General features: G+C 65.2%; 53 protein-coding genes. 43 read left to right on the top strand and 10 right to left on the bottom strand.

The genetic code is table 11. From position 1 onward, the window contains the following. Positions 1-1,148: alpha/beta hydrolase family protein (locus VRZ08_RS22575; RefSeq protein WP_414533959.1), on the bottom strand; the 1,148-nt coding region annotated here is incomplete at its 3' end. Continuing rightward, positions 1,148-2,461 (bottom strand): DUF3422 family protein, encoded by a 1,314-nt coding sequence (locus VRZ08_RS22570; protein WP_107357434.1) that lies wholly within the window; start codon positions 2,459-2,461, stop codon positions 1,148-1,150. The genes VRZ08_RS22575 and VRZ08_RS22570, both read right to left, overlap by 1 nt. Positions 2,462-2,699: 238 nt before the next feature. On the opposite strand from VRZ08_RS22570, the gene hemC reads away from it, so the two are divergent. Genes hemC through VRZ08_RS22555 form a run of 3 tightly spaced genes read left to right on the top strand, consistent with a single transcriptional unit; the run spans position 2,700 to position 6,489 of the window. Next, positions 2,700-3,692 carry a hydroxymethylbilane synthase gene (gene hemC / locus VRZ08_RS22565; protein WP_408017768.1) on the top strand — a complete coding sequence of 331 codons (993 nt, stop codon included), beginning with the start codon at positions 2,700-2,702 and terminating at the stop codon, positions 3,690-3,692. A 5-nt stretch (positions 3,693-3,697) separates the two neighbouring features. Further along, a complete protein-coding gene (gene bchI, locus VRZ08_RS22560; RefSeq protein ID WP_107354732.1) occupies positions 3,698-4,720 on the top strand; it encodes a magnesium chelatase ATPase subunit I in 1,023 nt (340 codons plus the stop codon). Further along, positions 4,717-6,489 carry a magnesium chelatase subunit D gene (locus VRZ08_RS22555; protein ID WP_414533958.1) on the top strand — a complete coding sequence of 591 codons (1,773 nt, stop codon included), beginning with the start codon at positions 4,717-4,719 and terminating at the stop codon, positions 6,487-6,489. Before bchI ends, VRZ08_RS22555 begins: the two co-directional genes overlap by 4 nt. 42 nt (positions 6,490-6,531) lie before the next feature. On the opposite strand, the gene VRZ08_RS22550 is transcribed toward VRZ08_RS22555, so the two are convergent. Then, positions 6,532-7,260 (bottom strand): PilZ domain-containing protein, encoded by a 729-nt coding sequence (locus tag VRZ08_RS22550; protein ID WP_263991040.1) that lies wholly within the window; start codon positions 7,258-7,260, stop codon positions 6,532-6,534. Between the two features lie 381 nt (positions 7,261-7,641). Next, on the bottom strand, positions 7,642-8,688 hold the full coding sequence (hemE, locus tag VRZ08_RS22545) for a uroporphyrinogen decarboxylase (protein WP_414533957.1): 1,047 nt from the start codon (positions 8,686-8,688) through the stop codon (positions 7,642-7,644). 110 nt (positions 8,689-8,798) lie between these two features. On the opposite strand from hemE, the gene VRZ08_RS22540 reads away from it, so the two are divergent. The 5 genes from VRZ08_RS22540 (at position 8,799) to hemF (ending at position 14,574) form a co-directional block, all read left to right on the top strand. After that, positions 8,799-9,752: an alpha/beta fold hydrolase gene (locus tag VRZ08_RS22540; protein WP_414533956.1), complete on the top strand. Its 954-nt coding sequence runs from the start codon at positions 8,799-8,801 to the stop codon at positions 9,750-9,752. Between the two features lie 10 nt (positions 9,753-9,762). Next, positions 9,763-10,650 carry an alpha/beta fold hydrolase BchO gene (bchO, locus tag VRZ08_RS22535; RefSeq protein WP_414533955.1) on the top strand — a complete coding sequence of 296 codons (888 nt, stop codon included), beginning with the start codon at positions 9,763-9,765 and terminating at the stop codon, positions 10,648-10,650. 75 nt (positions 10,651-10,725) lie between these two features. Then, the gene (locus VRZ08_RS22530; RefSeq protein WP_107343528.1) at positions 10,726-12,261 is read left to right on the top strand and encodes a phytoene desaturase; all 1,536 of its coding nucleotides are present in this window, start codon (positions 10,726-10,728) and stop codon (positions 12,259-12,261) included. Then, a complete protein-coding gene (locus VRZ08_RS22525; protein WP_107343529.1) occupies positions 12,258-13,325 on the top strand; it encodes a phytoene/squalene synthase family protein in 1,068 nt (355 codons plus the stop codon). Before VRZ08_RS22530 ends, VRZ08_RS22525 begins: the two co-directional genes overlap by 4 nt. A gap of 337 nt (positions 13,326-13,662) precedes the next feature. Then, a complete protein-coding gene (gene hemF, locus VRZ08_RS22520; protein ID WP_414533954.1) occupies positions 13,663-14,574 on the top strand; it encodes an oxygen-dependent coproporphyrinogen oxidase in 912 nt (303 codons plus the stop codon). A 49-nt stretch (positions 14,575-14,623) separates the two neighbouring features. Here hemF and VRZ08_RS22515 read toward each other — a convergent pair whose 3' ends face one another. Continuing rightward, positions 14,624-15,460 (bottom strand): universal stress protein, encoded by an 837-nt coding sequence (locus VRZ08_RS22515; RefSeq protein WP_414533953.1) that lies wholly within the window; start codon positions 15,458-15,460, stop codon positions 14,624-14,626. Positions 15,461-15,735: 275 nt separating this feature from the next. On the opposite strand from VRZ08_RS22515, the gene VRZ08_RS22510 reads away from it, so the two are divergent. Together VRZ08_RS22510 and VRZ08_RS22505 are read left to right on the top strand one after the other, a co-directional pair. Then, positions 15,736-15,870: a hypothetical protein gene (locus VRZ08_RS22510; RefSeq protein ID WP_263991046.1), complete on the top strand. Its 135-nt coding sequence runs from the start codon at positions 15,736-15,738 to the stop codon at positions 15,868-15,870. After that, the gene (locus VRZ08_RS22505; protein WP_346296835.1) at positions 15,867-16,019 is read left to right on the top strand and encodes a hypothetical protein; all 153 of its coding nucleotides are present in this window, start codon (positions 15,867-15,869) and stop codon (positions 16,017-16,019) included. Before VRZ08_RS22510 ends, VRZ08_RS22505 begins: the two co-directional genes overlap by 4 nt. 47 nt (positions 16,020-16,066) lie before the next feature. On the opposite strand, the gene VRZ08_RS22500 is transcribed toward VRZ08_RS22505, so the two are convergent. Both VRZ08_RS22500 and crtD read right to left on the bottom strand, forming a co-directional pair. Next, positions 16,067-17,020 carry a carotenoid 1,2-hydratase gene (locus VRZ08_RS22500; protein ID WP_263991048.1) on the bottom strand — a complete coding sequence of 318 codons (954 nt, stop codon included), beginning with the start codon at positions 17,018-17,020 and terminating at the stop codon, positions 16,067-16,069. Between the two features lie 4 nt (positions 17,021-17,024). Next, on the bottom strand, positions 17,025-18,584 hold the full coding sequence (gene crtD, locus VRZ08_RS22495; protein ID WP_414533952.1) for a 1-hydroxycarotenoid 3,4-desaturase CrtD: 1,560 nt from the start codon (positions 18,582-18,584) through the stop codon (positions 17,025-17,027). 121 nt (positions 18,585-18,705) lie between these two features. Here crtD and VRZ08_RS22490 point away from each other — a divergent pair, with 121 nt between their 5' ends. The 17 genes from VRZ08_RS22490 (at position 18,706) to VRZ08_RS22410 (ending at position 34,525) form a co-directional block, all read left to right on the top strand. Then, positions 18,706-19,572: a polyprenyl synthetase family protein gene (locus VRZ08_RS22490; protein WP_107354742.1), complete on the top strand. Its 867-nt coding sequence runs from the start codon at positions 18,706-18,708 to the stop codon at positions 19,570-19,572. 49 nt (positions 19,573-19,621) lie between these two features. Continuing rightward, a complete protein-coding gene (locus VRZ08_RS22485) occupies positions 19,622-20,743 on the top strand; it encodes a methyltransferase (protein WP_414533951.1) in 1,122 nt (373 codons plus the stop codon). Between the two features lie 88 nt (positions 20,744-20,831). Next, positions 20,832-21,770, top strand: coding sequence for a chlorophyll synthesis pathway protein BchC (gene bchC, locus VRZ08_RS22480; RefSeq protein WP_011157082.1), 939 nt, complete (start codon positions 20,832-20,834; stop codon positions 21,768-21,770). Beyond that, positions 21,770-22,768: a chlorophyllide a reductase iron protein subunit X gene (locus VRZ08_RS22475; protein WP_107346495.1), complete on the top strand. Its 999-nt coding sequence runs from the start codon at positions 21,770-21,772 to the stop codon at positions 22,766-22,768. The genes bchC and VRZ08_RS22475 overlap by 1 nt, the downstream gene beginning before the upstream one ends. A 23-nt stretch (positions 22,769-22,791) precedes the next feature. Next, positions 22,792-24,381, top strand: a complete 1,590-nt coding sequence (gene bchY / locus VRZ08_RS22470; protein ID WP_414533950.1) for a chlorophyllide a reductase subunit Y — start codon at positions 22,792-22,794, stop codon at positions 24,379-24,381. Then, complete coding sequence (gene bchZ, locus VRZ08_RS22465) at positions 24,381-25,829, top strand: chlorophyllide a reductase subunit Z (protein WP_107343540.1); 1,449 nt, start codon at positions 24,381-24,383, stop codon at positions 25,827-25,829. The genes bchY and bchZ overlap by 1 nt, the downstream gene beginning before the upstream one ends. A gap of 76 nt (positions 25,830-25,905) precedes the next feature. Then, positions 25,906-26,130 (top strand): hypothetical protein, encoded by a 225-nt coding sequence (locus VRZ08_RS22460; RefSeq protein ID WP_012495147.1) that lies wholly within the window; start codon positions 25,906-25,908, stop codon positions 26,128-26,130. A gap of 153 nt (positions 26,131-26,283) precedes the next feature. Next, positions 26,284-26,481 (top strand): light-harvesting antenna LH1, beta subunit, encoded by a 198-nt coding sequence (gene pufB / locus VRZ08_RS22455; protein WP_011157086.1) that lies wholly within the window; start codon positions 26,284-26,286, stop codon positions 26,479-26,481. Between the two features lie 15 nt (positions 26,482-26,496). Beyond that, positions 26,497-26,688, top strand: a complete 192-nt coding sequence (gene pufA, locus VRZ08_RS22450; RefSeq protein WP_011157087.1) for a light-harvesting antenna LH1, alpha subunit — start codon at positions 26,497-26,499, stop codon at positions 26,686-26,688. A 131-nt stretch (positions 26,689-26,819) separates the two neighbouring features. Then, a complete protein-coding gene (pufL, locus tag VRZ08_RS22445) occupies positions 26,820-27,653 on the top strand; it encodes a photosynthetic reaction center subunit L (RefSeq protein ID WP_011157088.1) in 834 nt (277 codons plus the stop codon). Positions 27,654-27,680: 27 nt separating this feature from the next. Beyond that, complete coding sequence (gene pufM, locus VRZ08_RS22440; protein WP_107343541.1) at positions 27,681-28,604, top strand: photosynthetic reaction center subunit M; 924 nt, start codon at positions 27,681-27,683, stop codon at positions 28,602-28,604. Positions 28,605-28,889: 285 nt separating this feature from the next. Then, positions 28,890-30,323 (top strand): transcriptional regulator PpsR, encoded by a 1,434-nt coding sequence (gene ppsR, locus VRZ08_RS22435; RefSeq protein WP_107343542.1) that lies wholly within the window; start codon positions 28,890-28,892, stop codon positions 30,321-30,323. After that, positions 30,316-31,209: a chlorophyll synthase ChlG gene (gene chlG / locus VRZ08_RS22430; RefSeq protein ID WP_234820134.1), complete on the top strand. Its 894-nt coding sequence runs from the start codon at positions 30,316-30,318 to the stop codon at positions 31,207-31,209. Before ppsR (VRZ08_RS22435) ends, chlG begins: the two co-directional genes overlap by 8 nt. 2 nt (positions 31,210-31,211) lie before the next feature. Beyond that, complete coding sequence (locus VRZ08_RS22425; protein ID WP_107354747.1) at positions 31,212-32,528, top strand: BCD family MFS transporter; 1,317 nt, start codon at positions 31,212-31,214, stop codon at positions 32,526-32,528. A 1-nt stretch (position 32,529) separates the two neighbouring features. Beyond that, positions 32,530-33,735 (top strand): geranylgeranyl diphosphate reductase, encoded by a 1,206-nt coding sequence (locus VRZ08_RS22420; RefSeq protein ID WP_414533949.1) that lies wholly within the window; start codon positions 32,530-32,532, stop codon positions 33,733-33,735. A gap of 19 nt (positions 33,736-33,754) precedes the next feature. Further along, entirely contained in the window at positions 33,755-34,219 is a 465-nt protein-coding gene (locus VRZ08_RS22415; protein ID WP_011157094.1) for a TspO/MBR family protein, read from the top strand. Positions 34,220-34,252: 33 nt separating this feature from the next. Next, positions 34,253-34,525 carry a hypothetical protein gene (locus tag VRZ08_RS22410; protein ID WP_164573483.1) on the top strand — a complete coding sequence of 91 codons (273 nt, stop codon included), beginning with the start codon at positions 34,253-34,255 and terminating at the stop codon, positions 34,523-34,525. A 121-nt stretch (positions 34,526-34,646) separates the two neighbouring features. Here VRZ08_RS22410 and VRZ08_RS22405 read toward each other — a convergent pair whose 3' ends face one another. Then, positions 34,647-35,066 carry a c-type cytochrome gene (locus tag VRZ08_RS22405; protein WP_011157096.1) on the bottom strand — a complete coding sequence of 140 codons (420 nt, stop codon included), beginning with the start codon at positions 35,064-35,066 and terminating at the stop codon, positions 34,647-34,649. 321 nt (positions 35,067-35,387) lie between these two features. Here VRZ08_RS22405 and ppsR (VRZ08_RS22400) point away from each other — a divergent pair, with 321 nt between their 5' ends. Next, entirely contained in the window at positions 35,388-36,779 is a 1,392-nt protein-coding gene (gene ppsR / locus VRZ08_RS22400; RefSeq protein ID WP_263991053.1) for a transcriptional regulator PpsR, read from the top strand. Beyond that, the gene (locus VRZ08_RS22395) at positions 36,780-38,975 is read left to right on the top strand and encodes a GAF domain-containing protein (protein WP_414533948.1); all 2,196 of its coding nucleotides are present in this window, start codon (positions 36,780-36,782) and stop codon (positions 38,973-38,975) included. A 258-nt stretch (positions 38,976-39,233) separates the two neighbouring features. Here VRZ08_RS22395 and VRZ08_RS22390 read toward each other — a convergent pair whose 3' ends face one another. Continuing rightward, the gene (locus tag VRZ08_RS22390) at positions 39,234-39,896 is read right to left on the bottom strand and encodes a heme oxygenase (biliverdin-producing) (RefSeq protein WP_107354751.1); all 663 of its coding nucleotides are present in this window, start codon (positions 39,894-39,896) and stop codon (positions 39,234-39,236) included. Between the two features lie 60 nt (positions 39,897-39,956). Beyond that, positions 39,957-40,640 carry a B12-binding domain-containing protein gene (locus VRZ08_RS22385; RefSeq protein WP_414533947.1) on the bottom strand — a complete coding sequence of 228 codons (684 nt, stop codon included), beginning with the start codon at positions 40,638-40,640 and terminating at the stop codon, positions 39,957-39,959. A 529-nt stretch (positions 40,641-41,169) separates the two neighbouring features. On the opposite strand from VRZ08_RS22385, the gene bchF reads away from it, so the two are divergent. Genes bchF through hemA form a run of 14 tightly spaced genes read left to right on the top strand, consistent with a single transcriptional unit; the run spans position 41,170 to position 57,003 of the window. Next, complete coding sequence (gene bchF / locus VRZ08_RS22380; RefSeq protein WP_107343551.1) at positions 41,170-41,655, top strand: 2-vinyl bacteriochlorophyllide hydratase; 486 nt, start codon at positions 41,170-41,172, stop codon at positions 41,653-41,655. Beyond that, a complete protein-coding gene (locus VRZ08_RS22375) occupies positions 41,652-42,941 on the top strand; it encodes a ferredoxin:protochlorophyllide reductase (ATP-dependent) subunit N (protein ID WP_414533946.1) in 1,290 nt (429 codons plus the stop codon). The genes bchF and VRZ08_RS22375 overlap by 4 nt, the downstream gene beginning before the upstream one ends. 2 nt (positions 42,942-42,943) lie before the next feature. Continuing rightward, complete coding sequence (bchB, locus tag VRZ08_RS22370; RefSeq protein WP_164638044.1) at positions 42,944-44,566, top strand: ferredoxin:protochlorophyllide reductase (ATP-dependent) subunit B; 1,623 nt, start codon at positions 42,944-42,946, stop codon at positions 44,564-44,566. Next, positions 44,541-48,287 (top strand): magnesium chelatase subunit H, encoded by a 3,747-nt coding sequence (locus tag VRZ08_RS22365; RefSeq protein ID WP_414533945.1) that lies wholly within the window; start codon positions 44,541-44,543, stop codon positions 48,285-48,287. The genes bchB and VRZ08_RS22365 overlap by 26 nt, the downstream gene beginning before the upstream one ends. Continuing rightward, the gene (gene bchL, locus VRZ08_RS22360) at positions 48,284-49,222 is read left to right on the top strand and encodes a ferredoxin:protochlorophyllide reductase (ATP-dependent) iron-sulfur ATP-binding protein (protein WP_107343555.1); all 939 of its coding nucleotides are present in this window, start codon (positions 48,284-48,286) and stop codon (positions 49,220-49,222) included. Before VRZ08_RS22365 ends, bchL begins: the two co-directional genes overlap by 4 nt. Then, entirely contained in the window at positions 49,222-49,923 is a 702-nt protein-coding gene (gene bchM / locus VRZ08_RS22355) for a magnesium protoporphyrin IX methyltransferase (protein ID WP_414533944.1), read from the top strand. Before bchL ends, bchM begins: the two co-directional genes overlap by 1 nt. Then, a complete protein-coding gene (locus VRZ08_RS22350) occupies positions 49,920-51,353 on the top strand; it encodes a BCD family MFS transporter (RefSeq protein WP_414533943.1) in 1,434 nt (477 codons plus the stop codon). The genes bchM and VRZ08_RS22350 overlap by 4 nt, the downstream gene beginning before the upstream one ends. A gap of 22 nt (positions 51,354-51,375) precedes the next feature. Next, positions 51,376-52,143, top strand: a complete 768-nt coding sequence (gene puhA / locus VRZ08_RS22345) for a photosynthetic reaction center subunit H (RefSeq protein WP_263991058.1) — start codon at positions 51,376-51,378, stop codon at positions 52,141-52,143. Further along, entirely contained in the window at positions 52,140-52,802 is a 663-nt protein-coding gene (puhB, locus tag VRZ08_RS22340) for a photosynthetic complex putative assembly protein PuhB (protein ID WP_346296851.1), read from the top strand. Before puhA ends, puhB begins: the two co-directional genes overlap by 4 nt. 12 nt (positions 52,803-52,814) lie before the next feature. After that, on the top strand, positions 52,815-53,321 hold the full coding sequence (puhC, locus tag VRZ08_RS22335; protein ID WP_107343560.1) for a photosynthetic complex assembly protein PuhC: 507 nt from the start codon (positions 52,815-52,817) through the stop codon (positions 53,319-53,321). Between the two features lie 2 nt (positions 53,322-53,323). Continuing rightward, positions 53,324-53,623: a hypothetical protein gene (locus tag VRZ08_RS22330; protein ID WP_107343561.1), complete on the top strand. Its 300-nt coding sequence runs from the start codon at positions 53,324-53,326 to the stop codon at positions 53,621-53,623. Further along, entirely contained in the window at positions 53,620-54,717 is a 1,098-nt protein-coding gene (gene acsF, locus VRZ08_RS22325; protein WP_164638052.1) for a magnesium-protoporphyrin IX monomethyl ester (oxidative) cyclase, read from the top strand. Before VRZ08_RS22330 ends, acsF begins: the two co-directional genes overlap by 4 nt. 13 nt (positions 54,718-54,730) lie before the next feature. After that, complete coding sequence (gene puhE / locus VRZ08_RS22320; protein WP_107343563.1) at positions 54,731-55,795, top strand: putative photosynthetic complex assembly protein PuhE; 1,065 nt, start codon at positions 54,731-54,733, stop codon at positions 55,793-55,795. Then, positions 55,792-57,003: a 5-aminolevulinate synthase gene (hemA, locus tag VRZ08_RS22315; protein ID WP_107343564.1), complete on the top strand. Its 1,212-nt coding sequence runs from the start codon at positions 55,792-55,794 to the stop codon at positions 57,001-57,003. The genes puhE and hemA overlap by 4 nt, the downstream gene beginning before the upstream one ends. The last annotated feature ends 60 nt before the right edge of the window (positions 57,004-57,063 follow it).

Here is a 57,063-nt window from a genome sequence, read left to right as displayed (position 1 = left end):
GGATCGGGCAGGGCGCCGAGCGCGACCAGCTCCTGCGCGTGCGGTCGCGTGGGATGCGTCGCGGAACGACGGTTGCGCAGCCGGATCAGCACCAGAATCGCGGCCGTCAGCAGGCCGTACAGCAGGAAGTGCAGCGTCAGGTAGTCGCCGAGCAGGATGATCAGGAAGTCGGTCGGTGCCTTCCACAACAGCAGCGGCGTCAGTACGGCCGGCACGATCGCGGTGACCAGAAGCTGCTTCCAGCTCAGGCTCGCACCCATCGGCACTGCCGCGGCGCGGGGCAGCAGCTTCGACAGCGGCCAGGCCAGCGCGATCAGGCCGCCGAACAACAGCGCCAGCCAGCGCGGCCGCTGATCGATCCAGCCCGAGCTGGTGCGGCCGAACGCATCGTTCATCCAATGCAGCGACTCGCGCATCGAGTCCTGGCTGTACAGCACGCCGATATGCTCGACCCCCGACGACAGCACGAAGCGGCGCGCCGTGCCGTCGGCGAAGCTGCCATAGGTGCGCCCTTCGACCGCGTTGCCGCCGGCGACCTGATTGACGATGCGCAGGCCTTCGTCCTTCAGCATTTGCGGCTCGAGCGCGCCGACGATCACCAGCAGATTGTGCGGCAGCGTCGCGGTGGATTTGCGCGTGAACACCGACACCGCGACGGTGGCGACGATCTCCGGATGTTCCACCGCATAGGCCACCACGATATCGGAAGCCATCGAATGGCCGAGCACGGCGGCGCGGCCGTCGCTCTCCGGCAGCTTACGGGCATAGTCCGTGACCCGGCCGAGTTCATCGACCAGGACGCCGGTGATTTTGGTCGGCTCATCGACGTCGCCCACCATCGTCACCGGATTGCGGCCGTGGCCGGTGAAGTCGAAGGTGACGGCGATATAGCCGTTGCGCGCCAGCGTCTGGGCGAACGGCTGCATCAATTGCTGCGAGCCGGCGAAGCCGTGGGCAATCACCACCACCGGCGCTTTGGTGGCGGAGGGCTGCCGGAACACGGTGACGGGCGTTTGCCCCACCGTGGCCGTCGTGATCAGCAGCCCGTCCTTGCCGCGCTGCAGCTGCCACAGCGCCACCACGATCGCCACGACGGCAGCGAGTGCGACGATGATCCGAAGCGGCGTCAGCCCGCGGCGCATGGCCATCAATCGACGTCCGGGATGTGCTTCTTGCGGATACGGCGGATCGTCCACCAGATCGACAGCGCTGCGATCGGCACGAATAGTGCGGTGAGCAGGCTTGGATCGATCTTGAGCCGGCCGGATTCGGCGGCGCCCTTCACCATGTAGCCGAACAACCCGACCACGTAATAGGTGATCGCCGCGGTCGACAGACCTTCGACCGTGGTCTGCAGCCTGAGCTGCAGCCGGGTGCGGGCGTTCATCGATTTCAACAGTTCCTGGTTCTGCTGTTCGAGCTCGACGTCGACGCGGGTGCGCAGCAGGTTGGCGGCGCGTGCGAGCTTGACCGACAGGTCCGACTGCCGCGCCTCGGTGGTGGCGCAGGTGCGCATCGCCGGCTTCATTCGGCGAGCGAGGAACGACGACCATGTCGGTAGGCCGCCGACCTTGCGTTCGCCGAGCGTGGCGAGGCGGCCGTTCATGATCTCGTCGTAGGCGCGGCTGGCGCCGAACCGATACAGGCTGGCGGCGGCGCCGGCTTCGACCTCCGCGGCGAGCTCGGTGAGCTCCTGCAGCAGCTTGTTGTTGTTGGCGAGATCGCCGACGCGGCGCATTTCGGCGGTGACTTCAGCGAGACGCCGTTCGCTGGTCGCGATCGACGGCGCGAGCCGCTGCGCTTCGGGCAGGCCGAGCAGCGCCAGCGTCCGGTAGGTCTCGACTTCGAGCACGCGCTGCACCAGGGCGCCGGCACGCTCCGGTGTCATGCCGCGATCGAGCACCAGCACGCGCACGAAGCCGGACGGGCCGGGTTGGAAGTCGGTGGCGAACAGTGCGGCTCCGTCGGAATTCTCCGCAACCGCGAGGCTGGCGCGATCGAACAGGCGCTCCGGCGAGGTGCGCGGCGGATCTTCCGGCATCGCGTGCAGGTCGACGGCGACCAGTAGTGGTCCAGGCTGCGGCAGCAGCCGCATCGGCGAAGCCAGCGAGGAGGCTTCCGGGTGGAACGGCGTCGCGGCGGGATCGGCCGGAATTTCCCAGGTGTAGGTGGTGAACTCGGAGTGCTGCTCCCAGCGCAGCATCGTGGTGCCGAAGCGGGCACGATGATGTTTCTCGCCGGGCGGCGGCGGCTGCAGTCCGCGCGACTCACAGAAGCTGATCATTGCGGCGCGGTCGGCCGCGGCGCGCGAGCCCGAGGTGTCGAATGCGAAGTGTAGGACGCGCGCCGGCAGGTTGAGCGCAGTGAACGGACGCGCGTGCACTTCGCCGAGAACGATCGCGCGCAATGGATGCGGCGAAAGTCGAACGTCGCCGTCTCCGATCAGAACGTCAGCCGTCATGTCGCTTTTGACCTTGCTCAATATTGCGCCTAGTTGACTTGAGTACCATTGCATGGCGATAGACAGAAGCTGAAAGGTTCCGCGAAAGGCTGTCGCAGGCGCCGGAATTGTCCGAGATCAACGACCCCCGGCCCCCCGCCGGGCTTCTACGCGACATCGGTGTCATCCGTTTGCAATCTGGCTCGGGCTGGTCATAAGGTTCGGCCGAACTTCGCCGCGGGCCCGTCGCGGTTGTCGAATGGAGCGTGTGGTGAAATTTCCAGTCCGTATTGGTACGCGCAAGAGCGTGATGGCGCTTGCCCAGACTGAAGACATCGCCAAGCAGCTGAGCGCGGCTGCGACTGAGCTCGATCCCCAGATCATCAAGTTCGAGACTGTCGGCGATAGCGATCAGATCAGCAAGCTGCTTCCGCACGGCGGCAAGGGCGGCGCGTTCGTCGCCGAGATCCGCGCCGCGATGCTGCGCGGCGAACTGCATTGCGCGATGCACTCGCTCAAGGACATGCCGGCCAACGAAGAAACGCCCGGCCTGATCGTCGCTGCCACGCTGGCGCGCGATCCGGCCTGCGACTCGCTGGTGCTGCGCAAGGGCCTCACCCTCGAGGAGCTGAAGAAGTCCCGCGGCAAGGGCTACACCATCGGGACTAACGCGGTGCGCCGCGCGGCCTATGCCAAGCGGTTGTTCCCCGAAGTCGAGGTGATCCATTTCCGCGGCGCGGCCGACAGCCGGATGCGGAAGCTCGACAACCGCGAAAAGCAGCGGATGCCGGACGGCAGCGAGGTCGGTCCCGCCGATGCGCTGATCATGGCGCGCGCCGGCATCGAGCGCGTCGGCTTCGTCGATCGCATCGCTCACGACTTCACGCCGGAAGAAATGCTGCCCGCAGCCGGCCAGGGCATCGTCGCGGTGGAATGCCCCGTGCACGAGTGGAAGACCCGGCAGTATCTGGCGCTGATCGACAATCATCAGTCGCGGCTGTGCTGCGACGCCGAGCGCGAAGTGCTGTGGGTGCTCAACGGCCATTGCAACTCGCCGATCGCGGCGCACTCGGTCATCACCGGCGACGAGATGACGTTGCGCGCCTCGGTTCTCGACCTGGAGGGCGGGATGTTCATCGAAGCGGCGCGCACCGGCCCGGCCAATCGGCCGCGCGAGCTCGGCCGCACGGTCGGCCTCGAACTGCTCGACAAGGGCGCCGCCGCGGTGATCGAAAAGACCCGGCCGGAGTAATCGCAATGGCCACAGTGTTTCCGTTCTCCGCGATCGTCGGCCAGGACGAGATGAAGCTGGCGCTGCTGATCGCGGCGGTGGATCAGAAGGTCGGCGGCGTGCTGGCCTTCGGCGACCGCGGCGCCGGCAAGTCCACCGCGGTTCGCGCGTTGGCAGCGTTGCTGCCGAAGATGAAGACCGTGGTCGGCTGCCGCTACAATTGCGATCCCGACCAGCCCGAGCGCTACTGCGAAGAGTGCAAGGAGAAGGTCAAGCACGGCAAGGTCAAGACCGCGCAGGTCCCGGTGCCGGTCGTCGATCTGCCGCTCGGCGCCACCGAAGACCGCGTCGTCGGTGCGCTCGATCTGGAACGTGCGCTTGCCAAGGGCGAGAAGGCGTTCGAACCGGGCCTGCTGGCGCGGGCGCATCGCGGCTTCCTCTACATCGACGAAGCCAACCTGCTGGAAGACCATCTGGTCGACCTGTTGCTCGACGTCGCCGCCTCCGGTGAGAACGTGGTCGAGCGTGAAGGCCTCAGCATCCGTCATCCGGCCCGCTTCGTGCTGGTCGGCACCGGCAACCCGGAAGAAGGCGAGCTGCGTCCGCAATTGCTCGACCGCTTCGGCATGTCGGTCGAAGTGAAGACCCCGGACACGCTGCCGGAACGTATCGAAGTGGTGCGTCGCCGCGATGCGTTCGAGACCGATCCGGCCGCCTTCGTCGCCGAGTGGTCGAAGGAAGAGACCAAGCTGCGCCGCAAGATCTCGCAGGCCAAGGAGCGGCTGCCCGAAGTCACCGTGAGCGACGCGGCGCTGGAACGTGCCGCCAAGCTGTGCATGACGCTCGGCACCGACGGCCTCCGCGGCGAACTGACGTTGATGCGTGCCGCGCGGGCGCTCGCTGCGCTCGAGCACGACAAGACCGTGACCGATGATCACCTGAAGCGGATCGCGCCCTCTGCCTTGCGGCACCGGCTGCGCCGCAATCCGCTCGACGACGCCGGCTCCAGCGTGCGGGTCGACCGCGCGCTTGCCGAAATCTTCGGATGAGCATCGCGCTCGCATGGTCCGATGCGGTGACCGCGGCGCAGTTGTTCGCGGTCGATCCGGTCGGTACCGGCGGTGTGTTGCTGCGCTCGCGCGCCGGCCCGGTGCGCGACCGCTGGCTCGCGATGCTGCGAGCCGCGCTGCCGCCTGAACAACCCTACAAACATCTGCCGCTGCATATCGCCGACGGCCGCCTGCTCGGCGGACTCGATCTGTCGGCGACGCTGCTCGCCGGCCGCCCGGTCGCCGAGCGCGGCCTGCTGTCGGAAGCTGACGGCGGCGTGCTGGTGGTGGCGATGGCCGAGCGGCTGCAGTCCTCGACCAACGTGTATCTGACCGCCGCGATGGACGCGCACGAGACCGCGGTGGAGCGCGATGGCCTGTCGCTGCGGATGCCGGCGCGGTTCGGCGTGGTGGCGCTCGATGAAGGGCTCGAGGACGAGTTCTCTCCGGCGGGCCTGCGCGACCGGCTCGGCTTCCATCTCGATCTCGATCAGTTCGCCTGGCGCGAGACCGATGATTTCCCGATTTCGCTCGACGACATTCGCGCGGCGCGTGCGCGCCTCGCCGATATCAAGGTCGAGAGCGAGCAGATCGAAGCGGTGTGCACCGCCGCTGCTGCGCTCGGCATCATCTCGCTGCGCGCGCCGCTGCTGGCGATCCGCGCCGCCAAGGCGAGCGCCGCGCTGTTCGATCGCACCAAAATCGAGCAGGACGACATCACGCTCGCTGCGCGCCTGGTGCTGGCGCCGCGCGCCACCGTGTTTCCGCAGCAGGAGCAGCCGGACCAGGCCGACGAGCCGCCGCCGCCCGAGCCCCCGCCGCCGGAAGACGACAATCAGGACAACAACGATCAAGAGCAGCAGACGCCCGACATCGACAAGGCGCTGGACGAGGTGATCCTCGCCGCCGTCAAGGCCGCGATGCCGCCCGGCGTGCTGGAGGCGATGCGCGCCTCGGCCGGACGGGCGCGGGCCCGCTCGGCCGGCAAAGCCGGCGAACTGCAGAAGTCGAAGAAGCGCGGCCGTCCCGCCGGCAGCATCCGCGGCGAACTGCGCGACGGCTCCAAGCTCAACGTGATCGAGACGCTGCGCGCCGCGGCGCCGTGGCAGCCGCTGCGGCGGCGCCAGGCCGAAGGTCGCAACGGCAGCGCGCCGCGCATCCTGGTCGAGAAGGACGATTTCCGGATCGCGCGCTTTAAGCAGCGCACCGAGACCATCACCATCTTCGTGGTCGACGCCTCCGGCTCGGCGGCGCTGCACCGGCTCGCCGAAGCCAAGGGCGCGGTCGAACTGTTACTTGCCGATTGCTACGTGCGCCGCGACCAGGTGGCGATGATCTCGTTCCGCGGTACCATCGCCGAAATCCTGCTGCCGCCGACGCGGTCGCTGGCCCGGGCCAAGCGCAGCCTCGCCGGGCTGCCGGGCGGCGGCGGCACGCCGCTGTCGGCCGGGCTCGACTGTGCGTTCATGCTGGCGGATTCGATCAAGCGCAAAGGCCAGACGCCGACGGTGATCGTGCTCACTGACGGTCGTGCCAATATCGCGCGCGACGGTGCACCGGGACGGCCGCAGGCAGAGGAAGATGCTAAGGCGTCGGCCCGGCAGTTCCGCGTCGCCGGAATTAGCTCGGTGGTGATCGATATGTCGCCGCGTCCGGGCCCCCAGGCGGAATCCTTCGCCAAGGAAATGGACGCACGCTACCTCCCGCTGCCGCATGCCGACGCCACCGTGCTGGCGCAAGCCATCACGGCCGCGACGCGGCAGGACTGATTACGGTCCTGCCGTCACTTAGCTTGCTGAGAATTTTGGATCTCAAGCGTCGAGCACGAATGCGTCGTCGTCTCCGGCGACGCGCGGCGTGATCGGCGGAGGGGGCGGTGCCTCGATGGTGGCGAGCCGTTCGACCCGCGCGCCGACCGTCGAGTTCCGCTGCGGCGGCCGGGCGATCCGCCACTCCAGCTCACTGCGGTTCTGCAGCTCGGTGAACTTCACCGCAAAACCGTCGGGCCGATGCCGGACCACGCGGCCGACGCAGCTGCCGACCGCCAGCGGAGTTCCGATCTCGGGCTGCACATCGGCCGACACCGCGACGCCGGAGATCGACATGTCGATCACGAAGCAGGTGTGCGACGAGCCATCGGCGAGCGTCAGGCTGGAATGCGGGCACACCGGAACCACCCGCGCCTGCTCGCGCGCGTCCTTGATCGCCGGGTCGAGCATCTTCTTCTCGAGCCAGCTCAGCTGATTCGACAGCCGCTCGCGCATTGCGCGGGTCACCGCCAGTTCGAGCAGGAAGCCGCCGGGCAGGGTGTCGCTGATATGCCCGTCCAGCTTGCCGAACTCGCTGAAGTACGACGAGATGTGGTCGCCGACCCGGCCGATCACCGGAACGTCGACGATCATCCGGAACGGCGACACGCGGCTGGTGCGGCAGGCGAATTGTCGCAGCTTGCCGTTTTGATCGTACCAGTTCGCCAGCGAGTAGTTGCCGCCAACGGTGACGTTGACGGCGCGCTGCTTGAGAAATCGCTGGACTGACACGGCGGTTCGGCCCCCGGGAAAATACCTGTCGATTAGTAACGCACTCACCCTCCCGGAGATCTTCAGTATTGCTCAGTACACGCCAATGATTCCAACCTTGGTTATCGAAGTCTTGTGGCTGCGAATAAGCTTGTTCGGGAACCTGGAACCCAGGCGTTTCAAGGGTTTCTCACCGCCCCACCAGCTAACAGCGAGGTTCCGGGCAATGCCGACTACCCGGCACAACGAGTTCAAAAACGGGAACTAAGCGTCCGCACAACCTGATGGCCAAACTGCCTTGAAAGGTTGTGATGATTGTCTGCTGCAATCGACAAAAGAAAAGAGCCGGTGCAGACGGCACCGGCTCTTTGATCAGATCAGATGGCGAGAGGCGAGGGCGCCTCAGGCCTTGTAGTCGCGGACGCGCTTGATCATCTGCTCGACGTGAGCGATCGAGGCGTCCGGCGTGATGCCGTGGCCGAGATTGAAGATGTGACGGCCCGACGCGAAGTTCTTCAGCACGTCGTCGACCGCTTCATCCAGCGCCGAGCCGCCGGCGATCAGCAACAGCGGATCGAGATTGCCCTGCACTGCGACCTTGGTCTGCACCTTCTCGCGCACGAAAGCGGGTTCGGCGGTCCAGTCGATGCTGACGGCGTCGACGCCGGTGCGCTCGACGAACGCCGGCAGCAGCGCGCCGGCGCCGCGCGGGAAGCCGATGATCTTGGTGCCCGGCTTGACCGTGCGGATGCCCTCGACGATCCGGCGGGTCGGCTCGATGCACCACTTCTCGAATTCGCGCGGCGGCAGGATGCCGGCCCAGGTGTCGAAGATCTGCAGCACGTCGGCGCCGGCATCGAGCTGCTTGAGCAGATACTGGATCGAGCTCTCCACCAGCACGTCGATGATCTTGGCGAACGCGCCGGGGTGCTGATACGCCATCAGCCGCGCCGGATGCTGATCCGAGGTGCCCTGGCCGGCCACCATGTAGGTCGCGACCGTGAACGGCGAGCCGCAGAAGCCGATCAGCGTGGTCTCCGGCTTCAGTTCGCGGCGAACGATGCGCAGCGCTTCGAACACCGGCTCGAGCTTGGACAGATCGATCGCGTTGTTCAGCGTACCGACCAGATCGGGCGAATTCAGCGGATCGAGCCGCGGGCCTTCGCCGACTTCGAACCGCACCGAGCGGCCGAGCGCGTAAGGCACCACCAGAATGTCGGAGAAGATGATCGCTGCGTCGAAGCCGAATCGCCGGATCGGCTGTAGCGTCACTTCGGCGGCGAGCTCCGCGTTAAAGCACAGATCGAGGAAACTACCGGCTTGCGCCCGCGTTGCGCGGTATTCCGGCAGGTAACGTCCGGCCTGCCGCATCATCCACATCGGAGGAGAGGCCTGCCGGTTGCCGGAAAGCACTTCCATGAACGGTTTGGTCACCAGATTCTGTGTCAAGAGAGCTACCCACTGTTGTACGACAAGTCTTCTTGACGGTCTGATACACTGCGCGCACCGTCTTGACCACGCCGACCTGCGGCGGAGATGCCGCGAATAGGAATTTCGAGATGAATGCAACCGCACCCACCCCCGCATCGTCCGAGACGCTCAGCGGAAATCCGGCGCTGCCGCCGCCGGTCCCGGGCGAACGTCACGACATCGACAGTTTCGGCGGTCGGCTGACCTATTGGTCCGCAGCGCCGGCAGAGCCGACGTCGCAGCCGCCTCTGCTGCTGATCCACAGTGTCAATGCCGCAGGCTCGGCCTACGAGGTTCGGCCGATCTTCGAGCACTACGCACGGAGCCGACCGGTTTATGCGATCGAATTGCCGGGCTTTGGTCATTCGTCGCGCGCAAAGCGTCAATACACCATTCGGATGATGACGGATGCGGTGCATTCCGTAGTCGGCGAGATTCAAAAGGTGCACGGCGACAAGCCGATCGACGCGCTGGCGCTGTCGCTCGGCAGCGAATTCCTCGCCCGTGCTGCGAGCGAAGCGCCGCAGGCGTTTCGCAGCCTGGCGCTGGTGGCGCCGACCGGATTCGACAAGAAGAACCAGCGTTGGACCCAGGGATCGCGGGCGATTCCGTGGCTGCATGCGTTCTTCGAAAATCCGGTTTGGAGCGAAAGCATCTTCAAGCTGCTGACGATGAAGCCGGTGATCGGCTGGTTCTTGAAGAAGGCGTTCGGTTCGCCCAGCATCGATCAGGGCATGCTCGACTACGACTATCTGACGACGCATCAGCCGGGCGCCCAGCACGCGCCGTATTACTTCGTGGCCGGTTATCTGTTCAGCCAGGACATCCTGCGGATCTATCAGGATCTGCCGATGCCGGTGTGGTTCAGCCACGGCGTGCGCGGCGACTTCGTCGACTACACCCTGAAGACCACGGTAGAGGGGCGGCCGAATTGGACCGTCACAGTGTTTCAGACCGGGGCGATGCCGCATTTCGAGGTGCCGGGCGAATTCATGCGGGCCTATGACGAGTTTCTTGGCCGGGTGAGCAAGACCGAGACCTGAGGCTGCTGCGATGTCCGACCTGGTCTGGAGTCGCGACGGCCTGGATTGGCCTCATCGCGAGGCCAGCCGCTTCATCGAAGCCGGCGGCTTCCGCTGGCATGTGCAACGCATGGGATCGCCGGCCGCTCCGGCGATCCTGCTGATTCACGGCACCGGCGCCGCCTCGCATTCCTGGCGCGGCTTGGCGCCGCTGCTGGCGCGCCATTATCATGTGGTCGCGCCCGATTTGCCGGGGCATGGCTTCACCCAGTCGCCGCGCGGTCATCGGATGTCGCTGCCCGGCATGGCGGCCGATCTCGCCGCTCTGCTCCGCACACTTCAAGTCTCGCCCGAATTTGTCGTCGGCCATTCGGCGGGCGCGGCGATCGGCGCGCGGATGTGCCTCGACGGCGCGGTCAATCCAAAAATCCTGTTCAGCCTCAACGGCGCGTTCCTTCCTTATGGCGGCCCGGCAGCGAGCTTCTTCTCGCCGCTCGCCAAGATGCTGGTGATGAATCCGTTCGTCCCGAGCCTGTTCGCCTGGCAGGCCGGGCACCGCGGCGCAGTCGAACGGCTGATCGGCAACACCGGCTCCACCATCGATCCGGCCGGCATCAAGCTCTACGGCAAGCTGGTCTCCAGCCCGCATCACGTCGCCGCGGCGCTGCGGATGATGGCGAACTGGGATCTCGAACCGCTGTTGAAAGCTCTGCCCAATCTGAAGCCGCTGCTGGTGCTGGTGGCGGCCGAAGGGGACCGTGCGATTCCGCCGTCGGTGGCGGTTAAGGTCCGGGAAATATTGCCGAAAGCGGTGATCGAGCGGATTCCGGCGCTGGGCCATCTGGCCCATGAAGAGCGTCCGGCGCTGATCGCCGCCCTGATCGAACGCTACGCCGAAAAACTGGAGAATATCGAATAGATCAAAGACGGCTTGTCAGGATCTGCTTACAGATTGCCGCTAGCCCTCTGTCAATTTTTTGTTACAGTGGTACCCATGCTCGATCCTGGCCCCAATCCTGCTCCCCGTCTTCCTCGCGATCGTGCCCCGCATGCGGTGGTGATCGGCTCCGGCTTCGGCGGCTTGGCCGCAGCGGTGCGCCTTGGCGCCAAGGGGTATCGAGTAACCGTTCTCGAAAAGCTCGATAAGGCCGGCGGCCGCGCTTACGTCCATAAGCAGGACGGCTTCTCGTTCGACGCCGGGCCGACCATCGTCACCGCGCCGTATCTGTTCGAAGAGCTGTGGAAGCTGTGCGGCAAGCGGATGTCGGACGACATCACGTTGAAGCCGATGTCGCCGTTCTATCGCATCCGCTTCGACGACGGCACGCACTTCGATTACTCCGACGACCGCGACGCGGTGCTCGATCAGATTGCGAAGTTCTGCCCGGACGACGTTCCGGCCTACGACCGCTTCATGGCGGCCTCGCACGAGATCTTCAAAGTCGGTTTCGAGCAGCTCGGCGATCAGCCGTTCAGCCACTTCACCGACATGCTGAAGATCGCGCCGGCGATGATCAAGCTGGAGAGCTATCGCAGCGTTTACGGCCTGGTTGCCAAGCACTTCAAAGATCCGAAGCTGCGGCAGGTGTTCAGCTTCCATCCGCTGCTGATCGGCGGCAACCCGTTCATGTCGAGCTCGGTGTATTGCCTGATCACCTATCTCGAAAAGCAGTGGGGCGTGCATTCGGCGATGGGCGGCACCGGCGCGCTCGTGACCGGTCTGGTCAAGCTGATCGAAGGCCAGGGCAACGAGATCCGCTACAATCAGGATGTCCGCCAGATCGTGGTGCAGAACGGCACCGCCTGCGGCGTCAAGCTTGCCGATGGCGAAGTGATCAAGGCCGATATCGTGGTGTCGAACGCCGATTCGGCCTCGACCTATCGCTATCTGCTGCCGCCGGAGACACGCCGGCGGTGGACCGACGCCAAGATCGAGAAGTCGCGCTACTCGATGAGCCTGTTCGTCTGGTACTTCGGCACGAAGCGCCGCTACGAAGACGTCAAGCATCACACCATTCTGCTCGGGCCGCGGTACAAGGAGCTGATCAGCGACATCTTCAGCCGCAAGGTGGTCGCCGACGATTTCAGCCTGTATCTGCATCGCCCGACTGCGACCGATCCGTCGCTGGCGCCTCCCGGCTGCGATACGTTCTACGTGCTGTCGCCGGTGCCGAACCTTCTCGGCGATACCGATTGGCACACCAAGGCGGAGACCTATCGCGCCTCGATCGCCAAGATGCTCGGCGCGACCGTTCTGCCCGATCTGGAAAACCAGATCGCAACTTCCAAGATCACGACGCCGCTCGATTTCCAGGACCGCCTGTCGTCGTTCCGCGGCGCCGCGTTCGGTCTGGAGCCTGTGCTGTGGCAGAGCGCCTGGTTCAGGCCGCACAATCAGAGCGAAGACGTCAAACGGCTTTATCTCGTCGGCGCCGGAACGCATCCCGGCGCTGGCCTGCCCGGGGTTCTGTCCTCGGCGCGGGTAGTCGATGCGCTGGTCCCCGAGGCCGACAGTCTGGTGACATCATGAGTCTGCAATCCGATATGTTGGCCCAATCCGACATGCTGGCCTGCCGCGAGATGATCAAGGAAGGCTCGCACACCTTCCACGCGGCCTCCAAGGTGCTACCGCGGCGGATCAGCGATCCGGCGATCGCGTTGTACGCGTTCTGCCGCGTCGCCGACGATGCCGTCGACCTTGGCCTCGATCGCGCTGCTGCTGTCGAAGTGCTCAAAGACCGGCTCGACCGTGCCTGCCGCGGCGTGCCGCGCGCCTATCCGTCCGACCGCGCCTTCGCTGATGTGGTGGCGCGGTTTTCGATTCCGCCGGCGATTCCCGAGGCGCTGATCGAGGGCCTGGAGTGGGACGCGCAGGGCCGCCGCTTCGATACGCTGTCGGACCTGTATTCGTATTGCGCTCGCGTCGCCGGCACCGTCGGCGTGATGATGACGCTGGTGATGGGCCAGCGCAAACCCGACATCGTGGCGCGTGCCTGCGATCTCGGCTGCGCGATGCAGCTCACCAACATCGCCCGTGATATCGGCGAGGATGCGCGCAACGGCCGCATCTATATGCCGCTATCATGGATGCGCGAGGCCGGCCTCGATCCGGAGACTTGGCTCGCCAATCCGAAGTTCACGCCGGAGATCGCCAGCATCGTCAAGCGGCTGATCGACACCGCGGATGCGCTGTACGATCGCGCCACGCTCGGCATTGCCAACCTGCCGCGCTCCTGCCGTCCCGGCATCTTCGCGGCGCGCGCGCTCTATGCCGAGATCGGCCGTGAGGTTGAACGTTCCGGCCTCGACTCGGTGTCGAGCCGCGCGGTGGTTTCGACCGGCCGCAAGCTCGCGGTCCTGGCCCGCCTGCTGGCGTTCCAGGAAACCGAATGGGCCCCGGCGAAGTATCTGCCGGCCAAGTTCGGCGACATGGAAGAGACCAAGTTTCTGGTCGACGCGGTGATCGCGCATCCGGTGCGCGAACTGCCGGCGCGCCAGAAGGTCAAGCCGCTCGAGCAGAAGGTTGCCTGGCTGGTCGACCTGTTCACCCGCCTCGAACGCCGCGATCAGATGCTGCAGCGCAGCCGGGTGTAGTTAGCTCAATCGCCGGCACCACCCCATCATGCCCGGGCTTGTCCCGGGCATTTCCATGAATGGCGCTTGCGCCGATGTTTGTGGCGCATGGATTGAGACGGCGCTGCGCGCCTCTTCACCAAGAGGACCATCGCGCGTAGCGACACTCTACGAATCTCGATTAGGCCATCCGCTCGCTTCGACCTCATCCTGAGGAGGCCGCGTCGCGGCCGTCTCGAAGGATGGGCCGCGAGGGATACGACCCCGGGTCCGTTCAAACGCCACTGATTTGCAAAAACTCTCGAAGCCGCCACACTGGCGTGATACCGATGCTGACCTTGTGCAACGGATCACGGCCATGACCATCGACACCGACCTCGACCGCACTCCCGCTGCTTCCACCGACAATCCCGTCGAGGCTCGCCGCGCCCAGGCGCGCGTCTGGTTCGAAGGGCTGCGCGACCGGATCTGCGCCGAGATCGAGACGCTGGAGCGCGAAGCGCCGGCCGAGCTGTTTCCCGGCGAGCCGGCGACCTTCACTTACAGACCCTGGCAGCGGAAGACCGGCTCCGGCGGCGGCGTCGGCGGCTTTCTGTCGAACGGACGGCTGTTCGAGAAGATCGGCATCCACACCTCGTCGGCGAACGGCAAGCTCTCGCCGGAAATGGCCAAGAACGTGCCTGGCGACGGCAGCCTCGACTACGTCTCCACCAGCATCAGCCTGATCATGCATCCGCGCAGCCCGCGGGTCCCGACCGTGCACATGAACACGCGATTCCTGTCGACCTCGCAGGGCTGGTTCGGCGGCGGTGCCGATCTCACGCCGATGCTGCCGGAGCAGCGCAGCCAGGAGGCCGAAGACGCGGTGACGTTCCACACCGCGATGAAGCGCGCTTGCGACGCCCACGATCCGGCCTACTACGAAAAGTTCAAGCCCTGGGCCGATACCTACTTCTTCCTGCCGCATCGGGGCGTGGCGCGCGGCGTCGGCGGAATCTTTTTCGACTATCTCAACAGCGGCGATTTCGAGCGCGACTTCGCCTTCACCCGCGACGTCGGCTCGGCGCTGCTCGACGTTTATCCTCGCATCGTGCGTAAGCGCATGGTCGAGCCGTGGACCGACGAGGAGCGGGCGCAGCAGCTCGCCTGCCGCGGGCTCTATGTCGAATTCAACCTGCTGTACGATCGCGGCACGATGTTCGGTCTGCAGACCGGCGGCAATACCGAGACCATCATGAGCTCGATGCCGCCGCTGGTGAGCTGGAGTTGACGCCGGCGGCCGGAGTCGTCGTGGTCTCGCGTCGGCGCGATCTTTCGCATCAGTGATACAGAAACAGCGCGCAGGGCGGGGTGTCGACCAGCGCGTCCGTAGTCGATCCGAACAGTGCTTCGCGGAAGCCGCGATTGCCGTACGCGCCCATCACCACCGTGCCGATGTTGCGCTCAGCGACAGCGGCGCGGATCAGGTCGGCAGGATCGTCGCTCGACGAGGTCGGGATAGCTTCGGCCGCGTGTCCGTGAATCTTCAGAAACTCCGCTGCCGCATTGGCCTTGCGTGCGGCCGCAGCCTCGTCGCGGTCGATCGCCAGCGCGCAGATCTGTTTGCCGTCGCCGAGGCCCAACAGCGCGAACACTTGCAGCGCGCGCATCGCCGGCAGACTGCCATCATAGGCGATCAGCACCGCATCCCCCGCCGGCAGTTCATCGGGACAGACGATCAACGGCCGCGGCGTGCGGACCACCAGCTTGGCGATCATCGCCGATAGCGGCTCCTGGCTGCCGCCGAATCCGGTGTCGTGGCCCGAGACCGCAAGATCGCGCGTTTCCGTCGCCAGCCGAAAGCCGTCGGCCGGATCGCCTTCGAACGACACCGCTTCGCAGGTGAGCGACCGGCCGCGGCAGTCATCCGCAAATTCCGCCTGCAGGCGATCACGCGTGGTGTCGGCCTGCCGCTTCAGCTCGGTCTGGAGCTGGGTCTGGTAGGCCGACATCCCAATGCCGCCGAGCATCGGCGCTTCGATCTCGCCTAGATCGACGCCGGCAAGTCCTGCCAGGTCCGTGCCGGTCTGCTGCACCAGCCGGAACGCATAGGCGCGGGCTGCCAGCGACGACGGCGTATCGCCGAGCAGGACCAGGGTTCGCTTGAGCATCGACATGTTGGGTCTCCCATTCCGGCATGCTGAAGAGGGCAGGGGCTTCGATGCGACGATCGTGGATCGTCGAGCGCCTGCGGGCCGAGCGAGGTCGGGACGACACCATTGGCGAGATCGCCGCCCCCTTCGATGTGTCGCGATGACGCACGAGCCGCCGCCGCTGCGATCATCTGCCAATGCCGGCGGGACCTGAGTTTCACCGATGAGGCCGATGCGGGAATCCCGAGAGTGAGCTATTCTGCTACCTCTTGGCCATCAGCCATCGACGGAGGCCTGCCGTGGACGAGTATTACGGACTGATCGAACTGATCCTGGTCGTACTCTGCCTGGCCGTCGGCTGGCTGGTGCTCGAACGTCAAGGCAAACGCCTCGACCGCGCCCGCGCCGACCGCGACAAGGGCAGCCCGCCATGAACAGCGAAAGCGCCTTCAACTATTTCGAAATCCTGATGCTCGGAATGTTCGCCGCCGGCTGGGCCGTGCTCGAATGGCAAGGGCGCCGGCTGGATCGCAAGCGTGAGGCGGAAAAGGGGAAGAACAACACGTCTTCTGACGAGCGTTAGTCGTCATGCCGGGACAAGCTCGGTCATGACGTTGGTAACGGCGCTTACTACCGCCGCCGCGGCATCCTGAACGGCAGCATGGCTTGCACAACCGGCATGCGGAAGCGGTCGAGGGAGAGGCTTTCGTGTACCAGCGTCACCTTTTCGCCGAGCAGCGTCGTCTCCACCATCGAGCGGGCGTAAAACGGGGTGTCTTCGAGGGTGCGCACCAGCTTGGCGCCGGCTTCGCTGCGCGCGCTGCGGTCGACCTTCCAGCCTGAGCGCGGCAGCGGCAGCAGTTGTGGCGGGGTGAATTCCTGCTTGTTGCCCTCGGCGTCGAACGTGACGGCGAGATCGACCCGGCTGCCGTCCCGGCGCTCGGCTTCGTACAGGATCACGGTCTTGTCGCGCATCGCGCCGCGCGCCCATTCCCAATGCCGGAAGCCGGTCTCGATCGGCTCGTCGCCGGCATTGCTGTCGAGATAGCCTTCGCCCCGCCAGGACAGATTGGGCCGCCGCAAGTCGACTTCGACCCGCGCGCGCGGCGCGATCGGCCACCAGCGGTGATTGCCTTGCGGATTGAGGACGAAGAAATCCTTGGTGAGCGCGACCGGCGTCACCCGGACGCGGCCTTCGATCCGGCCCGGCACGGGGGCGCCCGTCTCGCGAATGTTGATGGTCAGCGTCTTGCCATCCCAGCCGAGATCGCTCGGCCCGATCAAGAAGGAATTGACGTTGCGCGCCACACGGCCGCGGCCGCGCTCGGTCATGGTCCAGCGCTTGCCGGCCTCGTGATACAGCGCGACATTGATGGCGCAGTGATCGAGCGGATCGGCCGGCGCACGGCGCCGCGCAAACGCGTAATACGGCGAGAACACGCTGCCGATGAACGCAATGATGGTCAGGCCTTCGCGGCCGTCGTCGCTGATCGCGTCGATGTACCACCAGGCGTAGCCGTTGCGCGGAACGTCGACATTGAATCCGGCGCGGCGTTCGTCGGTCTCGTTAGGCCAGGCAATCATAATCTCACGTCGTCTTGGAAGAAGCCGGGCGAAGCGCAGGCCTCGGGCCGGCGGGGTTGGAATCGAGGTCGGCGAACAATGTCGCCGCCGCAGCGCGGCCGGAGAGGGCGGCCATCGGCACGCCGGGACCCGGGTGAGTGCTGCCGCCCGCCAGATACAGGCCGGAGATCCTTGTACGCGCTCCGGGACGTTCGAACGAGGCACTCCAGCCGTGCGAGGCGCGACCATACAGCGCGCCGCCGGTCGCGGGGAATAGCCGATTGAAGTCGGCCGGCGTGGTTACCCGTGTCTTGCCTGGATCGATGTCGACTCGCAGGCCGCAGCGCTGCAGCACGCCGAATGCGCGCTCGGCGGCGCGCGCGACGTCGCCTTGATCGAAGCTCTTGCGATCGCCGACCGGCGGCGCGTTGATCAGCACCAGCAGTTCCTCTTCGCCGCTCGCGCCGAGCCGTGCTTCGTCGTCCACGCGATCCTGCGCGCAGACATACACGGTCGGTTCTGTCGGCACCTCGCCGCGGCCAAAGATCTCGGCGAACTCCCGTGGATAATCGCGCGAGAAGAACACCGAGTGCCGGCACAGCGGAAAGCCGCGGGTCTTCGCCACCATGCTCCAGGTGATCGCCGACAGGGAGCGCAGCCCCGGCGCCAGCGGATTTGCTGCAGTTCGTACCGCTTCGCCGAACAGTCCCGCCGGCAGCGCGCCGACATCGGCATTGACGATCACCGAATGCGCTTCGATGCGCTCGCCGCTGTCGAGGATCACGCCCGAGGCGCGGTCGCCCGAGACCATCACCTCGCGCACGCTTTGCTGATAGCGAATCGTGGCGCCGAACCGGGTGGCGCAATCGGCGAGTGCCTGCGCCAGCGCGTGCATGCCGCCTTCAATGATCCACACGCCTTCATGTTCGACATGAGCCACCAGCATCAGCGTGGCGGGCGCATCGAATGGCGACGATCCGCAATAGGTCGCATAGCGGCCGAACAGTTGCCGCATCCGCGGATCGTGGAAGTAATCGCCGAGCGCCTTCCACATCGTGGTGAAAGGGCGGATTTTGCGCAGTTCGATCAGGCCGCCGATGCCGCCCGCGGTCGCGAGCTTCGGCAGGCTCGGCGCGGTGGCACGCAGGAACGGCTTTTCCAGGATCTCGTAGATGCGCCGGCTGTCGGCGCAGAACTGCCGATAACGCTTCGCTTCCGCAGCACCGGCGAACGCGCCGATCGCGTCGGCCGAACGGGCCTCGTCGGCGAACAGATCAAGACGCTGGGTATCATCCCAGGCGTGGCGGGCCAGGACCGACAAAGGTCGTAGTCGGACGTGGTCGGAGAAGTTCAGGCCGATGCCGGCGAACAGCTCCTCGAACACCCAGCGCATCGTGAACACGGTCGGGCCGCTGTCGATCCGCGCCGGACCGATCGCCACTTCGCGCATTTTACCGCCAGGGGCGGCAGCACGTTCGAGCACCGTCACGTCGAAGCCGCGTGCAGCCAGCGTCAGCGCGGACGTCAGTCCCGCGATGCCGGCGCCGATCACTACGACGCGATTCCTCGCGGTCTGGTCCCGCATGCGCTTTCTCACTCCGGCTCAGCTGTCTTTGAGCCATATCATTGACAGGTGTCCATAATAACTTACAGTTTCGCATGACAAGTTAAATTGACACTTGTGCCTTCAGCGCGGGAGTGTGGCCATGGACGTGACCAATCGGATCGAGCGTGCTCTGACTGATGCGCTCAATCAGGCCGACATGGCCGGATGTCCGCCGCGGCTGGCGGCAGCAATGCGCAGCGCGGTGTTCCCGCGCGGGGCGCGCGTTCGTCCGCGGCTTTGCCACAGCGTGGCCCTTGCCTGCGGCGAAGACAATCCGGGAATTACCGAAGCTGCCGGTGCCGCGCTTGAGCTGATGCACTGCGCTTCGCTAATCCACGACGATCTTCCGTGCTTCGATGGCGCCGACCTGCGCCGCGGTCGCCCGTCGGTGCACAAGGCGTTCGGCGAACCGCTCGCGGTGCTCGCCGGTGACGCGATGATCGTGCTGGCGTTCCAGACCATCGCCCGGGTCGAAGGTCCGGCGGACCGTCTGTTGAAGCTGACCCAGATCATCGGCGGTGCGGTCGGCGTGCCGTTCGGCATCGTCGCCGGCCAGGCCTGGGAATGTGAGACCGAGATCAATCTCGCCCACTATCACCGCTCCAAGACCGGTGCGCTGTTCGTCGCCGCTACCGCGATGGGCGCAGCGTCGGCGGGTGCCGATCCGGAGCCGTGGCGGATGGTCGGCGAGAAGATCGGCGAGGCCTATCAGGTCGCCGACGACCTCCGCGACGCGGCTGCCGATGTCGAAGAGATCGGCAAGCCGGTCGGACAGGATATCGCCCACGATCGCCCGAGCGCGGTGCGCGAGATGGGCATCGACGGCGCGATCTACCACTTGAAGTCGCTGGTGCGCGGCGCCGTCGAGGCGATGCCGGACTGCACCAATGGCAACGAGCTGCGGTCGCTGATCATGTCGGAAGCGACCCGTCTGGTGCCGGCGAAGCTGGCCGCCACTGCGGCCTGACGCGGCCGCCGGCTTGGCCTTCGCGGCCGGCCGGTGGTAGCAGAACCAAATGGTCTCCTTGAGCCTGCGTGACCGGCTGCTCGGCTGGCGCGATTCGATCCTGTCGAATCCGCGCTTTCAGCGCTTTGCCGCGGTGTTTCCGTTGATGCGTCCGGTCGCGCGCCGGCGCGCCGTGGCGATGTTCGATCTGCTCGCCGGCTTCGTCTATTCGCAGATCCTGCTCGCCTGCGTGCAGCTCCGGCTGTTCGACATCATCGCCGAGCGCCCCGCCACCGCTGAAGACCTCGCCGCGCGACTGTCGCTGCCGGTCGACTCGATGCGGATGCTGCTCGACGGCGCAGTCGCCCTCCAGTTGCTACAGATGCGCAGCGCCGAACGCTACGGCCTCGGCCAGCTCGGCGCCGAGCTGCGCGGCAATCCGGGGGTGCTGGCGCTCGTGGCGCATCATGCCATGCTTTATCGGGATCTTGCTGATCCTGTGGGGCTGTTGCGCGCGCCGCGCGGGGCGGGCGAGTTGGCGGCTTATTGGGCGTATGTGCGGGGCGAGCGGCCGGGCGAGCTGCCGGGCGATGCGATCGCCTCCTATACGGCGCTGATGGCGGCGTCGCAGCCGATGATCGCCCGCGAGGTGCTGCACGTCTATTCGTTCCGCGACCACCGCTGCCTGCTCGACGTCGGCGGCGGCGACGGCTCGTTCCTGTCGGCGGTCGCCGCCCAGGCGCCGCAGCTGCGCTGCCTGCTGTTCGATCTGCCGGCGGTCGCCGAAAAGGCCGCCGCACGGTTCGAGGCGAATGGCCTGAAGGACAGGGCGACCGCGGTCGGCGGCAGCTTCACCACCGACCCGCTCCCCGAAGGCGCCGACATCATTTCCCTCGTCCGGGTGATCCACGACCACGACGACGAGGTCGTCGAGGCGCTGCTGCGCGCCGTCCACAAGGCCTTGCCGGACAACGGAAAACTGCTGATCGCCGAGCCGATCGCCGGGATTCCCGGCACCGCCGCGATCTCCGACGCCTATTTCGCCTTCTACCTTTACGCCATGGGCTCCGGGAAAGCCCGGAGCTTCCCTCGACTGCAGGCCATGCTGGAGAATGCGGGCTTCTCCCAGGTCACTTTGCACCCGGTTCCGATGCCGCTGGTTGCCTCCGTAATTACCGCATCCAAACGGTAGTTGTGTTAATCTGGCTTGACACTGTGATCCGTCAGTTTAGCATGACACTCGGCGGCAGAGCTCTGCCGTTCGGAATTTGGAGTAAGCGATGGACACCATCGCGGTCGTACTCAAGCAGCCACAACAGGTCGAACTCAGTCGCTTGAGCCTTACGGCGCCGACTGACGACGACATCGTTGTCGATGTGGCTTGGAGTGGCGTCAGCACCGGTACGGAGCGACTGTTGTGGTCGGGCCGGATGCCGCAATTCCCCGGAATGGGTTACCCGCTGGTCCCCGGCTACGAGTCGGTTGGCGAGGTCGTTGAGGCTGGTTCGGCCACCGACCTGAAGCCGGGCCAGATGGTGTTCGTGCCCGGCGCGAAGTGCTTCGGCGAAGTGCGCGGCTTGTTCGGCGCCTCGGCGTCGCGGCTCGTTGTGCCGGCCAAGCGCGTGGTGCCTTTGGATTCGAAGCTCGGCGAGCGCGGCATTCTGATCGCGCTGGCTGCGACTGCGTATCATGCGATCGCCGCGCGCGGCGCGACGCCGCCCGACTGCATCGTCGGCCATGGCGTGCTCGGTCGTCTGTTGGCGCGGATTTCGATCGCGCTCGGCAATCCGCCGCCGGTGGTGTGGGAGAAGAACCCGATCCGCAGCGGCGGCGCCGAAGGTTATGCGGTGGTCGATCCCGCATCCGACGAACGTCGCGACTATCGCAGCATCTACGACGTCAGCGGCGATCCAAAATTACTCGACACTTTGATCTCGCGCATCGCGGCCACCGGCGAGATCGTGCTCGCTGGATTTTACAGCGAGCCGCTGTCGTTCTCGTTCCCGCCCGCTTTCATGCGTGAAGCACGCATTCGGGTTGCGGCGGAATGGCAGCCGCCGGACATCGGCGCCACCAAGGCGCTGATCGAAAGCGGCAAGCTCTCGCTCGATGGACTGATCACGCACCACCAGGAGGCGGCGTCGGCACCCGACGCCTATCGGATCGCTTTCGAAGACCCTGCTTGCCTCAAAATGGTTCTGAATTGGAGACCGAGCTGATGAACGTCGTTCCGCAGATCAGCCTGCAAGACGCACAACTCCGGGCCGAGGCGTCGGTTGAACCCGATGCCCCGGTGACGACTCCCGTCACCAAGGAAACCCAGATCATTGCGATCTACGGCAAAGGCGGCATCGGCAAGAGCTTCACGCTCGCCAACCTGTCTTACATGATGGCGCAGCAGGGCAAGAAAGTGCTGCTGATCGGCTGCGATCCGAAGAGCGACACCACTTCGTTGCTGTTCGGCGGCAAGGCCACTCCGACCATCATCGAGACCTCGTCGAAGAAGAAGCTCGCCGGCGAGGAAGTCACCATCAGCGACGTCTGCTTCAAGCGCGACGGCGTGTTCGCGATGGAGCTTGGCGGTCCGGAAGTCGGCCGCGGCTGCGGCGGTCGCGGCATCATCCACGGCTTCGAAACCCTTGAGAAGCTCGGCTTCCACGAGTGGGGTTTCGACTACGTGCTGCTCGACTTCCTCGGCGACGTGGTGTGCGGCGGCTTCGGTCTGCCGATCGCCCGCGACATGTGCCAGAAGGTGATCATCGTCGGCTCCAACGACCTGCAGTCGCTGTACGTCGCCAACAACGTGTGCTCGGCGGTCGAGTACTTCCGCAAGCTCGGCGGCAATGTCGGCGTCGCCGGCATGGTGATCAACAAGGATGACGGCACCGGCGAAGCCCAGGCGTTTGCCAAGGCGGCCGGCATTCCGGTGCTGTCGGCGATTCCCGCCGACGAAGGCATCCGCCGCAAGAGCGCCAACTACGAGATCGTCGCGCTGCCGGACGGGCAGTGGGGTCCGCTGTTTGCGACGCTCGCCGAGAACGTCGCCACCGCACCGCCGGTGCGGCCGAAGCCGCTCACCCAGGATGGTCTGCTCGGGTTGTTCTCCAGCGACGTGACCGGTCGCGATGTCGTGCTCGAGCCCGCCACGATGGAAGACATGTGCGGCGCCTCGGTGCTGAACAAGCCGTCGCTCGAAGTGATCTACGACGAGGTCTGAGATCGGGTGATCGGGAGTTCGTCATGAGTGTGATGTCTCGTTATTCCGGCCGTATCGCCGGATCGATCGGCGACGATGCGGCGGACTTTTCCGTCGACACCGACGCGCTCGCGATCAATGAAGCCGCGACCAAGACCGACGGTCTCGGCTGCCATGCCGGCGCTGCCGAGATGAAGGCGGCGGCGCAAGCCGCCGGCAAGAGCGACGTGCTCGAACGCTACGCCGCGGACTATCCGAAGGGACCGCACGATCAGCCGCAGAGCATGTGCCCGGCGTTCGGCTCGCTCCGCGTCGGCCTGCGGATGCGCCGCACCGCGACCGTGCTGTCCGGCTCGGCCTGCTGCGTGTACGGCCTGACCTTCGTGTCGCACTTCTACGGCGCCCGTCGCACTGTCGGCTATGTGCCGTTCAGTTCGGAAACGCTGGTCACCGGCAAGCTGTTCGAAGACATCCGCGAGGCGGTGTACAAGCTGGCCGATCCGGCGCAGTACGACACCATCATCATCACCAATCTCTGCGTGCCGACCGCGTCGGGCGTGCCGCTCGATCTGCTGCCGAAGGAGATCAACGGCGTCCGCATCATCGGCATCGACGTGCCGGGATTCGGCGTGCCGACTCACGCCGAGGCCAAGGACGTGCTTTCCGGCGCGATGCTCGAATACGCCCGCAAGGAAGCGGAGCAGGGCCCGGTGCAGGCGCCGCGCGGCGGCCGCAGCGAGCGGCCGACGGTGACGCTGCTCGGCGAGATGTTTCCGGCCGATCCGGTCGGCATCAATCTGATGCTGGAGCCGCTCGGCCTCGCCGCCGGTCCGGTGGTGCCGACCCGCGAATGGCGCGAGCTGTACGCGGCGCTCGACTGTCAGGTCGTTGCGGCGATTCACCCGTTCTACAAATCGTGCATCCGCCAGTTCGATCTCGCCGGCCGCAAGGTCGTCGGCTCGGCGCCGGTCGGTCACGATGGTACCGAAGCGTGGCTGGAAGCGATCGGCACGGCGTGCAACGTCGAGCGCTCAAAGATCGACGCCGCCAAGAATCGTTTCCTGCCGGCGATCAAGGCCGCGCTCGCCGCCAAGCCGATCAATGCGCGTATCACCGTGTCGGGCTACGAAGGCTCGGAGCTGTTGGTCGCACGTCTGCTGATCGAGAGCGGCGCGAACGTGCCTTATGTCGGCACCGCGGTGCCGCGCACGCAGTGGTCGGATCCGGATCGCGAATGGCTCGAGGCCAAGGGTGTGCGGGTGCAGTACCGCGCCTCGCTCGAACAGGACTTCGCGGCGGTCGATGAATTTAAGCCGGATCTCGCCATCGGCACCACCCCGGTGGTGCAGAAGGCCAAGACTATGTCGATCCCGGCCTTGTACTTCACCAACCTGATCTCGGCGCGGCCGCTGTTCGGTCCCGCCGGTGCCGGCTCGCTGGCGCAAGTGATCAACGCCGCGCTCGGCAACAAGGCGCGATTCGACGAGATGAAGGAGTTCTTCGGCGAGGTCGGGCAGGGCTATGCCGCCGGCGTCTGGGAAGACACTCCGAAGGACGTTCCGGCCTATCGCGAGAAGTACAAGAAGCAGATCGAAGCCGCAGCCAAGAAGCGCAAGGCGGAGGAGATGATCTGATGCTCGTCCTCGATCACGATCGCGCCGGCGGCTATTGGGGCGCCGTGTACGCCTTCACCGCGGTGAAGGGTCTGCAGGTGATCATCGACGGTCCGGTCGGTTGCGAAAACCTGCCGGTGACCTCGGTCCTCCACTACACCGATGCGCTGCCGCCGCACGAATTGCCGATCGTCGTCACCGGCCTCGGCGAAGAAGAACTCGGCAAGCTCGGCACCGAAGGCGCGATGCACCGCGCCCACAAGGCGCTTGATCCTTATCTGCCGGCCGTCGTCGTCACCGGCTCGATCGCCGAAATGATCGGCGGCGGCGTCACGCCCGAAGGCACCGGCATCAAGCGCTTCCTGCCGCGCACCATCGATGAGGATCAGTGGCAGAGCGCCGACCGCGCGATCTCGTGGCTGTGGAAAGAATACGGCCCCAAGAAAATTCCGGAGCGCAAGCGCAAGGACGGCGAGAAGCCGCGGGTCAACATCATCGGACCGATCTACGGCACCTTCAACATGCCGTCCGATCTCGCCGAAATCCGCCGGCTGATCGAAGGCATCGGCGCCGAAGTCAACATGGTGTTCCCGCTGGGCACGCACCTGTCTGATATTCCCAAGCTGGTGAATGCCGACGTCAACGTCTGCATGTATCGCGAGTTCGGCCGGCTGCTGTGCGAATCACTGGAGCGGCCGTATCTGCAGGCGCCGATCGGTCTGCATTCGACGACGCGCTTCCTGCGCAAGCTTGGCGAGCTCACCGGCCTCGATCCCGAGCCGTTCATCGAGCGCGAGAAGAACACCACCATCAAGCCGCTGTGGGATCTGTGGCGGTCGGTGACGCAGGACTTCTTCGGCACCGCCAGCTTCGCGATCGTCGCGACCGATACCTATGCCCGCGGCGTGCGGCATTTCCTCGAAGACGAGATGGGGCTGCCGTGCACCTTCGCGATCTCGCGCTGTGTCGGCAAAAAGACTGACAATGAAGCGGTGCGTGCGGCGATTCGTCAGACCCCGCCGCTGATCATGTTCGGCAGCTACAATGAAAGAATGTACTTGGCCGAGACCGGTGGTCGCGCCGTGTACATTCCGGCGTCATTCCCGGGTGCTGTGATCCGCCGTCACACCGGCACGCCGTTCATGGGGTATTCCGGCGCCACTTATCTGGTGCAGGAAGTCTGTAACGCGCTGTTCGACGCACTTTTCAACATTCTTCCGCTCGGCAGTGATCTCGATCGCGTCGATCCGACGCCTGCGCGCCGGCACGAAGAACTGCTGTGGAGCGACGAAGCCAAGGCGCTGCTCGACGAAGTGCTCGAGCAGCATCCGGTGCTGGTGCGAATCTCTGCGGCAAAACGTCTGCGCGATGCCGCTGAAAACAGCGCGCGCCGTGCCGGACAGGAAAAAGTCACTACCGAATTCGTCAGTAAAGCGCGTGCTGCGCTGCTCGACGGGCAATCGGTGTAACGATGATTTGAGCTAGAACAATGCGCTTCACAATGTCGCGACCAAATATGGGCAATCCAAGAGTGAGGAGATGACGATGTCCGACTATGTCCACACCGGCCGTCGCTCGAGGGTTCTACCGGATAGTGCCGCGTTCGAATGTCGGTTGATGTTCGGTGCGTGCTACGCGCTGTTTCTGACCCGCGCGATCGTGGCGCGTGCCATGCCGTGGCGCAAGAAATCCGGCTCCCAGGAATCAGTATTTAGCGAGGCTCACAACGCCGCAAGCGTGCTGGTGACCTCCTCGTTCATGGGAATGTAATTCGGAGATTTCGTCCGGCCTCCGCCGGACGGAAGGCTGCCGTTTTGGAGACGAAACGGTAAATCGCTGTCGTTTCGGAAACGATACGGCAATCGTTGCCGCCCTCGCTCGGGCGGCGTGTCGGCCGAAAGGCCATCACTAGGAGGTGACCAAATGAGTGACGGTTCCATCTCGGGACTTTCCGAAGCGGAAGCCAAGGAATTCCACTCGATCTTCGTGACCAGCTTCTTCCTCTTCATCGTCGTTGCGGTTGTCGCTCACATCCTCGCCTGGATGTGGCGTCCGTGGCTGCCCAAAGCGACCGGCTACGCGATGGACAGCGTTCATCAACTGACCTCGTTCCTGTGCTAAGGGGAGACGACTACTATGTGGCGAATTTGGCTTCTGTTTGATCCGCGTCGCGCGCTGGTCCTGCTGTTCGTGTTCCTGTTCGGCCTGGCCATCATCATCCACTTCATCCTGCTGAGCACCAGCCGGTTCAACTGGCTCGATGGTCCGCGTGCGGCGAAGGCGGCGTCGATCTCGCTGCCGTTCACTCCGCCGAGCATGCCGGTCTAATGGCGTGACTCACTGCTTGCCGGAAGGGCTGGGAAACGGACCGATCTGCCGGGCCCACACCCTTCCGGGAAGCGACATGGACTGGACGACGACGATGGATTTTCCCTGGCTCGCACGCGGAGGAACGATCGATGGCAATGCTCAGCTTTGAGAAAAAATACCGCGTTCGTGGCGGAACGCTAATCGGGGGCGACCTGTTCGATTTTTGGGTTGGCCCGTTCTACGTTGGGATCTTCGGGGTGATGACCGTGTTCTTCGCGCTGATCGGCATTGCGCTGATCGCGTGGAATACCGCGCTCGGCCCCACCTGGAATCTCTGGCAGATCAGCGTCAACCCGCCGGACGCGAAATACGGTCTGGGATTTGCGCCGCTCGCCGAGGGCGGCATTTGGCAGTGGGTGAGCATCTGCGCGACTGGCGCGTTCGTCACCTGGGCGCTGCGTGAAGTCGAAATCTGCCGCAAGCTCGGCATTGGCTTCCACGTTCCGTTCGCCTTCAGCTTCGCGATCTTCGCTTACGTTACGCTGGTGGTGATCCGTCCGGTCCTGATGGGCTCCTGGAGCTACGGCTTCCCCTACGGCATCTTCACGCATCTCGATTGGGTGTCGAACACCGGCTACTCCTACGGCCAGTTCCACTACAATCCCGCGCACATGATCGCGATCACGTTCTTCTTCACCACCTGTCTGGCGCTCGCGCTGCATGGCGGCCTGGTGCTGTCGGCGCTCAATCCCGACCGTGGCGAACCTGTGAAGTCTCCGGAACATGAAAACACCGTGTTCCGTGATCTCGTCGGCTACTCGATTGGTACCATCGGCATTCACCGCCTCGGTCTGTTCCTGGCGTTGTCGGCCGTGTTCTTCAGCGCGGTCTGCATGATCATCAGCGGTCCGGTGCTGGCGGAAGGTGGTTCGTGGCCCGATTGGTGGAATTGGTGGCGCAACCTGCCGATCTGGAATCCGTAATTCAACCGGTCACAAGAGAGTCTTGTCATGGCCCAATACCAGAACATCTTTACGCAGGTCCAGGTTGAAGGACCTGCCTATGCGGGGGTGCCGCTACGTCCCGGCAGCTCTCCTCGCGAGACCCAGACGACGTTCAACTACTGGCTCGGCAAAATCGGTGACGCGCAGGTTGGTCCTGTCTACCTCGGGTTCACCGGTGTGGCTTCCGTGCTGTGCGGGTTGGTCGCGTTCGAGATCATCGGCCTCAATATGCTGGCGTCGGTGAACTGGAGCCCGATCGAATTCCTGCGTCAGTTCTGCTGGCTGGCTCTCGAGCCGCCGAAGCCGGAATACGGCCTGACCATTCCGCCGCTGAAGGAAGGTGGCTGGTGGCTGATGGCCGGGTTCTTCCTGACCGTCTCGATCGCCCTGTGGTGGGTTCGCACCTATCGGCGCTCGCGGGCGCTCGGTATGGGCACTCACGTGTCGTGGGCGTTCGCTTCCGCGATCCTGCTGTACCTGGCGCTCGGCTTCATTCAGCCGGTGTTGATGGGCTCCTGGAGTGAAGCACCGCCGTTCGGCATCTTCCCGCACCTGGATTGGACCAACAACTTCTCGATCAAGTACGGTAACCTGTACTACAACCCCTTCCACTGTCTCTCGATCGCCTTCCTGTATGGTTCGGCCCTGCTGTTCGCCATGCACGGTGCGACCATCCTCGCTGTGAGCCGCTACGGTGGCGAGCGCGAAATCGAGCAGATGCTGGACCGTGGTACTGCACTTGAACGCGCTGCTCTGTTCTGGCGCTGGACGATGGGCTTCAACGCGACGGCCGAATCGATCCATCGTTGGGCCTGGTGGTTCGCGGTGCTCTGCCCGCTGACCGGTGCCATCGGCATCATCCTGACCGGTCCGGTTGTCGACAACTGGTTCGATTGGGGCGTGAAGCACGGCCTGGCGCCGCCGCGGTAATACAACCGCACGTCTATCTGAACGAATGATGCGCGCGCCTGATGGTTCTAGACCCAATCAGGCGCGCGCTGCTGCTTTCGGCTCCCGAGAAAGATGACAGCAGGCGGTTCTTTTGTACCGCTGACTGGTGACGAGGGAAGCGGCCTGCTGTAAACGAAGCGCCTCCAACTCCGCCTGAGAGGCCAACAAAACAAAGCCTGAGAAGACGTTAAGAACAGGGCTGGGCTTTTAGGACGCAGACGCCGGAGTGGAGGGACGAGTTCTTGCTGGAGGATATTTGCCCTGGTGCAAGTGTTCAAATCTCCGAAGGAGTCGCTGGGGGATCTCGGTGCACAGTCTGCTGCGAAGCTGATCGCCGCTGCGACCGATGTCGCGCTGGTGGTCGATCCGCAGGGTGTGATCCGGGACGTGGCGTTTACTAGGGACGAACTGGCCCACGAGCTGGACGGCCAGAGCCGTTGGCTCGGCTCGCGGCTCGTTGACATCGTCACCTCCGATACCCAGCCGAAGATCCGCGAATTACTGCTCGACGCCACCGTGCGCGACGCCCCGACCTGGCGGCAGGTCAACCATCCTTCGCCCAATGGCGAAGACATTCCGGTGCTTTATTCCGCGATCAATTTCGGGAGAGACGACCGCCTGCTGGTGGTGGGGCGTGATCTGCGTCAACTCGCCATGATGCAGCAGCGGTTAATCAACGCGCAGCAATCGATGGAGCGCGACTACATCCGGCTGCGGCACGCTGAGACGAGGTACCGGCTGCTGTTCCAGGTGTCGTCGGAAGCGGTGATGATCGTGGATGCGGCGAGTGAACTCATCGTGGATGCCAATCCGGCGACGCTGGCGTTGTTCGATACCAGCGCGCCCGAGGCGCTGAATGCGCCGGTGATTGGATTCGTCGACGGCGCCGATCAGCAGACGGTGTTGAACCTGTTCGCCGATGTGCGCTCGACCGGCCGCGACGGTCGCGCCCGAGTCAAGCTGGCTGATGGCCGCCGCGAATGTGAGCTGTCGGCGTCGCTGTTCCGCCAGGAGAACGCGTCACTGTATCTGGTGCGGCTCGCGTCGCACGGCGCGCCGCCCGAAGCCGGCAGCGCCAAGACTGCGTCGCTGCTGCTCAACTATTTCGAATCCGCCGCCGATGCGCTGGTAATTACGCAATATGACGGCCGGGTTGCACGCGCCAATCTGGCGTTCCTGGAGATGGCGCAGCTCGGCAGCGCCGAGCAGGCGCGCGGCGAGCTGCTCGATCGCTGGCTCGGCCGCACTGGCGTCGACCTGTCGGTGGCGCTCGCCAATCTGCGCCAGAGCGGGGCGATCAAACTGTTCGCCACCGTACTGCGCGGCGAATACGGCGCGGTCGCCGAGGTCGAAGTCTCGGCGGTCGCCCTGAAGGATAATGATGACAAGCCGTGCTTCGGCTTTGCGATCCGCAATGTCGAGAAGCGGCTGACCACGGCGGCGACGTCGAAGCGCGAACTGCCGCGCTCGGTGGCGCAGCTCACCGAACTGATCGGCCGGGTGCCGCTGCGCGACCTGGTGCGCGAGACCACCGACGTGATCGAAAAATTGTCGATCGAGGCGGCGCTGGAATTGACCGGCGACAATCGCGCTTCGGCCGCAGATATGCTCGGACTGAGCCGCCAGAGCCTCTACGTGAAATTGCGCCGGTACGGCTTAGCTGAACATGCGCCGGAAGGAGACGGAGCCGATGAGTAACAGTGTGGCCGTGCGTCCAGCGCCCTCGGCGGTGCTCGAGGTGCTGCACCCGATCACCTGGTTTCCGCCGATGTGGGCGTTCGGCTGCGGCGTCGTCTCGTCCGGCGTGCCGATCTCCACGCGCTGGGTCGAAGTCATCGCCGGCATCGTGCTGTGCGGCCCGCTGCTGGTCGCCACCAGCCAGGTCGTCAACGACTGGTTCGACCGCGACGTCGACGCCATCAACGAACCGAACCGTCCGATTCCGTCGGGTCGCATTCCGGGACGCTGGGGCCTGTATCTGTCGTTCCTGTGGACCGCGGCCTCGCTGCTGGTCGCCAGCCAGCTCGGCGCCTGGGTGTTCGGCGCCGCCGCGCTCGGCCTGGTGCTGGCCTGGATGTACTCGATGCCTCCGTTCCGCCTGAAGCAGAACGGCTGGCTCGGCAACGGCGCCTGCGCGATCACCTATGAGGGCTTTGCGTGGTTCACCGGCGCCGCGGTGATGCTCGGCGGCCTGCCGCCGTGGTGGATCGTGACGCTGGCACTGCTGTATAGCGCCGGCGCTCACGGCATCATGACGCTCAACGACTTCAAGTCGATCGAAGGCGACATCAAGACCGGCGTCGGCTCGCTGCCGGTGAAGCTCGGCGTCGACAACGCCGCGCGCGTGCTCTGCGCCGTGATGGCGATCCCGCAGGTGATCGTGGTGGCGCTGCTGCTGTCGTGGGATCGGCCGATCCAGGCCGGCATCGTCGGCTTCGTGCTCGTCGTCCAGCTCGCCTTGATGGTGCGGTTTTTGCGCTCGCCGGTCGAACGCGCCACCTGGTTCTCGGGCCTCGGCGTCGCGCTGTATGTGTCCGGCATGATGGCCAGCGCCGTCGCCGTTTCATCGTTCGGAGCAGCTTGATCATGATGCGACCGCTGTCCTGGCTCGGCATTGTTCGGATGGGGCTGGTGCAGACCGGCCTTGGTGCGATCGTCGTGCTGACCACCTCGACGCTGAACCGGGTGATGGTGGTGGAGCTGGCGCTGCCGGCGATGCTGCCCGGCGCGCTGGTCGCGATTCACTACGCGCTGCAGGTGTTCCGCCCCGCCTGGGGCCATGGCTCGGACCGCGGCTCGCGCCGCACGCCGTGGATCATCGGCGGCATGGCGGTGCTGGCGCTCGGCGGCTTCCTGGCCGCCGTCGCCACGGCCTGGATGACGGTGCAGCCACTGTTCGGTACGGCGCTGGCGATCGTCGCGTTCTGCCTGATCGGCGGCGGTGTCGGCGCGGCCGGCACGTCGCTGTTGGTGCTGCTCGCCAAGCGCACCGACGAGAAGCGCCGCGCGGCGGCGGCCACGATCGTCTGGGTGATGATGATCGCAGGCTTCATCGTCACCACTGCGATCGCCGGCCAGCTGCTCGATCCGTTCTCGCCGCAGCGCCTGATCGCGGTGTCGGGCGGCGTGTCGCTGATCGCGATGGTGCTGACCTTCGCCGGCGTGTGGGGCGTCGAAGGCCGCGCTGCGGTCGCGGCACCCGCGGCTGCGCCGAAGGGTTCGTTCCGCAAGGCTTTCCTCGAGGTCTGGCACGAGCCGCAGGCGCGGCGGTTTGCGATCTTCGTCTTCGTGTCGATGCTGGCCTACAGCGCGCAGGATCTGATCCTGGAGCCGTTCGCCGGCGCGGTGTTCGGCTTCACGCCGGGCGAGACCACCAAGCTGTCCAGCGTGCAGCATGGCGGCACGCTGATCGGCATGGCGATGGTGCCGATCATCGGCGCGCTGTTTCCGAGGACGCGCGGCAATCTGCAGATCTGGACGATCGGCGGCTGTATCGCATCGGCGATCGCGCTGCTCGGGCTGTCGTCGGCCGCGATCGTCGGTCCGAGCTGGCCGCTGCGCGGCACCGTGTTCATGCTCGGCGTCACCAACGGCGCTTATGCGGTCGCAGCGATCGGCTCGATGATGGAATTGGTCGGCGCCGGCGGCGAGCATCGCGAAGGCGTGCGGATGGGGCTGTGGGGCGCCGCGCAGGCGATCGCGTTCGGTATCGGCGGCTTCATCGGAACGCTGGCGAGCGATCTGGCGCGCCTGATCCTGGGGGCGCCCGCTCTGTCCTATGCGGCGGTGTTCGCCGCGGAAGCTGGTTTGTTTGTGGTGTCGGCGGCGATGGCTGTGTGGGTGCATCGCGCGCAAAATCGTCGTGACGTTGATTTGGCCAATGCAGCAGTCGCCGGAGGTTGAAATGAGTGATAGCTCCGCAATTTACGATGTTGTTGTCGTCGGCGGCGGCCCTGCCGGCGCTACTGCGGCGTGCGATCTGGCGCGCGCCGGCAAGCGGGTGGTGCTGCTCGACCGCGCCGGCCGGATCAAGCCGTGCGGTGGCGCGATTCCGCCGCGCGCGATCCGCGACTTCGCGATTCCCGACAGCATGCTGGTCGCCAAGATCAACGCCGCCCGGATGGTGTCGCCGAGCAATGTCGAAGTCGACATGCCGATCGACGGCGGCTTTGTCGGCATGGTCGACCGCGAGCATTTCGACGAGTGGCTGCGCCAGCGCGCCGCGACCGTCGGCGCCGAGCGGCGCACCGGCCTGTTCAAGCGGTTCAGCCGCGACGAGGCCGGCGTCAACACGGTGCACTACGAAGGGCGCGGGCCGGATGGTGCGATGACCGACCAGACGGTGCGCTGCCGCGCGATCATCGGCGCCGATGGCGCGGTGTCGGGCGTGGCGCGGCAGTTCCTGCAGGATGCCGACCGCGTGCCGTTCGTGTTCGCCTATCACGAGATCATTAAGGCGCCGACCGCGGAGCAGAAGGCCGCTTTTGAAAGCCGCCGCTGCGACGTGTACTATCAGGGCCACGTCTCGCCGGACTTCTACGGCTGGGTGTTCCCGCACGGCAATACGGTCAGCGTCGGCACCGGCTCGATGCACAAGGGCTTCTCGCTGCGCGATTCGGTCGCGGAGCTGCGCAAGCAGACCGGGCTCGACGAGGTCGAGACCATCCGCAAGGAAGGCGCGCCGATCCCGCTGCATCCGCTGCCGCGCTGGGACGACGGCCACAGCGTGCTGCTCGCCGGCGATGCCGCGGGCGTGGTTGCGCCGGCGTCGGGCGAAGGCATCTACTACGCGCTGCTCGGCGGCCGGCTCGCCGCCGAAGCGGTCGAGGAATTCCTGCAGACCGCCGACGCCAAGGCGCTCAAGCTGGCGCGCAAGCGCTTCATGCGCGGCAACGGTTCGGTGTTCCGGATCCTCGGCCTGATGCAGTGGTATTGGTACGCCAACGACAAGCGCCGCGAACAATTCGTCAGCATCTGCCGCGATCGCGACGTGCAGAAGTTGACGTGGGACGCCTACATGAACAAAAAGCTGGTGCGGGCGAAACCGATCGCCCACGTCCGGATCTTTTTCAAGAACCTGGCCCACATGACGGGGCTGGCTTCGGTCTGATACCTGCAGGCGGTGGCTTGTGAATCCGATCTTTGTTGCGGCCGCCGTCGCAATCTTCGTTGGTCTGCTCGGCGGCTCGCTGACCGACACCGGGACTTGGTACCAAAGCCTGGTGAAACCGTGGTGGCAGCCGCCGGACTGGGCGTTCGGTCCAGCCTGGACGGTGATCTTCGCGCTCGCCGCGATGTCGGCGGTGTACGCCTGGCGCGGCGCCCGCACCCGCGCGCAGCGCGACTGGGTGATCGGCCTGTTCGCCGCCAACGGCTTCTTCAACGTGCTGTGGAGCATGCTGTTCTTCACGGTGCGGCGGCCGGATTGGGCGCTGCTCGAAGTGCCGCTGCTGTGGCTGTCGGTGCTGGCCGGCGTCGTGGTGTTCTGGCGCAGCGCCCGCACCGCGAGCTACTATTTGCTGCCCTATCTGGTCTGGGTGACGTTCGCCGCCTACCTCAACTGGACTGTGGTCGCGCTGAACACGCCGTTCTGAGCCCCTGACGATGCGCGCGCATCGAGAGCCACCATGCAGATGATGTCCGAACTGTTCGCCAGCGGCACCGTGGTCGACGCGGTGCTGATCTTCCTGCTCGTCGAGGCGATCGCGGTGATCGGCTATTGGCTGTGGCGCAAGCGCGGCATCGCGCCGGCCGACTTCCTGCCGGGGATGATTTCCGGCGCGCTGATGCTGCTGGCGCTGCGCGCCGTGCTCGCCGGCGCGGGCTGGATGGTGCCGACGCTGTGCCTGATGGCTGCGGGCGGCGCGCATCTGGTCGACGTGCTGCGCCGCTGGCGCTGAAGACCGGGCAGGGGGCGGACGCTCCCGGCGCGCGCTCAGAAGGCTTCCCAAAACACGAAGGGCTTCGGTTCTTGCGAACCGAAGCCCTTGTGATTTTCAAGCGTCAGTAGGTCGGATCGACTTACTTGAGGGTGGCCAGGTAGGCGACCACGTCCTTACGCTGCTGCTCGTTGGCGAGCTTGAAGGTCATCTTAGTGACGCCAACCGCCTGATCAGCCTTACCCTTATCGGTCAGGAACTTCTTCAGGAACGCGTTCGGATCGTTCAGGTAGTTGATGATGTTGTCAGCGGTCCAGACCAGACCCGCCTCACCCGAGTTGTGGTTCAGCGGCGAATAGGTGAACCCAGCCGCGGTACCCGCCTTACGGCCGACGACGCCGCCGAGAGCCGGACCGACCATGTTCTTGTCGGCGCGGTGGCAGGTCATGCACTGCTTGAACACCGCCTCACCCGCCTTGGCGTCCTGGGCCGAGGCAGTGCCGATCGACAGAGATCCGGCGGTAGCGGCGATGCTGAGAATTGTGAGAAGTTTTTTGACCACGTCTCTCTCCTTAAGAACCCGTCTTGGCGTCAAGCGACCCCGGGCCTCGTAGGCCACGACAAACAGTCGCATCCAAACCCGTTCTGATCGGTTCTGTAAAGTCGTTCTAACACAATTGGACACCGTTCGTTCGATGCGTTTGTGCTAGATGACGTTGATCTGTCGAAATTATATTACCGGTTAGACAATTCGGCTAATTTTCCCTTCCCAGGCTGCAACGGACCCTTGTCAAGGGGCCGTAACCTGCATAAGTCCTTGGGAGCACGGCGGTGTTCTGGACAATGCGTCGTATTGACGCCCTGCCGTGTGCGAGCGGAGCTCATGGCGTCAAAATCCGTTCATGCCGACATCACCCTTCTGCTCGATATGGAGGGTGTGATTCGCGAAGCCACTCTGTCTCCGACAATGGCGGCTGAAAGCGTGGACGGTTGGCTGGGGCGTCGCTGGAGCGACATCGCCGGCACCGAAGGTGGCGACAAGGTTCGCCGGATGGTGGAAGACGCCCGCCGCAGCGGCATCTCGGCGTTCCGCCAGATCAATCAGCCTTTCCCGAGCGGCGTCGAAATCCCGATCGAATTCACCACGATGCTGCTGGGCGATCGCACCGGCATGATCGCGGTCGGCAAGAACATGCAGGCCGTCACCGAGCTGCATTCCCGCCTGATCGCGGCGCAGCAGGCGATGGAGCGCGACTATTGGCGGTTGCGTGAATTGGAGACTCGCTACCGGCTGGTGTTCGACGCAGCTGCCGATGCGGTGATGATCGTCTCCGCCAGCGACATGCGCATCGTCGAAGCCAACCGCGCGGCGGCCAATGCGATCAGCCGCGAGCGCGGCAATGACGACCTCGCCGGCCGCGATTTCCTCGCCGAAGTTGCCGCTGCCGATAGGGATGCGGTGCGCGACATGCTGGCCCAGGTGCGTCAGCGCGGCACCGCGCTCAGCGTCCTCGTCCATCTCGGCCGCTACGACCGCGCCTGGATGCTGCGCGGCTCGCTGATGTCGTCGGAACGCCGTCAGGTCTTCCTGCTGCACTTCACCCCGGTGACGACGACGCCTGCGATCGACGAAGTCGACGACGACGCCGTGCTGCGCGGATTGATCGACCGCATTCCCGATGGTTTCGTCGCGCTGGATTCGGAAGGCGTCGTCCGTCACGTCAATCAGGCGTTTCTCGATCTGGTGCAGATCGGCTCCAAGCCCGCGGCGGTCGGACGATCGCTGGGCAGCTGGATGGGCCGACCGGGTGCCGATCTGTCCAGCCTGCTGACGCTGCTGCGGCGATACAAGACCGTGCGGCTGTTCCAGACCACGATCCGCGGCGAGCTCGGCACCGAGACCGAAATCGAAGTCTCGGCTGTCGATGGCGAAGAGGATCAGTACATCGGCGTGCTGATGCGCAATGTCGCGCGGCGGCTCGACGCTGCCGACGACAACGATGCCTTGCGTCAGGCGCTCGGTCCGATCAGCAAACAGCTCGGGCGATCCTCGCTGCGCAAGCTGGTGAAGAACGCCGTGAGCATCGTCGAGCAGCACTATGTGAAGGAAGCGCTGCTCCGCTCCAGGGGCAACCGCACGGCAACTGCCGAACTGCTCGGATTGAGCCGGCAAAGTCTTTATGCAAAACTCAACCGTTACGGCTTCGACGACAAAGGTGTCGTTGCTTCTGCTGCCGACGGTGCAGAGGGCGCCTCAGACGACGCAGAGGATTGAGTGGCAGGTCATGCCTCTGGCAGCCCCGCATTCGGGACTGCCGATCTTTCGAATTGCGAACGTGAAGAAATCCATCTCGCCGGCTCGATCCAGCCGCACGGCGCGCTTCTGGTCGTCAGCGAGCCGGATCATCGCGTCATCCAGGCCAGCGCCAACGCCGCAGAATTCCTGAACCTCGGAAACGTGCTCGGCGTTCCGCTCGCCGAGATCGACGGCGATCTCTTGATCAAGATCCTGCCGCATCTCGATCCCACCGCCGAAGGCATGCCGGTTGCGGTGCGATGCCGGATCGGCAATCCCTCGGCGGAATATGATGGCTTGATCCATCGGCCGCCGGAAGGCGGGATGATCATCGAACTCGAACGCGCCGGCCCGCCGATCGATCTGTCCGGCACGCTGGCGCCGGCGCTGGAGCGTATCCGTACGGCGGGATCGCTGCGTGCGCTGTGCGACGACGCCGCGCTGCTGTTCCAGCAGCGCACCGGCTACGACCGGGTGATGGTGTATCGCTTCGACGAGCAGGGCCACGGCGAAGTGTTCTCCGAGCGCCACGTCCCCGGGCTCGAATCCTATTTCGGCAACCGCTATCCGTCGTCGGACATTCCGCAGATGGCGCGGCGGCTGTACGAGCGGCAGCGCGTCCGCGTGCTGGTCGATGTCGGCTACCAGCCGGTGCCGCTGGAGCCGCGGCTGTCGCCGCTCACCGGGCGCGATCTCGACATGTCGGGCTGCTTCCTGCGCTCGATGTCGCCGATCCATCTGCAGTACCTGAAGAACATGGGCGTGCGCGCCACCCTGGTGGTGTCGCTGGTGGTCGGCGGCAAGCTGTGGGGCCTGATCGCCTGCCACCACTATTTGCCGCGCTTCATCCATTTCGAATTGCGGGCGATCTGCGAACTGCTTGCCGAAGCGATGGCGACGCGGATCACCGCGCTCGAAAGCTTCGCGCAAAGCCAGTCGGAGCTGTTCGTGCAGCGGCTCGAGCAGCGCATGATCGAAGCGATCACCCGCGAGGGCGATTGGCGTGCGGCGATCTTCGACACCACGCAGTCGATTCTGCAGCCGCTGCACGCCGCCGGCTGCGCGCTGGTGTACGAAGATCAGATCCGAACGATCGGCGAAGTGCCGGCCACGCAGGACGTCCGCGAGATTACCGCCTGGCTCGATCGCCAGCCGCGCACGGCGGTGACGTCGACCGCTTCGCTCGGTCTCGACGTGCCGGAGCTCGCACATCTGACGCGGATGGCGAGCGGCGTGGTCGCGGCGCCGATTTCGGATCACCGCGGCGAGTTTCTGATGTGGTTCCGCCCCGAGCGCGTCCACACCGTCACCTGGGGCGGCGATCCGAAGAAGCCGTTCACGATGGGCGATAAGCCGGCGGATCTGTCGCCGCGGCGCTCCTTTGCCAAGTGGCATCAGGTCGTCGAAGGCACGTCCGATCCGTGGACGGCCGCCGATCTCGCCGCGGCTCGCACCATCGGGCAGACCGTCGCCGACATCGTGCTGCAATTCCGTGCGGTGCGGACATTGATCGCCCGCGAACAATACGAACAGTTTTCGTCCCAGGTGCACGCCTCGATGCAGCCGGTGCTGATCACCGACTCCGAAGGCCGCATCCTGCTGATGAACGACTCGTTCCGCGAGATGCTGCCGGCCGGCGCGCCGTCGGCCGCCCATCTCGACGATCTCGCCGGCCTGTTCGTCGAATCCAACGACTTCCTGCGCAACGTCGCCGAGCTGATCGATCACGGCCGTGGGTGGCGTGGCGAAGTGCTGCTGCGCGGTGCCGGCAACAGCCCGCTGCCGCTGGCGGTCCGCGCCGATCCGGTGACGCGGACGGAGGATCAGTCGCTCGGCTTCGTGCTGATCTTCAGCGACGCTACCGATCGTCGCACGGCAGATGCCGCACGCACGCGTTTCCAGGAAGGCATTCTCGCCAGCGCGCGTCCTGGCGTGCGGCTCGACTCCAAGTCGGACCTTTTGCACGAGAAGCTGCTGTCGGCGCTGGTCGAGAACGCTCAGCTCGCCGCGTTGGAGATCACCTACGGCGTCGAGACCGGACGAATCGCCGAACTGCTCGAAGGCGTCCGCCAGTCGATGCTGCGCACCGCCGAAGTGCTCGGCCATCTGGTGCAGCACGCGGCACGCACCGCCGGCAGCGACAGCTCGAACAACGGCTCGCAGAATAAGACCTAGCGCTGCGTCTCTCAGCCGCAGGCGTGGCGACCAGCGCTTAGGCAGCTCTGTGGTCGATCGAGACAGGCTGCGACTCTCGATCTTTGCAACACAAAGAACCTCATGGTGAGGAGGCGCAAAGCGCCGTCTCGAACCATGCGCCGCAGGCGATGCGGCCGCTCATCCTTCGAGACGCCCGGCTGCGCCGGGCTCCTCAGGACGAGGACTTTAGTGCCCTTCACAAGGATCATATCGGCTGCAATCAATCGATGAAGGAGTTTAAGCAGCCAGATGCTGCTGCACCGCGACCGAGAGCGCGATGTTGCAGGTGAACGCGACCGCGCCTTCTTCGATCACTGCTGCTGCATCGGGAGCCGCCGCGCCGGCGCGCTCCAGTGCCTCGCGGTATTCGGTCTTCAAGGAGGCCGGATCGCCGATTGCCGAAAAGTCGTAGTGGGCGAGTTCAGCGGCGCTGAGCTGCATGGTCTTCTCCAGCAGCCGGCGTACGATCTGTCCGCCGTTGAGATCGCCAAGATAGCGGGTGTAGGCATGCGCGATCAGGCGGCTGCCGTCGCCTTCGCTCACTTCTGCAATCCGCTCGGCATAAGCTTCCGCGGCCGGCAGCACCGGCAGCCGCTCGTGCCAATCCGCGCCGGCAAGCGCGGCGAGGTCGGATTCGATCGCCGGCGTGCGGGCCAGCGGATGCGCCGCAAGCGGCGCGAGGATTGGATTGTCGCGGTGGCGTTCGATGCCCGCTTCGATCGCCCGATAGGCCGGGTGCAGATTGCGCAGCAACAGCGTGTAGCCATCGCGGCCAGCGGTGCCGTGCAGAATCTCGGAGAGGATGCCCGACTTCTCGGCTTCCAGATGCAGCTGTCGGGTCCGCACATACAACGCGGTAACGACGCTCTCGGCGCCGCGCTCCGCTGCTTCCACCACCATACCAAGCCTCCAATGCAGAAGGCCTTATAGCAGAAATCGATTCGCGATTGCGAACCCGCGTCAGCTCTTGTTCCGCGCGGCGTGGACCAGCGCGCGGGCGAGCCGCGGCGCGGTCGCGCCATCGACCGCATAGCCGTCCGCTCCGATCGAGCGGATCAGTTCCGGCCTGAGCAGCAGCAGCGGGCCGCCGAGCAGGATCGCCACGTCGCGATTGCGCGAGTCGCGACGGATCTCCTGGACGTAGCGCTTGAGCTGATCGAGGTGGCGATCGCCGCCGACCGAAAAGCCGACGACGTCGAACATGCGCTCCTGCACCAGCGACATCATCTCGCGGCGCGTGTTGAACGGGCCGGTCCAGATGTCCCAACCATCGCGCCTGAAGAACTCTGCGACCATCGTCAGCCCGAAGCTGTGTTGTTCGCCGTCCAGCGTGGTCAGCAGCACCGTGCCACCACCACTGGCGCGGTGATCATCGGCAACGCTTTCACCGAGATGGCGAAGAATTCGTTGCAGCCGACTGACGCCGAGCGTGACGTTGAGGAAGTTCGCGCTGTCGTGCTCCCACATCTCGCCGAGGCGCTGCGCAGCGGGCGCGAGCAGGTTGAGGAAGATCAATTCGGTGGCAGTCCCCTGCGCGATAAGACTCTCCACGTAGTCGAAGGCAGCAGTCTCGTCGTGACCGAGAACCAGCAGGGTGAAGTGCTGCACACCGAAAGGCGTACCAGGATCGACCGGGGCGGACATGTTCGAAAACGGGATCGCGTGCAGCTTAATTCGGGAATGGGTGAGAGTTCGAAGCGATAGCGCAATGGCAGAGGTCTGGACCCGGGGGCGTGCTCGCCAGAGAGGCTCCGGGATCGGAGGGGGCAGGGGCGTCACCGGGAGGTTGGCCGGTTCGGCGTCGGCAATGGCCGCGATCGGATGGTCGTCCCAGTCCGTCATGAGCGGTACTCCCTGACCTTCGACTTAAGGCTGACGGCCGACAGACCGTCAAGTTTAATTTACGTATGGTTTGATTGACAGTGGCATGTGTGGAGACTAGCCTTTGTTGATCAGCCGCACTTTAGGGAGTGGCGCGGTGCATCGTCCGTCAGCATCAGATCAAGAAAAAGAGGGTCTCGGTGCGACAGTCCCGGCCTCCCAATCTAACGTTCCGGTATCGCACCACCGCGACACGCACGTGTCAAACGTTCTTTACATGAAGAGCGCGGAGGGTGCTGTGCCGCACGATGGCACCGCTGGGTCGGTTTCTCAGCAAAAGCAGACGGTTAAGATGCTCTACACGCCCGAAGAGCGGGTTCGCCGAGACGCAACAAAATGGACGCTGGTGCAGGGGATCCTGGCGCCGGTCCAGTTCGTCGTCTTCCTCGTCAGCCTCGGCCTGGTGCTCCGCTATCTCGGAACCGGCGACGGCTACACCGCTGCGACCGTGTCGGTCGTGATCAAGACGCTGGTGCTCTACACCATCATGATCACCGGCGCGATTTGGGAGCGCGAAGTCTTCGGCTGTTACTTGTTCGCGCCCGCGTTCTTCTGGGAGGACGTGTTCAGCTTCCTCGTGCTGGCGCTGCACACCGTCTATCTGGTGATGCTGTTCCTCGGCCTCGGCGATGCGCGCGATCAGATGTATGTCGCGCTCGCGGCCTATGCGACTTACGTCGTCAACGCCACCCAGTTCGTGCTCAAGCTGCGCGCCGCGCGCCGCGACGAACGTCTGGCCGGCCTGCGTGAGCCCTCGGTGTCCGGGAGCCGCGCATGACCGTTCATGTCACAGGTTGTTCGGCCGCGACTGCGGATCAGCTGGTCGCTCGCGAAATCCGCACCGAGAGCGGACAGCGCGAGGTGTTCTGCGGGCTGACCGGCATCGTCTGGCTGCATCGCAAGATCCAGGACGCATTCTTCCTCGTGGTCGGCTCGCGCACCTGCGCGCATCTGGTCCAGTCGGCCGCCGGCGTGATGATCTTCGCCGAGCCGCGGTTCGGCACGGCGATCATGGAAGAGAAGGATCTGGCCGGTCTCACCGACGCCAATGACGAGCTCGATCGTGTGGTGACACAGCTGCTGGCGCGCCGGCCCGACATCAAGCTGTTGTTCCTGGTCGGCTCGTGCCCGTCGGAAGTCATCAAGCTCGATCTGTCGCGCGCTGCGCTCCGCCTGTCGCAGCGGTTCTCGCCGGGCGTGCGTATTCTCAACTACTCGGGCAGTGGCATCGAAACCACCTTCACCCAAGGCGAGGACGCCTGCCTGGCGTCGATGGTGCCGGAGCTTCCCGCCGCAACCGACACCAAGCCGTCGCTGCTGGTGATCGGCTCGCTGGCCGACGTCGTCGAAGATCAATTCAAGCGGATGTTCGATGCGCTCGGCATCGACAACGTCGCGTTCTTCCCGCCGCGCAACTCGGCCTCGCTGCCGAGCGTCGGGCCGAACACCAAGATCCTGATGGCGCAGCCGTTCCTGCCCGACACCGTGCGGGCCCTGGAAGAGCGCGGCGCCAAGCGCCTCGCGGCGCCGTTCCCGCTTGGCGTCGAAGGCACCACCGGCTGGCTGCGCGCCGCGGCCGATGCGTTCGGTGTCGACCCGGCGAAGTTCGATCAAGTCACCGCGCCGAACCGCGCCCGCGCCGAACGTGCGCTCGCTGCGTTCAAGAGCGAGCTCGGCGGCCGGCGAATCTTCTTCTTCCCGGATTCGCAGCTCGAGATTCCGCTGGCGCGCTTCCTGTCGCGTGAGCTGGACATGCAGCTCGTCGAAGTCGCGACGCCGTATCTGCATCGCGAGCAGCTCGCCGAAGAGCTCAAGTTGCTGCCGGCCGAAGTCGCGCTGACCGAAGGTCAGGACGTCGACGATCAGCTCGACCGCTGCCGCATCGCGCGTCCCGATATCGTGGTGTGCGGCCTCGGTCTCGCCAATCCGCTCGAAGCGGAAGGCATCACAACCAAATGGTCGATCGAACTCGTGTTCACCCCGATCCAGGGATACGAGCAGGCGGCCGATCTTGCTGAATTGTTCGCGCGGCCGCTGGTGCGGCGCGCCAAGTTGGTGGCCTGACCATGCAGCTCACCGTATGGACCTATGAAGGCCCTCCCCATGTCGGCGCGATGCGCGTTGCCACGGGTATGGAGCAATTGCACTACGTGCTGCACGCTCCGCAGGGCGACACCTACGCCGATCTGTTGTTCACGATGATCGAGCGCCGCAACAAGCGGCCGCCGGTGACCTACACGACGTTCGCCGCGCGCGATCTCGGCAAGGACACCGCCGAGCTGTTCATGAGCGCGGCCCGCAACGCCTATGCGCGCTTCAAGCCGCAGGCGATGATCGTCGGTGCGTCCTGCACCGGCTCGCTGATTCAGGACGATCCGGGCGGGCTCGCCAAGTCGCTCGGCTTTTCGATTCCGGTGATTCCGATCGACCTGCCGGCGTATCAGCGCAAGGAAAACTGGGGCGCGTCCGAGACGTTCTATCAGCTCGTCCGCGCGATCGCCGGTCCGAAGGCGCCGCCGCCCGGCACCAAGCGCGCCGAGCGCGCGCCGGGCCAGCGCGCCAAGTGCAATCTGCTCGGGCCGACCGCGCTCGGCTTCCGTCATCGCGACGACATCACCGAGATCACCAAGCTGCTCGGCCAGCTCGGGATCGACGTCAATGTGGTGGCGCCGATGGGCGCGACGCCGGCGGACCTGACCCGGCTCGGCGAAGCCGACTTCAACGTCGTGCTGTATCCGGAAGTCGCGTCGCAGGCAGCGTCCTGGCTGCAGCGGATCTTCCATCAGCCGTTCACCAAGACGATTCCGATTGGCGTTTCGGCGACGCGCGAATTCGTGCGCGAAGTCGCCGGCCTTGCCGGCGTCGATCCGGAGCCGGTGCTGGCGGCGGCTTCGACGCGGCTGCCGTGGTACTCGCATTCAGTCGACTCGACCTACCTGACCAACAAGCGCGTCTTCATCTTCGGCGATGCCACCCATGCGATCGCCTCGGCGCGGATCGCGTCGGAGGAGCTCGGCTTCAAGGTGGTCGGGCTCGGCACCTACAGCCGCGAGTTCGGCCGCGACGTCCGCGAAGCGGCGGCGAAGTACGGCGTCGAGGCGCTGATCACCGACGACTATCTCGAGGTCGAAGCCAAGGTTGCCGAACTGCATCCGGAGCTGGTGCTCGGCACCCAGATGGAGCGCCACATCGCCAAGCGCCTCGGCGTGCCCTGCGCGGTGATCTCGGCACCGGTGCATGTCCAGGATTTCCCCGCGCGCTATGCGCCGCAGATGGGATTCGAAGGCGCCAATGTGATCTTCGACACCTGGGTCCATCCGCTGATGATGGGCCTCGAAGAGCATCTTTTGGCGATGTTCAAGGACGATTTCGAATTCAAGGACGGCGCGCTGCCGTCGCATCTCGGCACTGGCCACGCACCCGCTTCGGCGCCTGCTGTGGCGGAGGTCGCCGTTGCGCTGCCGCAAAGCGCGCCGGTTCTCGACGGTGCAGCATCTGAGCCGGCTCCGACCGCACCCGCCCCCACCGGGGCTGTGTGGGCACCGGAAGCCGAAAAGGAACTGCTGAAGATACCGTTCTTCGTCCGCGGCAAGGCTCGCCGGAATACCGAGCGCTTCGCCAACGAAAATGGTGTCGCAACCATTACTGTCGAGACCTTGTACGATGCCAAAGCGCACTTCGCCCGCTGACAAGACCCCGGTTCGGGTCGTCATCGTCACGCTGGACAGCCATTTGTCCGGTGCCGCCGCACGTGCTCGCAACGTGTTGCGGAAGGATTATCCAGGAATCGAGCTGACGGTGCACTCCGCCGACGAGTGGGGCAGCGACGGACACGCTTTGCAGCGCTGCCTCGCCGACATCGCCACCGGCGACATCATCATCGCCACCATGCTGTTCATGGACGATCACGTCCGTGCGGTGATGCCGGCGCTGCAGGCGCGGCGCACCGAGTGCGACGCGATGGTGTGCTGCATGTCGGCCTCCGAGGTGGTGAAACTCACCCACATCGGCAAGTTCGACATGAGCGCCGAAGCGCTCGGCATGATCAACTGGCTGAAGAAACTGCGCGGCAAGAAGCACGAAGGCTCGGCCGGCAAGGGCGAGATGAAGATGCTGCGGCAGCTGCCGAAGCTGCTGCGCTTCGTCCCCGGCACCGCGCAGGACATGCGCGCCTACTTCCTGACGCTGCAGTACTGGCTGGCGGGCTGCGAGCAGAACATCGCCAACATGGTGCGGCTGCTGATCGACCGCTACGCCAACGGTCCGCGCAAGGGGCTGCGCGGCGTCGCCAAGGTCGAGCCGCCGCTCGAATATCCCGATATCGGCGTGTACCACCCGAAGATGAAGGGCCGGATCGCCGAGTCGGTCGACAAGCTGCCCACGGGCCCGTCCGAAGCCAAGGGCACGGTCGGCGTGCTGCTGCTGCGCTCCTATCTGCTCGCCGGCAATGCCGGGCATTATGACGGCATGCTGGAGACGTTCGAGGCCAAGGGCCTGCGGGTGATTCCGGTGTTCGCCTCGGGCCTCGATCAGCGCCCGGCGATCGAGCAATTCTTCATCAAGAACGGCCGTCCCACGGTCGATGCGGTGGTGTCGCTCACCGGCTTTTCGCTGGTCGGCGGTCCCGCCTACAACGACTCCAAGGCCGCCGAAGACATCCTCGCCGCGCTCGACGTGCCATATCTGTCGGCGCATCCGGTCGAATTCCAGACGCTGGAGCAGTGGGCGACGTCCGATCGCGGCCTGATGCCGGTGGAAAGCACCATCATGGTGGCGATCCCCGAACTCGACGGCTGCTCCAACCCGATGGTCTATGGCGGCCGCTCCGACGGCGGCGACGTCGCATGCCCGGGCTGCGAGAAGTTCTGCAAGTTCGAGCGCAACGAAAGCGGCGGCGACATGCATGTCTGCAGCGAGCGCGCCGAAATGCTGGCGTCGCGCACCGCCAAGCTGGTGGCGCTGCGCCGGAGCGAACGCAAGGACCGCAAGGTCGCTGCGGTGCTGTTCAACTTCCCGCCGAACGCCGGCAACACCGGTACCGCGGCGTTCCTCGGCGTGTTCGAGTCGCTGTTCAACACGCTGAAGGCGATGAAGGCCGAAGGCTACACCGTCGAGGTCCCCGAAAGCGTCGACGCGCTGCGCGAGGCGATCATCAACGGCAATGCGGCACGGTTCGGCGCCAATGCCAACGTCCATGCCCGCGTGATGGCCGGCGATCACGTCAAGAACGAACGCTATCTGCGGGAGATCGAAGCGCAGTGGGGGCCGGCGCCCGGCAAGCAGCAGAGCGACGGTTCGTCGATCTTCATTCTCGGCGAGCGCTTCGGCAACGTGTTCGTCGGCGTGCAGCCGGCGTTCGGTTACGAAGGCGACCCGATGCGGCTGCTGTTTGAGAAGGGGTTTGCGCCGACGCACGCCTTCTCGGCGTTCTACCGCTGGATCAAGCAGGATTTCGGCGCCCACGCGGTGCTGCATTTCGGCACCCACGGCGCGCTGGAATTCATGCCCGGCAAGCAGACCGGCCTGTCCGGCACCTGCTGGCCCGACCGCATGATCGGCGATCTGCCGAACATGTATCTGTACGCCTCCAACAACCCGTCCGAAGGCGCGATCGCCAAGCGCCGCTCGGCCGCGACGCTAGTCAGCTACCTGACGCCGCCGGTCGCGCATGCCGGTCTGTATCGCGGGCTGCTCGAACTGAAGTCGTCGCTCGAGCGCTGGCGCGGGCTGACGCCGGAGGAAGAAACCGAGCGCGCTAATCTCGCGACCCTGGTGCAGGCGCAGGCCGCCGGCCTCGACCTCGCCCCGGCCGAGCCGGCCTGGACCGCCGAGGAAGCGGGCGACACCATCGCCAAGCTCGCCGACGCCGTGCTCGAGATGGAATACGCGCTGATCCCGCACGGCCTCCACGTCGTCGGCAACGTGCCGTCCGAAGAGGAGCGGGTCGAGACGCTGGAAGCGGTTGCCGACGCGATGCACGGCAAGCGCCCCGACAAGTCCCTGCTCGAAGCGCTAGTGCGCGGCGGCCATCCCGAACATCTGTCGGGCAACGGTCCGGAGGCGCAGGCCAATCTCGACATGCTCAAGGAGCTCGCCGGGATCGACAAGCTGCTCGCCGAGGATCACGAACTCGCCGCGATCCTGCGCGCGCTCGACGGCAAGTTCATCCGTCCGGCGCCGGGCGGCGACCTGCTGCGCACGCCTCAAGTGCTGCCGACCGGCCGCAACCTGCACGGCTTCGATCCGTTCCGGATTCCGTCGGCCTACGCGCTGCAGGACGGCGCCAAGCAGGCGCAGCGGCTGATCGACAAGCACATCGCCGAGGGCAATCCGCTGCCCGAGACGGTCGCGATCGTGCTGTGGGGCACCGACAACCTCAAGAACGAAGGCGCGCCGATCGGCCAGGCCCTGGCGCTGATGGGCGCCCGGCCGCGGTTCGACGGCTACGGCCGTCTCGCCGGCGCCGATCTGATCCCGCTGGAAGAACTCGGGCGACCGCGCATCGACGTGATCATCACCATGTCGGGCATCTTCCGCGACCTGCTGCCGCTGCAGATCAAGCTGCTCGCCGAAGCCGCCTTCATGGCGGCGAGCGCCGAGGAGCCGGCCGAGCAGAACTTCATCCGCAAGCATTCGCTGGCCTATCAGGCCGCGCACAATTGCGACATGGAGACGGCTTCGCTGCGGGTGTTCGGCAACGCCGACGGCGCCTACGGCTCCAACGTCAACCATCTGGTCGAGAACAGCCGCTGGGAAGACGAGGACGAGCTCGCCGAGACCTATACCAAGCGCAAGAGCTTCGCCTACGGCCTCAAGGGCCAGCCGGTGCAACACGCCGAGCTGCTCAAGAGCGCGCTCGCCGACGTCGATCTGGCTTATCAGAACCTCGACTCGGTCGAACTCGGCGTCACCACGGTCGATCACTACTTCGACACGCTCGGCGGCATCAGCCGCGCGGTGCGCAAGGCGAAGGGTGGCCAGGCCGCGCCGGTGTATATCGGCGACCAGACCCGCGGCGCCGGCACGGTGCGCACGCTGTCGGAGCAGGTCGCGCTCGAAACTCGCACGCGGATGCTGAATCCGAAGTGGTACGAGGGCATGCTCAAGCATGGCTACGAAGGCGTGCGTCAGATCGAAGAGCACGTGACAAATACTATGGGCTGGTCGGCAACCACGGGTGAAGTCGCCCCCTGGGTGTACAAGCAGCTCACCGAGACCTTCGTGCTCGATCCTGAAATGCGGGCACGCCTCGCCGCGCTCAATCCGGTAGCCTCGGCGAAAGTCGCCAACCGCCTGATCGAAGCGCACGAACGCAACTACTGGTCTCCGGACCCGGAAATGCTCGAGACCCTGCGCAAGGCAGGCGAAGAGCTCGAGGATCGCCTGGAAGGCGTGGGAGTGGCCGCATGAACATCCTGACTGATCCCAACAAGCTGAAGACCTCGGGCTGCGCCGACGTCAACGCGTCGAAATGCGCCGAGGGCGACGGCGAGGGCAGTGTCCAGGTCCAGCTCGACCCCAACCTCAACATCGGCACCGCCAAGGTGTTTTCGATCTACGGCAAGGGCGGTATCGGCAAGAGCACGACCTCGTCGAACCTGTCGGTGGCGTTCTCCAAGCTCGGCAAGCGCGTGCTGCAGATCGGCTGCGATCCGAAGCACGACTCGACGTTCACGCTCACCAAGAAGCTGATGCCAACGGTGATCGACGTCCTGGAGTCGGTGAACTTCCACTCCGAGGAACTGCGCCCCGAAGACTTCGTGTTCGAGGGCTACAACGGCGTGATGTGCGTCGAGGCGGGAGGTCCGCCCGCCGGCACCGGCTGCGGCGGCTACGTCGTCGGCCAGACCGTCAAGTTGCTTAAGGAGCATCACCTGCTCGAAGATACCGACGTGGTGATCTTCGACGTGCTCGGTGACGTGGTGTGCGGCGGCTTCGCCTCACCGCTGCAGCATTCCGAGCGGGCGATGATCGTCGCCGCCAACGACTTCGATTCGATCTTCGCCGCCAACCGCATCGCCGCGGCGATCCAGGCGAAGTCGAAGAACTACGCCGTTCGTCTGGCGGGAGTGATTGCCAATCGCAGCCGCGAAACCGACCAGATCGACAAGTTCGGCGAGCGCACCGGTATCAAGCGCGTCGCGCATTTGCCGGATCTGGATGTCATCCGAAAGAGCCGTCTGAAAAAGATGACGCTTTTTGAGATGGATCACACCCCAGAAATTGAAGCTGTGCAAAATGAGTATCTTCGGCTCGCGACGGATTTGTGGGAGGCGAAGGAACCCCCGGTCCAGGGCAAGCCGCTGAAGGATCGCGACATCTTTGATCTCTTGGGATTTGATTGATGGCGTTGGGCAGCTACATCGAGCGTCGCGGCGAGCTTGAAACCTATTTCGATCGCACCGCGGCCGACACCTGGGCCAAGCTGACGTCGGATGCTCCGGTCAGCGGCATTCGCGCCACCGTGCGCGCCGGCCGCGACGAAATGCGCAACACGCTGCTGTCGTGGCTTCCCGCCGACATGACCGGCACTCGGCTGCTCGACGCCGGTTGCGGCACTGGTGCGCTGTCGATCGAGGCGGCGCGGCGCGGCGCCAAGATCGTTGCGATCGATCTGTCGCCGACGCTGGTGGCGGTGGCGCGCGAGCGTCTGCCGGCCGACATCGATCCGGCCGCGATCGACTTCCGCTCCGGCGATATGCTCGACCCCGAACTCGGCGAGTTCGACTTCGTGGTCGCGATGGACTCGCTGATCCACTATTTGCCGCACGACATCTGCCGCATGCTGGCGACCCTGGCGTCGCGCACCCGGCAGTCGATGGCGGTGACGTTCGCACCGAAGACTCCGCTTTTGACGCTAATGCATTTCGTCGGTGGCTTCTTCCCGCGTGCCGACCGTGCGCCGGCGATCGAGCCGATCAGCGAAAAGACACTGCGCCACCTGGTGGCCGAAGAGCCGCTGCTGGCGCAATGGCAGCCCGGCCGCACCCATCGGGTGTCGTCCGGCTTCTACACCTCGCAGGCCCTGGAGATGGTTCGACGATGAGCCAACTGGCGGCGACATTGGCGAAAGGCTGGATGCGTCTCGGGACGCGTTTCCTGCCGTTCGCTGACGCGGCGACGAAGGAGCTTCCGCTCGGTCGTCTGCTGCGTCTGTCGCTGTTTCAGGTCTCGGTCGGCGCTTCGATCGTTCTGCTCAACGGCACCCTCAACCGGGTGATGATCGTCGAGCTCGGCGTCACCACGCTGCTCGTCTCGTTGATGGTGTCGCTGCCGCTGGTGTTTGCGCCGTTCCGCGTGCTGATCGGCTTCAAGTCCGACCATCACCGCTCGGTGCTCGGTTGGCGCCGGGTGCCGTATATCTGGATGGGCACGCTGCTGCAGTTCGGCGGCTTCGCCATCATGCCGTTCGCGCTGCTGGTGCTGTCGGGCGAGGGCGCTTATCCGGCGGTGTACGGTCAGTTCGGCGCCGCGCTGGCGTTCCTGCTGGTCGGTGCCGGCCTGCACACCACCCAGACCGCCGGTCTTGCACTCGCTACCGACATCGCGCCGGAAGATTCGCGACCGCGCGTGGTGGCGTTTCTGTATGTGATGCTGCTGATCGGCATGACCGGCAGCGCCGTGATGTTCAGCGAGCTGCTGCGCGACTTCAGCGAGCTCAAGCTCATTCAGGTGATTCAGGGCGTCGCGGTGGTGCAGCTGCTGCTGAACATCGTCGCGCTGTGGAAGCAGGAAGCCCGTAACCCGACGCTGACTTCGGCCTCACGGCTGCGTCCGCAGTTCGGCGAGTCGTGGGCGCAGTTCCGTGCCGCCGGCGGCTCGACCCGGATGCTGGTGGCGGTGGCGCTCGGCACTGCCGGCTTTTCGATGCAGGACATTCTGCTAGAGCCGTTCGGCGCCCAGGTGCTGCAGCTCACCGTCGGTCAGACCACCGCGCTCACGGCTTTCTTTGCGATCGGCACGCTGGGCGGCTTTGCGCTGTCGGCGCGGATGCTCGGCCGCGGCGGCGATCCGTATCGGCTTGCCGGGCTCGGTGCGATGATCGGCATGTTCGCTTTCGCGGCGGTGGTGATGTCGGCGCCGGCGCAGTCGGTGCTGCTGTTCCGCGTCGGCACGGCGCTGATCGGTTTCGGCGGCGGATTGTTTGCGGCCGGCACGCTGACGGCGGCGATGGCCGTTGCGTCCGGTAGCGATTCGGGAATGGCGCTCGGTACGTGGGGCGCAGTGCAGGCGACCGCTGCCGGCGGCGGCATCCTGCTCGGCGGCGGCATTCGCGACGCCGTCGCTTCGCTCGCCAGTGACGGCATGCTCGGTGCCGTGCTGTCGGGGCCGGCAATCGGTTACTGCTTCGTTTACTACATCGAGATCGCGTTGCTGTTCGCAACGCTTGTTGCGGTCGGTCCGCTCGTGCGCACGACACGAACGAACTACGCGCAGTCGTCAGCCAAATTCGGCCTCGCCGAATTTCCAGGTTAACTAAGAGGAAGGGGTCTGTCCCATGCAACCCGGAGCGTATTTGGACTTAGCACAGGTTACCCTGTACGTATTTTGGATCTTCTTCGCTGGCTTGCTGTTCTACTTGCGCCGGGAAGATAAGCGCGAGGGCTATCCGCTGGTCGCCGATGCCGGCACCGGCACCCGCCTGGCGAAGATCGGCGTGCCTGCGCCGCCGGATCCGAAGACCTACCTGCTGCGTGGTGGCGCGACCAAGACCGTGCCGTCGACCAGCAACGATCGCCCGAACGTGGCGCTCGCTCCGTCTGCGCCGTGGCCCGGTGCGCCGTTCGTCCCGACCGGCAATCCGTTCGCCGATGGCGTTGGCCCGGGCTCCTACGCTCAGCGCGCCGACGTGCCGGAACTCGGCCTCGACAACCTGCCGATCATCGCGCCGCTCCGCGCCGCGAAGGGCATGTTCCTCGACCCGCGTGACCCGAACCCGGTCGGCATGTCGGTCGTCGGCTGCGACGGCGTCGTCGGTGGTACGGTGACTGAGGTGTGGGTCGACCGCGCCGAAGTGATCGCCCGCTACCTCGAAGTCGAGGTCGCCAAGAGCCGTAAGCGCGTTCTGCTCCCGGTGCCGTTCGCGCTGATCAACGACCCGTTCGGCAAGGTGTCCGTCGACGCCATCCGCGGCGATCAGTTCGCCGGCGTCCCGACCACCTCGAAGAGCGATCAGGTCACCAAGCTCGAAGAAGACAAGATCTGCGCGTACTACGGCGCCGGCACTCTCTACGCCACGCCGCTGCGCTCGGAGTCTCTGGTATGACCGACGCCCCCAGCCAGTTTCGTGAGCTTCCATCGCCCTTGCCGGAGGGAGAGCGCGTTATCTGGCAGGGGAAGCCGACCTACAAAGGGTTGGCCATCAGGTCCTTCCACATGCGGGCCGTGGCGATTTATTTCGTCCTGCTGATCGCGTGGAAGGCCTGGTCGAACTGGTCGAACGGCCAGTCGCCGGCGGAGGCATTGACGTCCGCGTCGATGCTTCTGATCCCGGCGGCTGCCGGTCTCGGCCTGCTCGCACTGCTCGTCTGGCTGTTCCGCCGGGCGACCTGCTACACCATCACCTCAAAGCGCGTGCTGCTTCAGATGGGCGTGGCGCTGCCGATCACGATCAACATCCCGTTGACCCGGATCGCCAACGCCGACCTCCGCCAGAATCGTGACGGCAGCGGCGATATCCCCCTGCGGGTCATCGACGACAAGCGCGCATCCTACGTGTTGCTGTGGCCGCATGTGCGGCCCTGGTACATCAACAACCCGGAGCCGATGCTCAACTCGGTCCCGGACGTCGCCGCAGTCGCTGCCAAACTCACCGAAGCGGTGAAGGCGCAGACCGACAGCTCCGCGGTGGCGATCGTACAATCCACCAGTAGCGGCCCAGAAGACGGTCCGCTGCCAAGTCCCACCGCACCGGCAGTAGCCTAAACGGAGATCGAGATGAGCGAGGCCGCGCACAATCTCAATGTTCCGAAGGGCGCTTTGATCGCGGCTGCGGCGGTCGTGTTGTTCACGATTGCCGTGGCGGCAACCGCCCGACTGACCGGGGTCGGTCATTCCCGAATGACCCCTCCGGCGATGGTCGAAAGCCTCGACCTGAACTTCGAAGACAGTCCCGACGGCGCCGTGCTCGTGTATCGGACTTCCGATCGCAGCCTGGTGAAGTCGTTGCAGCCGGGTCAGTCCGGCTTCGTCCGCGTGGTGTTGCACGGGCTGGCGCGCGAGCGTCAACTCGCCGGCGTCGGCTCGCAGCCGTCGTTCAAGCTCGCCCGCTACGTCAACGGTCAGTACACGCTGACCGATCCGGTCACCAACAAGGTGATCGACCTCAACGCGTTCGGCGCCGACAATCTGCGCGCCTTTTCGCAGTTGATGCCCGCCGGCAACGGCACCGATCAAACCACCTCCAACAATGAGATCCTCAACGAGAAGGGCGCTTCGAAATAAGCATGTTCGGACTAGGGAAACGCACGAGCTTCGACGTCCCCTGCACGGTCGAGATCGAACAGACCTCGGAAACCCTGCATGCGCACGTCACTCTCGACGGCGACATCGAAATCGGACCTGGCGACGAAGTCCTGGTTCATGATGCGCCGACCCACGTCGACTTCGGCGAACGTTTGGTCGTTCGTCGCACCGCAACCGTGGTCCGTGCCGGTCTTCTCGACAAGATTCGTGCGCGGTTCGAAGGCTACCGTGAACTGACCGAACTGTACGAAGTCAGCTTTTCGACCGGGAGGGTTCAATGATTCCAATGGAGGGTGGCGCCCAAGGCGCGCTGCGAACGCGGCCGGACATCAAGGGCAGCGTCGACAGCCTCAACATCGCCAAGCAAGATACCATCCTGACGCCGCGGTTCTACACCACCGATTACGCGGCGATGGACAAGCTCGACGTCAGCCTGGTGCGGGCCGAATGGACCGCGATGATGAACGAGCTGCGTGCCGACTATAACAAGTCGCACTTCAAGAAGACCGACGAGTTTCTGAACAGCGACCTCGACAAGCTGCCGCCCGAGCTGCGCGCCGAGTTCAAGGACTTTCTGGTGTCGTCGCTGACGGCCGAGTTCTCCGGCTGCGTGCTCTATGCCGAGATCAAGAAGCGGATCAAGAACCCGGAGATCCGCGAACTGTTCGGCCTGCTCAGCCGCGACGAAGCCCGCCATGCCGGCTTCATCAACGAGATCCTCAAGGATCACGGCATCGGCGTCGACCTGTCGTTCCTGACCAAGGTCAAGAAGTACACCTACTTCCGGCCGAAGTTCATCTTCTACGCGACCTATCTGTCGGAGAAGATCGGCTACGCCCGCTACATCACGATCTATCGCCAGATGGAGCGCCATCCGGAGCTCCGCTTCCACCCGATCTTCAAGTGGTTCGAGCGCTGGTGCAACGACGAGTTCCGGCACGGCGAGGCGTTCGCGCTGCTGATGCGCGCCGATCCGTCGCTGCTGTCCGGCGTCAACAAGCTGTGGATCCGGTTCTTCCTGCTCGCGGTGTTCGCCACGATGTACGTGCGCGACCACATGCGTCCGGCGTTCTATGAGGCGCTCGGGGTCGATGCCACCGACTACGGCATGCAGGTGTTCCGCATCACCACCGAGATCTCCAAGCAGGTCTTCCCGGTGACGATCAATCTCGACGACCCGCGTTTTCTCCAGAACCTCGAGCGGCTGCGGATCGCCGCGGAGAAGATCGACAAGAGCCACCGCCAGGGCCTGCTCGGCAAGTTGAAGCGGCCGTTCTACGCCGCCTCGGCGGCGCTGGCCTTCGGCCGGCTGTTCCTGCTGCCGGCCAAGCGTAACGAACTGCCGCGCGTCATCGGCCTGCGTCCGGCGTGGTGAGGGGGACGGTGTGATGGTCAGCTACCTCGGCCCACCGGTCTTCGCAGCCTTCGTCTGGTGGTTCTCCACCGGAGCGGTGCTGCTCCTGGTCGGCAGCGTCGGCCGCTCCGAATTGCTGCGGGCGGTGTGCGCCGGGGGAATGCTCACCATCGCGCTGTGCGGCCTGTCGGTCACCGCGCACGACGTCAGCGTCGGCGCGGCCTACATGGCGTTCAGCTGCATCATCTTCCTGTGGGGCGCGCAGGAAATCGCGTTCCTGTCGGGCTGGCTCACCGGCCCGCGGGCCGAACCGTGCCCGCCCGACGCCAAGGGCTTCATGCGCTTCAGCTACGCGCTGCAGGCCATCCTGTATCACGAGCTCTGCCTGCTCGCCTGCGGCGCTGTGGTGCTCGCGGTGACGTTCGGCGCCGAAAACCAGGTCGGGCTGTGGACCTATACGGCGCTGTGGGTGCTGCGTCAGAGCGCCAAGATCAATCTGTTCCTCGGCGTGCCCGTGACCAATGACGAGCTGATGCCGGATGCCGTCCAGTTTCTGAAGACCTACTTCGCCCGCAAGCCGGTGAGCGCGTTCTTCCCGATTTCTGTGACAATGGCGACCGCAGTGCTGGTGGTTATGATCCAGCGCATTGTCGAAGTCGCCGATACGCCGTTTGAAGTGGTTGGTCTCACGCTGGTGTCGACGCTGTTTGCGCTCGGCGTCGTTGAGCATTGGTTCATGCTGCTGCCCCTGCCTGCCATCACGCTGTGGAGCTGGGGCATTCGTCCAGGTTTCTCGCCGGAGAACAACGTCATGGAACAGAAACCCTCCGCCACCATCACGGCTGCATCCGCGCAGGGATCGTCTGCGCAGCTTTCAGAAGCTCCGACCGCCGCTGAGGCTCGCTCCGCCGCGCCGCAGCTCGTCGTCGTCCCCACCGCCCGCGCCGAAGAGGCGCAGCCGAAGGCGCGCCAGCTGTGCGCCCGGCAGCGGCTGGAAGACCAGTTCCGCCAGACCTTCCTGGAGCAACATCCACGGAGCGGCTTGGCAACGGCACGGGTCGCAGAACCCGCCGCGACGCTCAACGGGAGGACGTCATGAACTACGAAGCCTATTTCAAGCGGCAGATCGAAGGCCTCCATCGCGAGGGTCGCTATCGCGTGTTCGCCGACCTCGAGCGTCATGCGGGTTCTTTCCCGCGCGCGACTCACCATCGGCCCGAAGGCACCAGCGAAGTTACGGTGTGGTGCTCCAATGACTATCTCGGGATGGGCCAGCACCCGGCGGTGCTGAGCGCGATGCACGAGGCGCTGGACAGCTGCGGCGCCGGCGCCGGCGGCACCCGCAACATCGCGGGCACCAACCACTATCACGTGCTGCTGGAGCAGGAGCTCGCCGCGCTGCACGGCAAGGAAGCCGGCCTGTTGTTCGCCTCGGGCTACGTCTCGAACTGGGCGACGCTGTCGACGCTGGCATCGCGCATGCCCGGCTGCGTGATTCTGTCGGACGAGCTCAACCACGCCTCGATGATCGAAGGCATTCGTCACAGCCGCAGCGAGACCCGGATCTTCGCGCATAACGACCCGCGCGACCTCGAGCGCAAGCTCGCCGATCTCGACCCGCACGCGCCGAAGCTGGTGGCGTTCGAGTCGGTGTACTCGATGGATGGCGACATCGCGCCGATCGCCGAGATCTGCGACGTCGCCGACGCGCACAACGCCATGACCTATCTGGACGAGGTGCACGGCGTCGGCCTGTACGGCCCGAACGGCGGCGGCATCGCCGATCGCGAAGGCCTCAGCCACCGCCTCACCGTGATCGAAGGCACACTGGCGAAGGCGTTCGGCATCGTCGGCGGCTACATCACCGGCTCGGCGGCGCTGTGCGATTTCGTCCGCAGCTTTGCCTCGGGCTTCATCTTCTCGACCTCGCTGCCGCCGGCGGTCGCCGCCGGTGCACTGGCCAGCGTCCGTCACATCCGCTCCAGCTCGGCCGAGCGCGATCGTCACCAGGATCGCGTCGCGCGGCTGCGGATGCGGCTCGACCAGGTCGGCGTCGCCCACATGCCGAACCCGAGCCACATCGTGCCGGTGATGGTCGGCGATGCGGTGCTGTGCAAGCAGATCAGCGACGAGCTGATCAACCGCTACGGCATCTATGTGCAGCCGATCAACTATCCGACCGTGCCGCGCGGCACCGAGCGGCTGCGGATCACGCCGTCGCCGCAGCACACCGACGCCGACATCGAGCATCTGGTGCAGGCGCTCTCTGAAATCTGGGCACGGGTCGGCCTCGCCAAGGCCGCCTGAGTCCGTCACTGATCTACCCGAGAAAGACTGGCGCGCGCCTCCGGGCGCGCGCCTTTGTTT

The organism is Rhodopseudomonas sp. G2_2311, from assembly GCF_047501505.1.
Classification (GTDB): domain Bacteria; phylum Pseudomonadota; class Alphaproteobacteria; order Rhizobiales; family Xanthobacteraceae; genus Rhodopseudomonas; species Rhodopseudomonas palustris_H.
Note: the sequence above shows the minus strand (reverse complement) of the source record. Positions and strands in the feature narration are given on the sequence as shown.

Coding starts and splice junctions, on each gene's coding strand:
- VRZ08_RS22570 (WP_107357434.1), bottom strand. CDS start 2,461: ATGACGGCTGACGTTCTGATCGGAGACGGCGACGTTCGACTTTCGCCG.
- hemC (WP_408017768.1), top strand. CDS start 2,700: ATGGAGCGTGTGGTGAAATTTCCAGTCCGTATTGGTACGCGCAAGAGC.
- bchI (WP_107354732.1), top strand. CDS start 3,698: ATGGCCACAGTGTTTCCGTTCTCCGCGATCGTCGGCCAGGACGAGATG.
- VRZ08_RS22555 (WP_414533958.1), top strand. CDS start 4,717: ATGAGCATCGCGCTCGCATGGTCCGATGCGGTGACCGCGGCGCAGTTG.
- VRZ08_RS22540 (WP_414533956.1), top strand. CDS start 8,799: ATGAATGCAACCGCACCCACCCCCGCATCGTCCGAGACGCTCAGCGGA.
- bchO (WP_414533955.1), top strand. CDS start 9,763: ATGTCCGACCTGGTCTGGAGTCGCGACGGCCTGGATTGGCCTCATCGC.
- VRZ08_RS22530 (WP_107343528.1), top strand. CDS start 10,726: ATGCTCGATCCTGGCCCCAATCCTGCTCCCCGTCTTCCTCGCGATCGT.
- VRZ08_RS22525 (WP_107343529.1), top strand. CDS start 12,258: ATGAGTCTGCAATCCGATATGTTGGCCCAATCCGACATGCTGGCCTGC.
- hemF (WP_414533954.1), top strand. CDS start 13,663: ATGACCATCGACACCGACCTCGACCGCACTCCCGCTGCTTCCACCGAC.
- VRZ08_RS22515 (WP_414533953.1), bottom strand. CDS start 15,460: ATGTCGATGCTCAAGCGAACCCTGGTCCTGCTCGGCGATACGCCGTCG.
- VRZ08_RS22505 (WP_346296835.1), top strand. CDS start 15,867: ATGAACAGCGAAAGCGCCTTCAACTATTTCGAAATCCTGATGCTCGGA.
- VRZ08_RS22500 (WP_263991048.1), bottom strand. CDS start 17,020: ATGATTGCCTGGCCTAACGAGACCGACGAACGCCGCGCCGGATTCAAT.
- crtD (WP_414533952.1), bottom strand. CDS start 18,584: ATGCGGGACCAGACCGCGAGGAATCGCGTCGTAGTGATCGGCGCCGGC.
- VRZ08_RS22490 (WP_107354742.1), top strand. CDS start 18,706: ATGGACGTGACCAATCGGATCGAGCGTGCTCTGACTGATGCGCTCAAT.
- VRZ08_RS22485 (WP_414533951.1), top strand. CDS start 19,622: ATGGTCTCCTTGAGCCTGCGTGACCGGCTGCTCGGCTGGCGCGATTCG.
- bchC (WP_011157082.1), top strand. CDS start 20,832: ATGGACACCATCGCGGTCGTACTCAAGCAGCCACAACAGGTCGAACTC.
- VRZ08_RS22475 (WP_107346495.1), top strand. CDS start 21,770: ATGAACGTCGTTCCGCAGATCAGCCTGCAAGACGCACAACTCCGGGCC.
- bchY (WP_414533950.1), top strand. CDS start 22,792: ATGAGTGTGATGTCTCGTTATTCCGGCCGTATCGCCGGATCGATCGGC.
- bchZ (WP_107343540.1), top strand. CDS start 24,381: ATGCTCGTCCTCGATCACGATCGCGCCGGCGGCTATTGGGGCGCCGTG.
- VRZ08_RS22460 (WP_012495147.1), top strand. CDS start 25,906: ATGTCCGACTATGTCCACACCGGCCGTCGCTCGAGGGTTCTACCGGAT.
- pufB (WP_011157086.1), top strand. CDS start 26,284: ATGAGTGACGGTTCCATCTCGGGACTTTCCGAAGCGGAAGCCAAGGAA.
- pufA (WP_011157087.1), top strand. CDS start 26,497: ATGTGGCGAATTTGGCTTCTGTTTGATCCGCGTCGCGCGCTGGTCCTG.
- pufL (WP_011157088.1), top strand. CDS start 26,820: ATGGCAATGCTCAGCTTTGAGAAAAAATACCGCGTTCGTGGCGGAACG.
- pufM (WP_107343541.1), top strand. CDS start 27,681: ATGGCCCAATACCAGAACATCTTTACGCAGGTCCAGGTTGAAGGACCT.
- chlG (WP_234820134.1), top strand. CDS start 30,316: ATGAGTAACAGTGTGGCCGTGCGTCCAGCGCCCTCGGCGGTGCTCGAG.
- VRZ08_RS22425 (WP_107354747.1), top strand. CDS start 31,212: ATGATGCGACCGCTGTCCTGGCTCGGCATTGTTCGGATGGGGCTGGTG.
- VRZ08_RS22420 (WP_414533949.1), top strand. CDS start 32,530: ATGAGTGATAGCTCCGCAATTTACGATGTTGTTGTCGTCGGCGGCGGC.
- VRZ08_RS22410 (WP_164573483.1), top strand. CDS start 34,253: ATGCAGATGATGTCCGAACTGTTCGCCAGCGGCACCGTGGTCGACGCG.
- ppsR (WP_263991053.1), top strand. CDS start 35,388: ATGGCGTCAAAATCCGTTCATGCCGACATCACCCTTCTGCTCGATATG.
- VRZ08_RS22390 (WP_107354751.1), bottom strand. CDS start 39,896: ATGGTGGTGGAAGCAGCGGAGCGCGGCGCCGAGAGCGTCGTTACCGCG.
- VRZ08_RS22385 (WP_414533947.1), bottom strand. CDS start 40,640: ATGTCCGCCCCGGTCGATCCTGGTACGCCTTTCGGTGTGCAGCACTTC.
- bchF (WP_107343551.1), top strand. CDS start 41,170: ATGCTCTACACGCCCGAAGAGCGGGTTCGCCGAGACGCAACAAAATGG.
- VRZ08_RS22375 (WP_414533946.1), top strand. CDS start 41,652: ATGACCGTTCATGTCACAGGTTGTTCGGCCGCGACTGCGGATCAGCTG.
- bchB (WP_164638044.1), top strand. CDS start 42,944: ATGCAGCTCACCGTATGGACCTATGAAGGCCCTCCCCATGTCGGCGCG.
- VRZ08_RS22365 (WP_414533945.1), top strand. CDS start 44,541: ATGCCAAAGCGCACTTCGCCCGCTGACAAGACCCCGGTTCGGGTCGTC.
- bchL (WP_107343555.1), top strand. CDS start 48,284: ATGAACATCCTGACTGATCCCAACAAGCTGAAGACCTCGGGCTGCGCC.
- bchM (WP_414533944.1), top strand. CDS start 49,222: ATGGCGTTGGGCAGCTACATCGAGCGTCGCGGCGAGCTTGAAACCTAT.
- VRZ08_RS22350 (WP_414533943.1), top strand. CDS start 49,920: ATGAGCCAACTGGCGGCGACATTGGCGAAAGGCTGGATGCGTCTCGGG.
- puhA (WP_263991058.1), top strand. CDS start 51,376: ATGCAACCCGGAGCGTATTTGGACTTAGCACAGGTTACCCTGTACGTA.
- puhB (WP_346296851.1), top strand. CDS start 52,140: ATGACCGACGCCCCCAGCCAGTTTCGTGAGCTTCCATCGCCCTTGCCG.
- puhC (WP_107343560.1), top strand. CDS start 52,815: ATGAGCGAGGCCGCGCACAATCTCAATGTTCCGAAGGGCGCTTTGATC.
- VRZ08_RS22330 (WP_107343561.1), top strand. CDS start 53,324: ATGTTCGGACTAGGGAAACGCACGAGCTTCGACGTCCCCTGCACGGTC.
- acsF (WP_164638052.1), top strand. CDS start 53,620: ATGATTCCAATGGAGGGTGGCGCCCAAGGCGCGCTGCGAACGCGGCCG.
- puhE (WP_107343563.1), top strand. CDS start 54,731: ATGGTCAGCTACCTCGGCCCACCGGTCTTCGCAGCCTTCGTCTGGTGG.
- hemA (WP_107343564.1), top strand. CDS start 55,792: ATGAACTACGAAGCCTATTTCAAGCGGCAGATCGAAGGCCTCCATCGC.